This is a genomic window from Pseudomonas sp. MWU12-2029 (genome assembly GCF_023242425.1).
Lineage (GTDB): Bacteria > Pseudomonadota > Gammaproteobacteria > Pseudomonadales > Pseudomonadaceae > Aquipseudomonas > Aquipseudomonas kribbensis.
Map to the genome: position 1 here is coordinate 457,631 of NZ_JALJDY010000004.1, position 56,870 is coordinate 514,500.

The 56,870-nt window shown below is 60.5% G+C and carries 54 protein-coding genes, 1 other RNA gene and 1 pseudogene; 17 read left to right on the forward strand and 39 right to left on the reverse strand.

Annotated elements, in window-relative coordinates; all coding sequences use genetic code 11:
* Positions 1-162: 162 nt before the first annotated feature.
* From M5B44_RS12480 to hmpA, 10 genes are all read right to left on the reverse strand, one after another.
* Complete coding sequence (locus M5B44_RS12480) at positions 163-477, reverse strand: helix-turn-helix domain-containing protein (protein WP_007956715.1); 315 nt, start codon at positions 475-477, stop codon at positions 163-165.
* The gene (locus tag M5B44_RS12485; protein ID WP_248739334.1) at positions 474-818 is read right to left on the reverse strand and encodes a toxin; all 345 of its coding nucleotides are present in this window, start codon (positions 816-818) and stop codon (positions 474-476) included. Before M5B44_RS12485 ends, M5B44_RS12480 begins: the two co-directional genes overlap by 4 nt.
* Before the next feature lie 126 nt (positions 819-944).
* A complete protein-coding gene (gene cyoE / locus M5B44_RS12490) occupies positions 945-1,832 on the reverse strand; it encodes a heme o synthase (protein ID WP_039765651.1) in 888 nt (295 codons plus the stop codon).
* A 10-nt stretch (positions 1,833-1,842) separates the two neighbouring features.
* Positions 1,843-2,178, reverse strand: coding sequence for a cytochrome o ubiquinol oxidase subunit IV (cyoD, locus tag M5B44_RS12495; RefSeq protein WP_065261339.1), 336 nt, complete (start codon positions 2,176-2,178; stop codon positions 1,843-1,845).
* A complete protein-coding gene (locus M5B44_RS12500; RefSeq protein WP_007956720.1) occupies positions 2,178-2,804 on the reverse strand; it encodes a cytochrome o ubiquinol oxidase subunit III in 627 nt (208 codons plus the stop codon). The genes cyoD and M5B44_RS12500 overlap by 1 nt, the downstream gene beginning before the upstream one ends.
* Positions 2,805-2,807: 3 nt before the next feature.
* Complete coding sequence (gene cyoB, locus M5B44_RS12505; RefSeq protein ID WP_114885397.1) at positions 2,808-4,838, reverse strand: cytochrome o ubiquinol oxidase subunit I; 2,031 nt, start codon at positions 4,836-4,838, stop codon at positions 2,808-2,810.
* 3 nt (positions 4,839-4,841) lie between these two features.
* Entirely contained in the window at positions 4,842-5,783 is a 942-nt protein-coding gene (gene cyoA, locus M5B44_RS12510; protein ID WP_065261342.1) for a ubiquinol oxidase subunit II, read from the reverse strand.
* An 823-nt stretch (positions 5,784-6,606) separates the two neighbouring features.
* Positions 6,607-7,116: a disulfide bond formation protein B gene (locus tag M5B44_RS12515; protein WP_085709370.1), complete on the reverse strand. Its 510-nt coding sequence runs from the start codon at positions 7,114-7,116 to the stop codon at positions 6,607-6,609.
* A gap of 25 nt (positions 7,117-7,141) precedes the next feature.
* Entirely contained in the window at positions 7,142-7,702 is a 561-nt protein-coding gene (locus tag M5B44_RS12520; protein ID WP_248739335.1) for an ester cyclase, read from the reverse strand.
* Positions 7,703-7,938: 236 nt separating this feature from the next.
* Positions 7,939-9,120: an NO-inducible flavohemoprotein gene (gene hmpA, locus M5B44_RS12525; protein ID WP_248739336.1), complete on the reverse strand. Its 1,182-nt coding sequence runs from the start codon at positions 9,118-9,120 to the stop codon at positions 7,939-7,941.
* 163 nt (positions 9,121-9,283) lie between these two features.
* Here hmpA and norR point away from each other — a divergent pair, with 163 nt between their 5' ends.
* The 5 genes from norR to M5B44_RS12550 all read left to right on the forward strand — a co-directional run bounded on the left by norR (position 9,284) and on the right by M5B44_RS12550 (position 13,572).
* Positions 9,284-10,840, forward strand: a complete 1,557-nt coding sequence (gene norR / locus M5B44_RS12530; RefSeq protein ID WP_248739337.1) for a nitric oxide reductase transcriptional regulator NorR — start codon at positions 9,284-9,286, stop codon at positions 10,838-10,840.
* A 128-nt stretch (positions 10,841-10,968) separates the two neighbouring features.
* Positions 10,969-11,871, forward strand: coding sequence for a chemotaxis protein CheV (locus M5B44_RS12535; protein WP_085709366.1), 903 nt, complete (start codon positions 10,969-10,971; stop codon positions 11,869-11,871).
* Between the two features lie 26 nt (positions 11,872-11,897).
* Positions 11,898-12,356, forward strand: a complete 459-nt coding sequence (locus tag M5B44_RS12540; protein WP_248739410.1) for a GNAT family N-acetyltransferase — start codon at positions 11,898-11,900, stop codon at positions 12,354-12,356.
* A 61-nt stretch (positions 12,357-12,417) separates the two neighbouring features.
* Positions 12,418-12,735 (forward strand): hypothetical protein, encoded by a 318-nt coding sequence (locus M5B44_RS12545; RefSeq protein ID WP_248739338.1) that lies wholly within the window; start codon positions 12,418-12,420, stop codon positions 12,733-12,735.
* 87 nt (positions 12,736-12,822) lie between these two features.
* A complete protein-coding gene (locus M5B44_RS12550; protein WP_248739339.1) occupies positions 12,823-13,572 on the forward strand; it encodes a YkgJ family cysteine cluster protein in 750 nt (249 codons plus the stop codon).
* Here the strand turns inward: M5B44_RS12550 and M5B44_RS12555 are convergent.
* The 3 genes and pseudogenes from M5B44_RS12555 to M5B44_RS12560 all read right to left on the reverse strand — a co-directional run bounded on the left by M5B44_RS12555 (position 13,569) and on the right by M5B44_RS12560 (position 15,536).
* Complete coding sequence (locus M5B44_RS12555; RefSeq protein WP_412546969.1) at positions 13,569-14,633, reverse strand: methyl-accepting chemotaxis protein; 1,065 nt, start codon at positions 14,631-14,633, stop codon at positions 13,569-13,571. The genes M5B44_RS12550 and M5B44_RS12555 overlap by 4 nt on opposite strands.
* A gap of 243 nt (positions 14,634-14,876) precedes the next feature.
* Positions 14,877-15,158: pseudogene (locus tag M5B44_RS29040) on the reverse strand (PAS domain-containing protein); the annotation flags it as partial.
* Between the two features lie 150 nt (positions 15,159-15,308).
* A complete protein-coding gene (locus tag M5B44_RS12560; protein WP_114885412.1) occupies positions 15,309-15,536 on the reverse strand; it encodes a hypothetical protein in 228 nt (75 codons plus the stop codon).
* 735 nt (positions 15,537-16,271) lie between these two features.
* Between M5B44_RS12560 and M5B44_RS12565 the strand changes: the two genes are divergently transcribed.
* From M5B44_RS12565 to M5B44_RS12595, 7 genes are all read left to right on the forward strand, one after another.
* Positions 16,272-17,432: an efflux RND transporter periplasmic adaptor subunit gene (locus M5B44_RS12565; RefSeq protein ID WP_096822821.1), complete on the forward strand. Its 1,161-nt coding sequence runs from the start codon at positions 16,272-16,274 to the stop codon at positions 17,430-17,432.
* Complete coding sequence (locus tag M5B44_RS12570) at positions 17,429-20,530, forward strand: multidrug efflux RND transporter permease subunit (protein ID WP_248739341.1); 3,102 nt, start codon at positions 17,429-17,431, stop codon at positions 20,528-20,530. Before M5B44_RS12565 ends, M5B44_RS12570 begins: the two co-directional genes overlap by 4 nt.
* 8 nt (positions 20,531-20,538) lie before the next feature.
* Positions 20,539-21,216 (forward strand): heavy metal response regulator transcription factor, encoded by a 678-nt coding sequence (locus tag M5B44_RS12575; RefSeq protein WP_003228008.1) that lies wholly within the window; start codon positions 20,539-20,541, stop codon positions 21,214-21,216.
* Positions 21,206-22,570 carry a heavy metal sensor histidine kinase gene (locus M5B44_RS12580; RefSeq protein ID WP_114885418.1) on the forward strand — a complete coding sequence of 455 codons (1,365 nt, stop codon included), beginning with the start codon at positions 21,206-21,208 and terminating at the stop codon, positions 22,568-22,570. The genes M5B44_RS12575 and M5B44_RS12580 overlap by 11 nt, the downstream gene beginning before the upstream one ends.
* Positions 22,571-22,691: 121 nt before the next feature.
* Positions 22,692-22,913 carry a hypothetical protein gene (locus M5B44_RS12585; RefSeq protein ID WP_248739342.1) on the forward strand — a complete coding sequence of 74 codons (222 nt, stop codon included), beginning with the start codon at positions 22,692-22,694 and terminating at the stop codon, positions 22,911-22,913.
* Positions 22,914-23,109: 196 nt separating this feature from the next.
* Positions 23,110-24,426, forward strand: a complete 1,317-nt coding sequence (locus tag M5B44_RS12590) for an OprD family porin (protein WP_248739343.1) — start codon at positions 23,110-23,112, stop codon at positions 24,424-24,426.
* 112 nt (positions 24,427-24,538) lie between these two features.
* On the forward strand, positions 24,539-26,047 hold the full coding sequence (locus M5B44_RS12595) for a sensor domain-containing diguanylate cyclase (protein ID WP_248739344.1): 1,509 nt from the start codon (positions 24,539-24,541) through the stop codon (positions 26,045-26,047).
* A gap of 61 nt (positions 26,048-26,108) precedes the next feature.
* Here M5B44_RS12595 and lpxC read toward each other — a convergent pair whose 3' ends face one another.
* The 18 genes from lpxC to rsmI all read right to left on the reverse strand — a co-directional run bounded on the left by lpxC (position 26,109) and on the right by rsmI (position 45,662).
* Entirely contained in the window at positions 26,109-27,020 is a 912-nt protein-coding gene (gene lpxC, locus M5B44_RS12600; RefSeq protein WP_065261513.1) for a UDP-3-O-acyl-N-acetylglucosamine deacetylase, read from the reverse strand.
* A gap of 112 nt (positions 27,021-27,132) precedes the next feature.
* Positions 27,133-28,329 carry a cell division protein FtsZ gene (ftsZ, locus tag M5B44_RS12605; protein ID WP_085709356.1) on the reverse strand — a complete coding sequence of 399 codons (1,197 nt, stop codon included), beginning with the start codon at positions 28,327-28,329 and terminating at the stop codon, positions 27,133-27,135.
* Between the two features lie 67 nt (positions 28,330-28,396).
* Positions 28,397-29,656: a cell division protein FtsA gene (ftsA, locus tag M5B44_RS12610; RefSeq protein WP_065261511.1), complete on the reverse strand. Its 1,260-nt coding sequence runs from the start codon at positions 29,654-29,656 to the stop codon at positions 28,397-28,399.
* Positions 29,657-29,671: 15 nt separating this feature from the next.
* A complete protein-coding gene (locus tag M5B44_RS12615; RefSeq protein WP_085709355.1) occupies positions 29,672-30,538 on the reverse strand; it encodes a cell division protein FtsQ/DivIB in 867 nt (288 codons plus the stop codon).
* Between the two features lie 4 nt (positions 30,539-30,542).
* Positions 30,543-31,517: a D-alanine--D-alanine ligase gene (locus tag M5B44_RS12620; protein WP_248739345.1), complete on the reverse strand. Its 975-nt coding sequence runs from the start codon at positions 31,515-31,517 to the stop codon at positions 30,543-30,545.
* Entirely contained in the window at positions 31,514-32,974 is a 1,461-nt protein-coding gene (gene murC, locus M5B44_RS12625) for a UDP-N-acetylmuramate--L-alanine ligase (RefSeq protein ID WP_085709353.1), read from the reverse strand. The genes M5B44_RS12620 and murC overlap by 4 nt, the downstream gene beginning before the upstream one ends.
* On the reverse strand, positions 32,967-34,037 hold the full coding sequence (gene murG / locus M5B44_RS12630) for an undecaprenyldiphospho-muramoylpentapeptide beta-N-acetylglucosaminyltransferase (RefSeq protein WP_085709352.1): 1,071 nt from the start codon (positions 34,035-34,037) through the stop codon (positions 32,967-32,969). Before murG ends, murC begins: the two co-directional genes overlap by 8 nt.
* Positions 34,027-35,244 (reverse strand): putative lipid II flippase FtsW, encoded by a 1,218-nt coding sequence (gene ftsW / locus M5B44_RS12635; RefSeq protein ID WP_085709351.1) that lies wholly within the window; start codon positions 35,242-35,244, stop codon positions 34,027-34,029. Before ftsW ends, murG begins: the two co-directional genes overlap by 11 nt.
* Positions 35,241-36,587, reverse strand: a complete 1,347-nt coding sequence (gene murD / locus M5B44_RS12640; RefSeq protein ID WP_114885424.1) for a UDP-N-acetylmuramoyl-L-alanine--D-glutamate ligase — start codon at positions 36,585-36,587, stop codon at positions 35,241-35,243. The genes ftsW and murD overlap by 4 nt, the downstream gene beginning before the upstream one ends.
* Positions 36,588-36,592: 5 nt before the next feature.
* Positions 36,593-37,675, reverse strand: coding sequence for a phospho-N-acetylmuramoyl-pentapeptide-transferase (gene mraY / locus M5B44_RS12645; RefSeq protein ID WP_015096766.1), 1,083 nt, complete (start codon positions 37,673-37,675; stop codon positions 36,593-36,595).
* Complete coding sequence (locus M5B44_RS12650; RefSeq protein ID WP_248739346.1) at positions 37,675-39,042, reverse strand: UDP-N-acetylmuramoyl-tripeptide--D-alanyl-D-alanine ligase; 1,368 nt, start codon at positions 39,040-39,042, stop codon at positions 37,675-37,677. The genes mraY and M5B44_RS12650 overlap by 1 nt, the downstream gene beginning before the upstream one ends.
* Entirely contained in the window at positions 39,035-40,498 is a 1,464-nt protein-coding gene (locus M5B44_RS12655; protein WP_248739347.1) for a UDP-N-acetylmuramoyl-L-alanyl-D-glutamate--2,6-diaminopimelate ligase, read from the reverse strand. The genes M5B44_RS12650 and M5B44_RS12655 overlap by 8 nt, the downstream gene beginning before the upstream one ends.
* Positions 40,498-42,237, reverse strand: a complete 1,740-nt coding sequence (locus M5B44_RS12660) for a peptidoglycan D,D-transpeptidase FtsI family protein (RefSeq protein WP_170931600.1) — start codon at positions 42,235-42,237, stop codon at positions 40,498-40,500. The genes M5B44_RS12655 and M5B44_RS12660 overlap by 1 nt, the downstream gene beginning before the upstream one ends.
* Positions 42,237-42,530: a cell division protein FtsL gene (gene ftsL / locus M5B44_RS12665; RefSeq protein ID WP_007956777.1), complete on the reverse strand. Its 294-nt coding sequence runs from the start codon at positions 42,528-42,530 to the stop codon at positions 42,237-42,239. The genes M5B44_RS12660 and ftsL overlap by 1 nt, the downstream gene beginning before the upstream one ends.
* A complete protein-coding gene (gene rsmH, locus M5B44_RS12670; RefSeq protein ID WP_412546968.1) occupies positions 42,527-43,474 on the reverse strand; it encodes a 16S rRNA (cytosine(1402)-N(4))-methyltransferase RsmH in 948 nt (315 codons plus the stop codon). The genes ftsL and rsmH overlap by 4 nt, the downstream gene beginning before the upstream one ends.
* Positions 43,471-43,926, reverse strand: coding sequence for a division/cell wall cluster transcriptional repressor MraZ (gene mraZ / locus M5B44_RS12675; protein ID WP_248739348.1), 456 nt, complete (start codon positions 43,924-43,926; stop codon positions 43,471-43,473). The genes rsmH and mraZ overlap by 4 nt, the downstream gene beginning before the upstream one ends.
* A 403-nt stretch (positions 43,927-44,329) precedes the next feature.
* Positions 44,330-44,683, reverse strand: an RNA gene (rnpB, locus tag M5B44_RS12680) — RNase P RNA component class A.
* A 73-nt stretch (positions 44,684-44,756) separates the two neighbouring features.
* Positions 44,757-45,662, reverse strand: a complete 906-nt coding sequence (rsmI, locus tag M5B44_RS12685) for a 16S rRNA (cytidine(1402)-2'-O)-methyltransferase (RefSeq protein WP_248739349.1) — start codon at positions 45,660-45,662, stop codon at positions 44,757-44,759.
* A 177-nt stretch (positions 45,663-45,839) separates the two neighbouring features.
* Here rsmI and M5B44_RS12690 point away from each other — a divergent pair, with 177 nt between their 5' ends.
* From M5B44_RS12690 to M5B44_RS12705, 4 genes are all read left to right on the forward strand, one after another.
* Positions 45,840-47,651, forward strand: a complete 1,812-nt coding sequence (locus M5B44_RS12690) for a penicillin-binding protein activator (RefSeq protein WP_248739350.1) — start codon at positions 45,840-45,842, stop codon at positions 47,649-47,651.
* Positions 47,651-48,013 (forward strand): YraN family protein, encoded by a 363-nt coding sequence (locus tag M5B44_RS12695; protein WP_007956783.1) that lies wholly within the window; start codon positions 47,651-47,653, stop codon positions 48,011-48,013. The genes M5B44_RS12690 and M5B44_RS12695 overlap by 1 nt, the downstream gene beginning before the upstream one ends.
* A 102-nt stretch (positions 48,014-48,115) precedes the next feature.
* On the forward strand, positions 48,116-48,709 hold the full coding sequence (locus M5B44_RS12700; RefSeq protein ID WP_007928463.1) for a phosphoheptose isomerase: 594 nt from the start codon (positions 48,116-48,118) through the stop codon (positions 48,707-48,709).
* A complete protein-coding gene (locus tag M5B44_RS12705) occupies positions 48,706-49,284 on the forward strand; it encodes a BON domain-containing protein (protein WP_134828052.1) in 579 nt (192 codons plus the stop codon). The genes M5B44_RS12700 and M5B44_RS12705 overlap by 4 nt, the downstream gene beginning before the upstream one ends.
* Before the next feature lie 51 nt (positions 49,285-49,335).
* Here M5B44_RS12705 and M5B44_RS12710 read toward each other — a convergent pair whose 3' ends face one another.
* The 7 genes from M5B44_RS12710 to rplM all read right to left on the reverse strand — a co-directional run bounded on the left by M5B44_RS12710 (position 49,336) and on the right by rplM (position 54,222).
* Positions 49,336-49,749, reverse strand: coding sequence for a ClpXP protease specificity-enhancing factor (locus M5B44_RS12710; protein WP_065261496.1), 414 nt, complete (start codon positions 49,747-49,749; stop codon positions 49,336-49,338).
* 16 nt (positions 49,750-49,765) lie between these two features.
* The gene (locus M5B44_RS12715; protein ID WP_085709342.1) at positions 49,766-50,383 is read right to left on the reverse strand and encodes a glutathione S-transferase N-terminal domain-containing protein; all 618 of its coding nucleotides are present in this window, start codon (positions 50,381-50,383) and stop codon (positions 49,766-49,768) included.
* A gap of 147 nt (positions 50,384-50,530) precedes the next feature.
* Entirely contained in the window at positions 50,531-51,313 is a 783-nt protein-coding gene (locus M5B44_RS12720) for a cytochrome c1 (RefSeq protein WP_064383969.1), read from the reverse strand.
* Complete coding sequence (locus M5B44_RS12725; RefSeq protein WP_064589124.1) at positions 51,313-52,524, reverse strand: cytochrome b; 1,212 nt, start codon at positions 52,522-52,524, stop codon at positions 51,313-51,315. Before M5B44_RS12725 ends, M5B44_RS12720 begins: the two co-directional genes overlap by 1 nt.
* Positions 52,524-53,117 (reverse strand): ubiquinol-cytochrome c reductase iron-sulfur subunit, encoded by a 594-nt coding sequence (gene petA, locus M5B44_RS12730; protein ID WP_003228055.1) that lies wholly within the window; start codon positions 53,115-53,117, stop codon positions 52,524-52,526. The genes M5B44_RS12725 and petA overlap by 1 nt, the downstream gene beginning before the upstream one ends.
* Before the next feature lie 269 nt (positions 53,118-53,386).
* On the reverse strand, positions 53,387-53,779 hold the full coding sequence (rpsI, locus tag M5B44_RS12735) for a 30S ribosomal protein S9 (RefSeq protein ID WP_007961615.1): 393 nt from the start codon (positions 53,777-53,779) through the stop codon (positions 53,387-53,389).
* 14 nt (positions 53,780-53,793) lie between these two features.
* Entirely contained in the window at positions 53,794-54,222 is a 429-nt protein-coding gene (gene rplM, locus M5B44_RS12740; RefSeq protein ID WP_003228062.1) for a 50S ribosomal protein L13, read from the reverse strand.
* Positions 54,223-54,466: 244 nt separating this feature from the next.
* Here rplM and M5B44_RS12745 point away from each other — a divergent pair, with 244 nt between their 5' ends.
* Positions 54,467-55,507, forward strand: coding sequence for an NADP(H)-dependent aldo-keto reductase (locus tag M5B44_RS12745; RefSeq protein WP_248739351.1), 1,041 nt, complete (start codon positions 54,467-54,469; stop codon positions 55,505-55,507).
* Positions 55,508-55,556: 49 nt separating this feature from the next.
* Here the strand turns inward: M5B44_RS12745 and M5B44_RS12750 are convergent, their stop codons facing one another.
* Positions 55,557-56,693 carry an acyl-CoA dehydrogenase family protein gene (locus M5B44_RS12750; protein WP_085709339.1) on the reverse strand — a complete coding sequence of 379 codons (1,137 nt, stop codon included), beginning with the start codon at positions 56,691-56,693 and terminating at the stop codon, positions 55,557-55,559.
* Between the last annotated feature and the right edge of the window lie 177 nt (positions 56,694-56,870).

A 56,870-nucleotide genomic window follows, 5' to 3' on the forward strand; every position in this document is an offset into this window, starting at 1 on the left:
GATTACGACAGTAGAGCGCCGAGCAGTGCATGGCGCCATAACTGACAGGGTTGGATCCAAATCTAGGGCTTTTGCCGAAACACCGCAACCTGTGGGTGCTTGTACAAAAAAGCCCCGCACGACATTAAACGTGCAGGGCTTTACGCAGACTTGGAAACGACTTTAAACAGCGCTCAATCGCTCGACCATATCAGGGAATTTTTCCACCAAACGGATCAGCAAGGCAGCCTGAGCGTTGGGCTTTGATTTCTCCTGCTCCCAGTTTCTAAGGGTGCTTGGACTTGTCCTGATTCTTCTGGCAAAAACGGCCTGTGACATGTGCAGTTTTTCCCGTAACGCTACGATTTCCTGAGCACCGACTTCGGGGGCTGGTTTGTCCTCAAGCGTCGTATTACGTAGCGTGATTTTTCCTTCGCGTTGAGCCGCCATCTCATCAACGCCCTGCATTAATTCTGCAAACAGGTCGCGTTTTTTCATGGGGTACCTCGTGTTTTCAACTCTTTTTCTATGGCTCCCTTGAGCGCCCTCTCTTGATCGGCGGTCAAATTCTCAAGCTCATCTTTGTCATAAATCGCAAACATCCAATACTGGCCATCATTCATAAGCCAATAATAGATAACTCGCAAGCCGCCTCGCCTGCCTTTGCCACGACGAGCATCCGCCCAACGCAGTTTTCGGAAGCCACCGGTTCGAGGCATGACATCGCCCGCATGCGGATTGCTCTGCATGTAGGTCTGTAGCTCACGATATTCGTCGTCCGTGAGGTAATGACCCAGGTTTGCGGTGAACAGTGTGGTTTCAAAGAATATTGTTCTCATACAAAAAACTATAAGCAAATTGCCTATAGATGAACAATAAACACCTTTCTCTTCGGATAAACAATCCTCAACAAAAAACCCCGCTCATCTCTCGATGAACGGGGTTTCTCTTACAACGTTCGAACCTTACGGCGCGTACGTCAGCAGCAGCTCGGTCGGCACCTTGAAGTCCAGGGACATCATGACGCTCAACGCGGTGATGGTGAAGATCGAGAACACGAACAGCTTGCGTGCCCAGACCGTGTCATCCACCGCCTTGTAGCCGGTCCAGGCCATGTACAGCCAGTACATGCCCATGGCCGCGGCGACGGCGAGGTAGCTCATGCCGGCGTAGCCGCTGAAGGTCAGCATCAGGGTCGCCACGAGGAACGCCAGGATGTAGAACAGGATGTGCTTCTTGGCCACCTGGATTCCGCGCTTCACTGGCAACACCGGAATCGATGCGGCCAGGTAATCGTTGAAGCGGAAGATCGCGATGGCGTAGGAATGCGGCATCTGCCACAGGCTGAACATCACCAGCAGGGTCAGCGCGGCCATGTCAAAGCTGTTGGTCACGGCCACGTAACCGATCACCGGCGGCATGGCGCCCGACAGACTGCCCACCAGCGTGCCGTGAACCGACTTGCGCTTGAGGTACAGGCTGTAGAAGCCGACGTAGATGATGAAGCCGATCACGGCGAACAGGGCAGCCAACGGGTTGGCCACCTTGTACAGCAACGCAACGCCGGCGACACCCAGGACGGTCGCATAGACCAGGGCCAGTTTCAGGGAGATAAGGCCCTGGACCAGCACCCGGTTCTTGGTGCGTTCCATCTTCAGGTCGATGTCGCGGTCGATGCAGTTGTTGAACACGCAACCGGAGGCCACGACCAGGGAAGTGCCGATCATGGCGGCCAGGAACACCGCCAGATCTACATGCCCTTTCGAGGCCAGGAAGAACCCGCCTGCCACAGAAAGCACGTTACCGAAAATGATCCCCGGTTTGGTGATTTGGATAAAGTGCTTGAGCGACATCGGGTCTACCTCACTTCGCCATCATGAACGTGTGGATGCTGAACATGATCCACAGCGACAGGCCGACCAGCAGCAGGATCACGATGGCCGTGAAGACGAACGCGATCACGTTGTTACGCTGAGCCACGGAGCGGTCCAGGTGCAGGAAGTAATACAGGTGAACGATCACCTGGATTACCGCGAACAGCAGGACGATTGCCAGCGTGGTGGACTTCGGCAGGGTCGGGAACATCACCAGGCCGAACGGGATGACGGTCAGGATCACCGACAGGATGAAGCCGATGGCGTACGACTTTACGCTGCCGTGGCCAGCATCATGGCTGTCATGGGAGTGTGCATTAGCCATTACAGGGTCCCCATCAGGTAAACAACGGTGAATACGCAGATCCACACCACGTCCAGGAAGTGCCAGAACAGGCTCAGGCAGCTCAGACGGGTCTTGTTGGTCGCCGTCAGGCCGTGCTTGTTGACCTGGTACATCATGATGCCCATCCAGATCAGACCCGCGGATACGTGCAGACCGTGGGTACCGACCAGGGTGAAGAACGCCGACAGGAAGCCCGAACGGCTAGGACCGAAGCCCTCGGAGATCAGCAGGTGGAACTCGTTGATCTCCATGGCGATGAAGCCTGCGCCGAGCAGGAAGGTCATGAACAACCAGCCCAGAACCTGCTGCTTCTTGCCTTTGTACAACGCCAGCATGGCGAAGCCGTAGGTGATCGAACTGAACAACAGCAGAGCGGTTTCGCCCAGCACGTATGGCAGTTCGAAGATGTCGTGGCCCGACGGGCCACCGGCGACGTTGTTTACCAGTACCGCGTATACCGCGAAGATCGACGCAAACAGAATGCAGTCGGTCATCAGGTAGAGCCAGAAACCGTATACGGTCATCTCGCCCGAGTCGTGGTGATGGTCATCGTGCCCATGGTCGTGGCCATGGGCGTGTCCAGCATTGGTCACTAAGTTCGACATTGTTTAAGCCTGTTCCAACTTGGTTTCAACACGGGTCGCGGAAGCAGGGATCTTCCCGGCCGCTACCAGACGCTTGTGCTGCTCGGCTTCGATGCGCTCGATCGTTTCAACCGGAACCATGTAGCCCTGGTCGTCACGTGCAGCGTGGATCACGAAGTAGATGACAGTGCCGGCCAGGCTGGCGATCGCCAACCACCAGATGTGCCAGATCATCGCGAAACCGAATACGGTCAGCAGTGCGCCCATCACCACGCCAGTGGCGGTGTTGTTCGGCATGTGGATCGGCTCGTACTTGGCCGGAGTCTGGTACGCAGTACCGTTTTCCTTGGCTTCGGTGAACGGGTCGATGCAGTCAGCCTTAGGCAGCACAGCGAAGTTGTAGAACGGAGGTGGCGACGAGGTCGACCATTCCAGAGTATGGGCATTCCACGGGTCACCGTGTTCGCACATGTTTTCCGGCTTGTTGCGGTCACGCACCGAGACGTACAGCTGGATCAGCTGGCAAGCGATACCGACAGCGATCATCACCGCACCGAACATGGCAACGTACAGGTACGGTACCCACTCAGGGTTGGTGGTGGCGTTCAGACGACGGGTCATGCCCATGAAGCCCAGTGCATAGAGCGGCATGAACGCAACGAAGAAGCCCGAGATCCAGAACCAGAACGCTGCTTTACCCCAGCCTTCGTGCAGCTTGAAGCCGAACGCTTTCGGGAAGTAGAAGCCGAAACCTGCGATGTAGCCGAATACCGCGCCGCCGATGATCACGTTGTGGAAGTGCGCGATCACGAACAGGCTGTTGTGCAGTACGAAGTCAGCACCCGGGATGGCCAGCAGTACGCCAGTCATGCCGCCGATGGCGAAGGTCACCATGAAGCCCAGGGTCCACAGAACCTGGCTGGTGAAGCGCAGACGGCCCTGGTAGATGGTGAACAGCCAGTTGAACAGTTTCACACCCGTCGGGATGGAAATCAGCATCGTCGCCAGACCGAAGAAGGCGTTGACGCTGGCACCCGAACCCATGGTGAAGAAGTGGTGCAGCCAAACCATGAAGCCCAGTACCGAGATCGCGCCCGAAGCGTAGATCATCGAGTGGTGGCCGAACAGTTTCTTGCCGGTGAAGGCCGAGATCACTTCCGAGAAGATGCCGAAGGCCGGCAGGATCAGGATGTAAACCTCAGGGTGGCCCCATGCCCAGAACAGGTTGACGTACATCATTGGATTGCCACCAAGTTCATTGGTGAAAATGTGGAAATCCATGTAACGGTCAAGGGTCAGCAGTGCCAGGGTAGCGGTCAGGATCGGGAACGAAGCCACGATCAGAACGTTTGCCCAGGTGCAGGTCCAGGTGAAGATCGGCATGTCCATCAGTTTCATGCCAGGGGTACGCATTTTCAGCACGGTCGCGAGGAAGTTAACCCCCGTTAGCGTTGTACCCAGACCCGATAGCTGTAGCGCCCAGATGTAGTAGTCCATCCCCACGCCAGGGCTGTATTGCAGACCCGACAACGGTGGATACGCTACCCAGCCGGTCTTGGCGAATTCGCCGACGCCCAGGGACAGGTTGATCAGCACGACGCCGGACACCAGCAGCCAGAAGCTCAGGGAGTTCAGGAACGGGAAGGCAACGTCACGGGCGCCGATCTGCAGCGGCACTGCAAGGTTCATCAGGCCGGTGAAGAATGGCATCGCCATGAAGATGATCATGATCACACCGTGAGCGGTGAAGATCTGGTCATAGTGTTCAGGTGGCAGGTAGCCAGGCGAACCCTCGGTGGCCATGGCCAGCTGGGTACGCATCATGATGGCGTCGGCAAAGCCACGCAGCAGCATGACCATGGCAACGATGATGTACATCACGCCGATTTTCTTGTGGTCGACCGACGTCAGCCACTCGGTCCACAAGTAAGTCCACTTCTTGAAGTAGGTGATTGCAGCGAACAACGCCAGACCACCGAGCGCGATCATCGAGATGGTGACCATCACGATCGGCTCGTGGAAAGGGATCGCTTCCCAACTTAATTTACCAAACATCGTTTACTCCTCTGCCCCGGCAGCTGAATGCGAATTCGAGTCCATATCCGTTGCCGCCACTTCTTTCTCTTTCTTCTCGTGCTTCAGCGGCTTGCCCGGTTTCATGCCTTCGTACTTGTCGACGATGGTCTGGAACAGGTTCGGCGTGACCGAGGAGTAGAGCTCGACTGGATTGTTCTGGCTTGGCTTGGCAAGGGCTGCGTATTCAGCTTGTTCAAGCTGTTTAGGTGCCTTTTTGACTTCACTTACCCAGGCGTCGAAATCTTCCTGAGAAGTTGCGATCGCTTTGAATTTCATACCGGTGAAACCAGCGCCGCTGTAGTTGGCGGAGATACCGTCCATTTCAGCGTTGCGGTCAGCGATCAGGTGCAGCTTGGTGGTCATGCCCGCCATCGCGTAGATCTGGCCGCCCAGGCCCGGGATGAAGAACGAGTTCATCACCGCGTCCGAAGTGATCCGGAAGTTGACTGGCGTGTGCGCCGGGAACACGATCTTGTTGACCGTGGCGATGCCTTGTTCCGGATAGATGAACAGCCACTTCCAGTCCAGCGCGACCACTTCGATGGTCACAGGCTTGACGTCGGATTCGATCGGACGATACGGATCCAGCGAGTGGGTCGACTTGTAGGTGATGTAACCCAGGGCAATGATGATCAGGACCGGAATGGTCCAGACTGCCACTTCGATCTTGGTCGAGTGCGACCATTTCGGGGTGTAGACGGCGTTCTTGTTGGAGGCGCGGTACTTCCAGGCGAACAGGAAGGTCATGACGATGACCGGCACAACAACCAACAGCATCAGCAGCGTAGCGGTGATGATCAGGTTGCGCTGTTCCAGGCCGACCTGGCCCGTTGGATTGAGCAAGGTCATGTTGCAGCCTCCCAGCAACAACGTGCCGAGCAGCGGCACTAGGCCTAGTAATCTGGGGTACCTGTTTTTACTCATCTCACGACCTCTAAAGCAGCTTGCGCAATGCAGTTGGGTTTTGATCGCCAACACTTCACCCTGCCAAGGGTTGGCATTTTCTTTGGATTGAATAAGGGCCGCCCGTCGCGCGTCAGACGCTCGACAAATCCTGGGACAGCGGTCAGTTCTTATTCGAATTCGTGGTCAAAGGCCTTGTTACAGACCAATTCCATTTGGTGCGGAAAGTTGGAAGGCACCGACACCTGGGTGTCTCGCAAGCCTTTCGGCCCCTCGACACCCGACTTCCTGCTCAGTTCCTTATAAAGGTTGAACAGTGCCGGGAATTCAGTGCGGGCGATTGTAGATAGGTAGCGCCCTATACACCATGTCTTATCCCGAAATAATTTTTATCGCTCAGAGCAACAATCCATCACCGTTTTTGCAAAAGTTCCGCATGTTATCGAAATCAATTCTCAACAAAAACACCAAAAAATGTAGGTGTACCTGGCTCGGATCAGACAGTTCCGAAGACTTTTTCCGACACCGTGAAGCGCTTAAACCCCGATAACCCAAGGGCTTTGGCCAATTGCCACAGGTTGTTAAAACTGCCTGTTCCGGCACCAGCGTCCCAAAGCCGAAAAACCCTGAAACAGACCAATCCTTTTTTGTAACAACACTCCAATCCGGGCCTGCGCAAGACACTGCGACACGGCGTGTGTGACAACATGTCGCACACCTGTCGCACCGTCCCTTGCCGTTCGTCACGACGTTTTCACAAAGACCCTGAAATGCAAAACGCCCCGATTTGCGTCACTGCAAATCGAGGCGTTTGTGTTATCGGCGCACGGGCCGAAAAGTTGATTCAGCGCAATGCTTTTCGGTTGCGCGAGGTCAACAGCGGCACCAGGATCACCACCAGCACGAAGGCCACCAGTGCCCATTGCGCCAGCGACAGACCGAGGATCGGCGGGTACGGCGTCGAGCAGAAACCGTCGACCTGGAAGCCCAGCGGGAAGATCTTCGCCAGCGGCAGGTCATCGACAATCGGCTGCAGCACATCGATGCCGCAACTCACCGCCGGGTAGAACTGGGTGTACACGTGATGCCCGGCGACGCCGGCTCCGGCAATCGCGCAGATCACCACCAGCACCTCGAACACGGTGATGCTGCGGCGGGTGCGCATGGCCGCGCCGATGAACGCGAACAGCGCGATCAGCAGCAGTGCGTAACGCTGCAGAATGCACAGCGGGCATGGCGCCTCGCCCAGCACGATCTGCATGTACAGCGCGCCACCGATCAGCGCCAGGCAGATGACGCCCAGCAACACCAGATAGCGCCGTTCACGTCCCAATCGAATCGTTTCCTCGCTCATCGCGTTTCCCTTTCATGTCCATGGTTCAGCTGGCCGGCGGCTGCGCTTGCAGTTGCGCCATCAGGCTGATGTTGTCTTCGATATGCCAATTGGCCGCGATGCGACCGTTGTCGATCTGATAGATATCGGTTGCCCGGAAGTCTACACGCTGGCCCTGCCCTTTGAGAGCCTTGAACGTACCGGTGAAATGCCCGCGAAAGTGCAGATGCACCACCACGCGATCACCGGCGACGATCATTTGTTCGATCTCGCAGCTCAGGTCCGGCACCGCCGTGCGAAAGAACTTCGACGCCAGCAGCGGCCCGGTCGGCCCTTGCACCCGGCCTTCCGGCGGGGTCTTGTCGACAAACTGCGGCGACAGGGCCGCCGTGGCCAACGCCTCTTCGCCCGTGTTCCAGAAACTGCCGTAACGCCGTGCCGCCAGTTCCATTGCATCACGCTGGGCCTTGGGCAGGCTCTGATCGACGATCAAGGTCTGCGGCTGGATCAACGCGGATTCGGCAAAGACAAACGGACTGGACAGCAAGGCAACCGACAGGCCCAACGTGGCCAGGCTGAAACGACGGGAAGAGGCGATGTGCGACATGGGGGCGATCCTGATCATGTAAACGAACGAGCGCCTATCATCAGCATCGGGGAATAAACGATAAACCGGTTAAGAAACGATTAACCTTTAAACAGAATTTAAGAATCAGGGCCGTGTAACGGCCATTCGCGGGCAAGCCCGCTCCCACAAGGATCGGTGTCGTATGCACAATCTGTGAACGACACCAAACCTGTGGGAGCGGGCTTGCCCGCGAATGAGGACAACTCGGTCCCGGATTATTCCAGTGCCGCCGCCGGCCCGAAGAACTCATACCGGCTCTGCTTCTCCGGCACACCCAGCGCCTTCAGATGCCGCTTGATCGCCCCCATGAAGCCTTTCGGCCCGAGGAAGTAGGCGTCCACATCACGCTGCGCCGGCAGCCACTCGCCCAGTTGTTCCTGGCTCAACAGCCCGACTTTGTCCGCCGCCGGACTCACGCCGTCATCTTCGGCGTAGCAATAGAAGCGCTTGAGCTGCGGATGGCGCTCGGCCAGACCGTCGATCCAGTCACGGAACGCATGCACGCTGCCATTGCGCGCGCAGTGAATGAAATGCACCGGACGCTCGGTTTCCAGCGCCGCTTCCAGCATCGCCAGGGTTGGCGTGATACCAACGCCGCCGCTGATCAGCACCAGCGGCTTGTCGCTGGCAGTCAAAGTGAACTCGCCCGATGGCGGAAACAGCTGGATGCTGGCGCCGACATGCAGTTGATCGTGCAGGTGATTGGAGGCACGGCCGCCCGGTTCACGCTTGACGCTGATGCGGTACTGGCCTTTGTTGGCCAGGGCCGACAGCGAGTAATTGCGGCGGATTTCTTCGCCGTCGAGGATCAACTTCATGCCGATGTACTGGCCCGGCTCGGCTGCGAGAATCGGCCCTTTGTCCGCGGGTTCGAAGTAGAACGAAATGATTTCCGCGCTCTCCTCGACCTTGGCCGCGACGATGAATTCCCGCGCCCCGCGCCAGCCGCCGACGGCTTGTTCTTTCTGGTCATAGATGGCGGTTTCGGCGCCGATCAGGATATCGGCCAGTTGACCGTAAGCCGCGCCCCAGGCACTCATCACTTCCGGGGTGGCGATTTCTTCGCCGAGCACTTCGGAGATGGCGCGCAGCAGGCAGGTGCCGACGATCGGGTAGTGTTCCGGCAGAATCTGCAGGGCCACGTGCTTGTTGATGATCTTGGCCACCAGATCGCCCAACTGGTCGAGTTGATCGATGTGACGGGCGTACATCAACACGCCGTTGGCCAGGGCGCGGGGCTGGTCACCGCTGGCCTGGTGGGCCTGGTTGAACAGCGGGCGGACTTCCGGGTACTCGGAGAGCATCATGCGGTAGAAGTGGGTGATCAGCGCTTCACCGCCGCTTTCCAGCAGAGGCACAGTGGATTTGACGATGGCACGATCCTGGACGCTAAGCATAAGGGTGACTCCTGAGCTTTCTCTAAAAGTGCCTTGTTCGTTCCAGTATTCGTGCCAACTATTTTTCCTATATAAATCAATTGGTTGAAAATTATGTAGTCAGATCGACACAAGCCACTCTATAGTCGCTTCGACTACAACGTGTCTCTTTGACTACAAGCCCATGTCCGCCAAATCATTGCTCACCGCCCTGCTCCCACTGGTCTCCGACCTGTCCCGCGAACTGCCCGAAGGCGAGCGCTACCGGCGCCTGCTCGAAGCCATGCGCGCCCTGCTTCCCTGCGACGCCGCCGCACTGCTGCGTCTCGACGGCGAATGGCTGGTGCCGCTGGCGGTGGACGGGTTGAGTACCGACACCCTCGGGCGACGCTTCAAGGTCAGCGAACACCCGCGTTTCGAAGTGCTGCTGGCAGGCGCGGGGCCGACCCGTTTCGCTGCCGACAGTGAATTGCCCGATCCGTATGACGGGCTGGTCGACGGTCTCGACGATCATCTGGAAGTCCACGACTGCCTCGGCTGCCCGCTGTTCGTCGATGAAAAACTCTGGGGCCTGATTACCCTCGACGCCCTCGATCCCGAGCGTTTCGAACCGATCGAACTCGACGCGCTGCAAGCCTTTGCCAGCCTCGCCTCGGCCACGGTCAACGCCGCCGAACGCATCGAACGTCTGGCGACTCGCGCCGAGGACGAACACCAGCGCGCCGAGGTTTATCGCCAGGCCAGCGGCCAGCAGAATCGCGAAATGATCGGCCAGAGCAAGGCCCACAAACGGCTGGTGGAAGAAATCAATCTGGTGGGCGGCAGCGACCTGACCGTGCTGATCACCGGGGAAACCGGGGTCGGCAAGGAACTGGTGGCGCAGGCGATCCATGCCGCCTCCCAACGCGCCGACAAACCGATCATCAGTCTCAACTGCGCGGCCCTGCCGGACACGCTGGTGGAAAGTGAACTGTTCGGCCATGTACGCGGTGCTTTCACCGGTGCCACCAGCGACCGGCGCGGCAAGTTCGAACTGGCCAACGGCGGCACACTGTTTCTCGATGAGGTCGGCGAGTTGTCCCTGACCGTCCAGGCCAAGTTGTTGCGGGTTTTGCAGAGCGGCCAGCTACAGCGTCTGGGGTCGGACAAGGAGCATCAGGTCGATGTGCGCCTGATCGCCGCGACCAACCGCGATCTGGCCGAAGAAGTACGCAGCGGTCGCTACCGCGCCGACTTCTACCATCGCCTGAGTGTGTACCCGTTGCGGGTGCCGGCGCTGCGTGAACGGGGTCGCGATGTGTTGCTGCTCAGCGGTTTTTTCCTCGAACAGAACCGCTCGCGCATGGGCCTCAACAGCCTGCGCCTGAACAGCGACGCCCAGGAAGCGCTGCTGGCCTACACCTGGCCGGGCAACGTGCGGGAACTGGAGCATTTGATCGGGCGCAGCGCACTGAAGGCGCTGGGTAACTGCAAGGTGCGGCCGAAGATTCTCAGCCTGAGCGCAATGGATCTCGATCTGCCGCGCGAGGTTGTGGATAACTCGCCGGAACCCGCCAGTGCCGTCGCTTCACTGCCTTTGATTTCCGGGGATCTGCGCACCGCCACCGAGCACTATCAGCGGCAGTTGATCAGTGCCGCACTCGAGCGCAATCAGGACAACTGGGCCAGCGCCGCCCGCGAACTGGGGCTGGACCGGGCGAACCTGGGGCGGCTGGCCAAGCGGCTGGGCCTGAAAAGCTGAAAGATCCGGCATCGGAACACCACCCGACAACTAACCTAAAGCCCAACCTTTTGACGCCGATAACCCGGCATCAATAGTTTCTGGCGATTTCCACCCTCGCCCACCACCTTTTTCCACAGAAGGTTTTTATGTCTTCCAACAAAGCCCGCGCAGATTCACTTTCGCTTCTGCTGTTTACCTTGCGCAGCGGCAAGCTGATGGCGATCAACCTGCTGAAAGTCAGTGAAATCATTCCCTGCCCGCCGCTGACCAAGCTGCCGGAGTCGCACCCGCACGTCAAAGGCATCGCCACCCTGCGCGGTGCTTCGCTGTCGGTGATCGACCTGAGCCGCGCCATCGGCGAGCGTCCGCTGGAAGACCCGAACGGCGGCTGCCTGATCGTCACCGACGTCAGCCGTTCGAAACAGGGTCTGCATGTGCAGGCGGTGAGCAAAATCGTGCATTGCCTGACCACCGACATCAAACCGCCGCCGTTCGGCTCCGGCGGCTCCCGCGCCTACATCACTGGCGTGACCTCGGTCGACGGTACGCTGGTGCAGGTGCTGGACATCGAGAAAGTCATCCACGGCATCGCCCCGGCACAGATCGACATGGCCCCGACCGAGCTGAGCATGGAAGACGCCGAAGTGCTGGGCAACGCGCGGATCCTGGTGGTCGACGACAGTCAGGTAGCGTTGCAGCAATCGGTGCACACCCTGCGCAACCTCGGCCTGCAATGCCACACCGCCCGCAGCGCCAAGGAAGCCATCGACTGCCTGCTGGACCTGCAAGGCACGGCGCAGCAGATCAACCTGATCGTCTCCGACATCGAAATGTCCGAGATGGACGGCTACGCCTTCACCCGGACCCTGCGCGAGACCCCGGACTTCGCCCACCTCTACGTGCTGCTGCACACCTCGCTGGACAGCGCGATGAACAGTGAAAAGGCTCGGCTCGCTGGGGCCAACGGCGTGCTGACCAAGTTCTCCTCGCCGGAACTGACCCACTGCCTGATCGAAGCGGCCAAACACGTCGCCGCCCAGGGTTACTGAGCTTGAGCGAGACCTTCTGCTTTCTGATGCGGCGCGACCTGAGCCAGGACGTGCCGGCCATCGACTGGCCGAACGGCATCGAACTCACGACCTACAGCGTTGAACAAGCAGCCGCCGTGCATGAACTGATGCAAACCGGTTACCGCGAAGGCGGCGGTCGGGTGCCGGCACTGGACGTCTGGCAGCAACAATATGAAACGGACGCCGAATACGATCCGGCACTGTGCTTCATCGCCAGCGATGCCGACGGCGTCATCGGTGTGGCGCAATGCTGGACCAGTTCCTACATCAAGAATCTGGTGGTGCACCCTCGTGCCCAAGGACGTGGACTGGGTCGGGCGTTGCTGCTGCATGCATTCAAGATTTTCCAGGATCGGCGCGAAGGGTTTGTCGACCTGAAGGTGCTGGAAGACAACCTGCGGGCGCGACAGCTGTACGAAAAGTCTGGAATGTATGTGGTCCGCCGGGAATTGGTGCCGGACTGACAAACTAAAATCCTGCGGCATACTCAAACCCTGGCGATCAACCTCCAAGGATGCCCGAACCATGAAACGCCTCGCCCTCTCCGTACTGTGTCTCATCGCCCCGCTTGCCCACGCTTCCAGCCCCGACGCCTGGGCCGCCTACGACAAAGCCGTGCTCGCCAGTTGCACCGAGGCCAGTGGCCTGAAAGACGCCAAACCGGTTGGCACTGCGGCGCAATTCGATGACCGCGTGGGCTACACCGCGCTGTTGCTGCAGGGCCAGTACCCGCAAAAACACATGAAGGGCCAGCAAGGCACCGAGCTGTGCCTGTACAACAAGAAGTCGAAAACCGCGTTCGTCACCGAATGGGACTCGATCCGCCCGACCGCCAAACCCTGAGCGAGTGGCGCACAACTTGCTTCACTCCGGGCCTGTACGGCGGCTTTATGTCGCCGATTCGCACCCTGATTGAAGATTGCCCGCTCAATGAATACGACCTTTTCCTGCGTAGGTTGCGGCAAATGCTGCACCGATCACCATGTGCCCCTGACCCTGGCCGAAGCCCGGATGTGGGCGGCCGACGGCGGTCAGGTGATCGTGCTGGTGGAGGCGTTTCTCGCCAACGGCCTGGGTTTGCCGGCGCAACAGCGTGAGCACGCGCAACGTCGTTCGGCGGTGGTGCGCAGCGGAACCTCCGACGCCCATGTGGCGATCACCTTCGCCGCCTACAACGTCGGTCCCTGCCGGAATCTTGACGAAGACAGGCTGTGCCGCATCTACGAGCGCCGGCCACTGGTGTGTCGCATCTATCCCGCCGAAATCAATCCGCACATTGCGCTGAACCCTGCCGCCAAGGACTGCCCGCCGGAATCGTGGGAACAGGGACCGGAGCTGATTGTCGGTGGCGAACTGGTGGATCAGGAACTGGTGACATTGATCCAGCGCTCCCGTCAGGCCGATCGCGACGAAATCCGGATCAAGGATGCGATTTGCGGCTTGCTCGGCATCCGCACCACCGCGCTCAAGGGCGACGGGTTTACCGCGTATCTGCCGGATATGGGCGTGTTTGCTTCGGTGATCGATCAGGTCACGGCGCAACCACTGGCTGCCGGAGACAGCGAATGGCTGTTCCATGTCTCCGGCGATGACATTGCCGGGCAAGTAAGGGCGGCCGGGGCACAAGTGGTGTCTGAACCGCCGCAGACCTACGCGTTTATTTCCCTGCGCGCGGCCTAGGATCCCTGCCGCCGCCCCCAGAACTCCCGGGCCAGCGAACGCAAATCCCCCGCCAGCCCCGCCACGTCCTGTGAGTTGAGCTGGCTCTGGCGCCCTTCGTCCACCGTCAGTTCACACGCCGTGCGAATACTGACGATGTTGCGGTTGATGTCCTCGCTCACCGCGCTCTGCTCCTCGACCGCCGCGGCAATCTGCAGGCTCATCTCGGTGATCTGCTCGACTCGCCCACTGATTCCGTCCAGTGCCTGGGCCGCACGTTTAGCCTGTTCGACGCTGTTATCCACATGCTCGCTGCTTTGCTGCATCACCAGCACCGCATCCCGCGCGCCGTTTTGCAGGGTGCTGATCATCCGTTGAATCTCGTTGGTCGACTGCTGTGTGCGCTGGGCCAGACCCCGCACCTCATCGGCCACCACCGCAAACCCGCGCCCGGCATCCCCGGCCCGGGCCGCTTCGATCGCGGCGTTGAGCGCCAGCAGATTCGTCTGCTCGGCGATGCTGCGAATCACCTCCAGCACCCCGGAAATCTCGCTGCTATGGCCTTCGAGCTGATGAATCACCTCAGTCGCCCGGCCCAACTCCTCAGCCAGCCGCAACACCGCGCTGCGACTCTCGCCAACCAGCAGATGACCTTCACGGGTTTCCGTCCCCGCCATATCGGCCGCCACCGACGCCTGCTGCGCATGGCTGGCCACCTCGGCGACACTGGCCGCCATCTGATGAATCGCCGCCGCCACCTGATCGGTTTCCGCCTGCTGCGCCAACGTGCTGGTGTGACTGCTGTGCAAATGATCCACAAGCTGCGCCGCATGCCCGGCCAGTCGTTGCGATGCATCGCCGATCCGCCCGACCACCGCACCGACCTGAGCCTCAAGCATCTGCAAGGCAAATTCGATTTGCCCGAACTGATCCCGCCGCCCGGTATAAATACCCTGACTCAACGGGTTGTCGGCAATCTGTTTTGCACGTTCGGTCAGTCGCTCCAGCGGTCGCAACAACCAGCCCACGCCCAGAGCGCAAGCGCCACTGCCGGCCACCAGCGCAGCGGCTTCGATGCCCATGGACTCCGGCCGCAACCAGGCTTCAATCCCCAGCACCACCGCCAGCACCGAACTGGTCAACGCCACAATTCGCGCCCGCAAGCCCAATACCGGCAGCCGCTGCCAACGCGGCACCCGCTCGCCACGCAATTGCGCGTAGGCCCGTTCCGCTGCCGCGATCTGCCGGGCATCCGGCCGCGTGCGGACCGACTGAAACTCCACCGCCGCACCGTTCTGCGTGACCGGCGTGACATAGGCACTGACCCAGTAGTGATCACCGTTCTTGCAACGATTCTTCACCAGCCCCATCCACGAGCGCCCGCGCTTGAGCGTCTGCCACATATGGGCAAACGCCTGCGCCGGCATGTCCGGATGACGCAACAGGTTGTGCGGCGTGCCCAGCAGCTCGTCACGGCTGTAACCGCTGATCTTGATGAAGTCGTCGTTGGCGTAGGTGATCGCGCTGGTCAGATCGGTGGTCGAGAGAATGTTCGCATCCGGCGCAACATCGACATTGCGCCCGGTCACCGGGAGATTGATCTTCATGGAAAGCGCGCTCGTTTTATTGGAAAGAGTCGGCAGGGCTGCTGACTCTAAGCGCACTAATCGGTTAAACGTTGATCTGGCTCAGGAACTGAGCAATTAGCCATCACTGTGACCGAAAATCACAGACGATGGCTGCAGGAGGGAAGTGAATCAGCGCTTGCCCATCGAACGACGAGTGCCCGACGGCGCCACACCCGGGGTCCTGGCATGACGATCACCGTCCTTGCCCTTGAACTGCGGCTGTTTAGCGGCTTTGGCGGCGGCCAGTTCACCTGGCTTGAACGGAAACTTGAACGCAGGAATGGTCGGCTTGGATTCGCCGGCCTCGGCCAGCTCTGCCGGGACATCGCTCACAGCGTTGTCGATTGGGGAAGTCATGAAAGCTCCGGAAAGCAAAAAGTCCGGCCCGATGGATGAGCCGCGAAGGCGCGCAGTATACCTGCGTGCGCGGAGTTTAAAGAGTCCCAAAAAGGGTACGACCGGTCCCTTTTTGGGACTGCTCGACTAACGGATCACTTCTCCCGATCAACCCAAAAACACTGCAGAAACAAACGGTACACCCAACACATTTCCAAACATCCGAAAATGGAACGCGGAGCGTGGGAACGATCAAACTCCGGTTTTGAGCAGCACCGCACTACGCTCTTCACCACTCAAAACGATGAGCGTTAGCTCGAGTAAAGCTTTTGATCTTGTGGCCCTTTCGGCAGGCTGAGTGGAGGGATTTATCCGGGGGTGGGAGCGCAGCGACCGTGCGGCGCAGCCGCATGCATCGAGAGGAGGTGCAGCGAAGCAAACCGTAGGCGATGCCCCCGGATGAATCCCGGAACGAAGGAACACCGAGCCAAAGCGAGGTGCCGAACGCCGGGGCCAAGCCTTTTGGTTACTTTTTGGCGTTTGAAAAAGTGACCCGCTGTAAGAGCGGAACCGCCAGCCGCAACACCCGAAGAAACGGATATTCACCCATAACCCCAAGAGCATGGTCGGCCCAAAGGCCGCCAAGCCAAAGCCGAAACTGACAGCGCCGTCAGTTAGCCGTCACCCTCCTGACCCCCAAACAAGTTTATAAAGAACCAACCTGCCCAAACCCCGTCCCCCTGGCGCCCCACAAGCATGCAAATCCAGAAGAAAAAGGCCCTGCTCGCCACCCTGCTGATCGCCCTCGCAGCCGCCGGCCTGTGGTATGCGATAAAACCCGCACCGGCCAAACTCGCCGCCCCGACCGCGATCCCGGTCAGGGTCGTCGCCGTCAGCGAAAAAGACGTCCCGCGATACACCAGCGGCATCGGCTCGGTGCTCTCGTTGCACAGCGTGGTGGTACGTCCACAGATCGACGGCATCCTCACCAAGCTGCTGGTCAAAGAAGGTCAATTGGTGAAACAGGGCGACCTGCTCGCCACCATCGACGACCGCTCGATCCGCGCCAGCCTCGATCAGGCCCGGGCGCAACTGGGCGAAAGCCAGGCGCAACTGCAAGTCGCCCTGGTCAACCTCAAGCGCTACAAACTGCTCAGCGTCGACGACGGTGTCTCCAAGCAGACCTACGACCAGCAACAGGCACTGGTCAACCAGCTCAAGGCCACCGCCCAGGGTAATCAGGCCTCGATTGACGCGGCTCAGGTACAACTTTCCTACACCCAGATTCGCTCCCCGGTCACCGGTCGCGTCGGCATTCGCACGGTCGACGAAGGCAACTTCCTGCGCATGACCGACACCCAGGGTCTGTTCACCGTGACCCAGATCGACCCCATCGCCGTCGAGTTCTCCCTGCCCCAGCAAATGCTGCCGACCCTGCAGGGGCTGATCAGCGATCCGCAGCGCGCCCAGGTCAAGGCCTACATCGGCGCCGACACCGACGGCGAAACCGGCAACCTGCTCGGCGAAGGTCACCTGACCCTGATCGACAACCAGATCAACGCCAACACCGGCACCATCCGCGCCAAGGCCGAATTCGACAACCCCAATCAGAAGCTCTGGCCCGGCCTGCTGGTGACGGTAAAGATTCAGACGGCGCTGGATAAAGATGCGCTGGTGGTCCCGCCCACCGTCGTACAGCGTGGGCTGGATCAACACTTCGTGTACCGGGTCAACGGCGACAAGGTTGAAGCCGTGCAGGTACAAATGGTTTATCAGGGCAGCGGTCAGGACATCATCAAGGGCGTGAAGCCCGGCGACGTTTTGGTCAGTGACGGCCAGTCGCGGCTCAAGCCCGGTTCCACCGTGCAGGTCATGAGCGAGCCGCCGCAGGTGGTGCAAGCGGAGCCCAAGCCATGAAGCAGCACAAAGGCGTTTCGACCTGGTGCATCGATCACCCGGTGGCGACGATTCTGCTGACCATCGCGCTGGTGCTGGTGGGGGTGATTGCCTTCCCGCGCCTGCCGATTGCGCCGTTGCCGGAAGCGGAATTTCCGACCATTCAAGTCTCTGCCCAACTGCCCGGCGCCAGCCCGGACACCATGGCCTCGTCCGTGGCCACGCCGCTGGAGGTGCAATTCAGTGCCATCCCCGGCATGACCCAGATGACCTCCAGCAGTGCGCTGGGCTCCAGCCTGCTGACCCTGCAATTCACCCTCGACAAGAGCATCGACACCGCCGCCCAGGAAGTGCAGGCCGCGATCAACACCGCCGCCGGCAAACTGCCGAAAGACATGCCGACCCTGCCGACCTGGAAGAAGGTCAACCCGGCCGACAGCCCGGTGCTGATCCTCAGCGTCAGTTCCACGCAGATGCCCGGCACCGAACTCAGTGACCTGGTGGAAACCCTGCTGGCCCGTCAGATCAGTCAGATCGACGGTGTAGGCCAGATCAATATCACCGGTCAGCAACGTCCGGCGATTCGCGTGCAGGCCTCGGCGGACAAACTGGCGGCCATCGGCCTGACCCTTGCGGACATTCGTCTGGCGATCCAGCAGACCAGCCTCAACCTTGCCAAAGGTGCGCTGTACGGCGAATCGAGCATTTCCACGCTGTCGACCAACGACCAGCTGTTCCACCCCGAGGAATACAGCCAGCTCATCGTTTCCTACAAGGATGGCGCCCCGGTTCATCTCAAGGATGTCGCCAAAGTCGTCAACGGTTCGGAAGATGCCTACGTGCAAGCGTGGGCCGGCGATCAACCGGGCGTGAACCTGGTGATCTCCCGCCAGCCGGGGGCCAACATCGTCGAGACCGTGGACCGCATCCAGGCCGCCCTGCCCGGCCTCGAAGCCATGTTGCCGGCCTCGGTGCAGGTCAAGGTGCTGATCGACCGCACCCAGACCATTCGCGCCTCCCTGCATGAAGTGGAAATCACCCTGCTGATCGCGATCCTGCTGGTGGTGGCGGTGATGGCGCTGTTCCTGCGCCAGCTGTCGGCGACGATGATTGTGTCGGCGGTACTCGGCGTGTCGCTGACCGCCAGTTTCGCCTTGATGTATTTACTCGGTTTCAGTCTGAACAACCTGACGCTGGTGGCCATCGTCGTGGCGGTAGGTTTCGTGGTCGACGACGCGATCGTGGTGGTGGAGAACATTCACCGTCATCTGGAAGCCGGCGACAGCATGCGCGAAGCGGCGGTCAAGGGCGCCGGCGAGATCGGTTTCACCGTGGTCTCGATCAGTTTCTCGCTGGTGGCGGCATTCATTCCGCTGCTGTTCATGGGCGGTGTGGTCGGGCGTTTGTTCAAGGAGTTCGCCCTGACGGCCACCTCGACCATCATGATTTCCGTGGTGGTGTCGCTGACCCTCGCGCCGACGCTGGCCGCGCTGTTCATGCGCAAACCGGTGCACCACGCCCATGACAAGCCAGGGTTCAGCGAACGCCTGCTCGGCTGGTACGAAAAAGGCCTGCGTCGCGCCCTCGCCCATCAGAAACTGATGATCGGCGTGTTCGGGATCTCGGTTGCGCTGGCCATCGGCGGCTACATCTTTATCCCCAAAGGTTTCTTCCCGGTGCAGGACACCGGCTTCGTCCTCGGTACGACGGAAGCCGCTGCGGACATCTCCTACAGCGACATGGTGAAAAAACACCTGGCGATGGCGGAAATCGTCGCCGCCGACCCGGCCGTGCAGGCGTTTTCCCATTCGGTGGGTGTGTCCGGCAGCAACCAGACCATCGCCAACGGCCGCTTCTGGATCGCCCTGAAAAAACGCGGTGATCGCGATGTTTCGGCCAGCCAGTTCATCGACCGCATCCGTCCGCAACTGATGAAAGTCCCCGGCATCGTGCTTTACCTGCGCGCCGGCCAGGACATCAACCTCAGCTCCGGCCCGAGCCGTGCGCAGTATCAATATGTACTCAAGAGCAACGACGGGCCGACGCTCGCCACCTGGACCCAGAAGCTCACGGAAAAACTGCGCAGCATTCCGGCGTTCCGTGACATTTCCAACGACCTGCAACTGGGCGGCAGCATCACCCACATCAGCATCGACCGCAGCGCCGCCGCACGTTTCGGCCTGACGGCGAGTGATGTCGACGAGGCGCTGTACGACGCCTTTGGTCAGCGGCAGATCAACGAGTTCCAGACCCAGGTCAACCAGTACAACGTGATTCTGGAGCTGGACACCGCACAGCGTGGCAAAGCCGAAAGCCTCAACTACTTTTACCTGCGCTCGCCGCTGAGCGGGGAAATGGTGCCGCTGTCGGCCCTGGCCCGATTCGATGCACCAACCATCGGCCCGCTGTCGATTGCCCACGACGGCATGTTCCCAGCCGCCAACCTGTCGTTCAACCTGGCGCCCGGCGTGGCGTTGGGCGATGCGGTGATCCTGCTCAACCAGGCCAAAGCCGAGATCGGCATGCCGACCGCAATCAGCGGCAACTTCCAGGGGGCGGCCCAGGCGTTCCAGAGTTCGCTGAAGAGTCAGCCATGGCTGATTCTCGCGGCGCTGGTGGCGGTGTACATCATTCTGGGTGTGCTTTATGAAAGCTTCGTCCATCCGCTGACGATCATCTCGACCTTGCCGGCGGCGGGTCTCGGTGCGGTGATCATGCTGTGGATCTGCGGCCAGGACTTTTCGATCATGGCGCTGATCGGGCTGGTATTGCTGATCGGTATCGTCAAGAAGAACGGCATCCTGATGATCGACTTCGCGCTTGAAGCGCAGCGAAATCGTGGACTGGCACCGCAGGACGCCATCTTCGAGGCGTGCCTGACTCGGTTCCGGCCGATCATCATGACCACCCTCGCCGCCCTGCTCGGCGCCCTGCCGCTTATGCTCGGCTACGGCACCGGCGCCGAACTGCGCCAGCCGCTGGGGATCGCGGTCGTGGGTGGTTTGCTGGTGAGCCAGATGCTGACGCTGTTCACCACGCCGGTCATATACTTGTGGCTTGAGCGGCTGTTCCACAAGCCCAAACCGGCGCCCGTCGCGGCGCTGGCAACGACAGACTGAGGCGGGTCATGCGCGTCCTGATTATCGAAGACGAAGAGAAAACCGCGGACTATCTGCACCGCGGCCTGACGGAACAGGGTTACACCGTGGATCTGGCCCGCGACGGCGTCGAGGGCCTGCATCTGGCGCTGGAAAGCGACTACGCGGTGATCGTCCTCGACGTCATGCTGCCGGGCCTCGACGGCTTTGGCGTACTGCGCGCCTTGCGTGCGCGCAAACAGACGCCGGTGATCATGCTCACCGCCCGCGAACGGGTCGAAGACCGGATCCGGGGGTTGCGCGACGGCGCCGACGATTACCTCGGCAAGCCGTTTTCCTTCCTCGAACTGGTGGCGCGCCTGCAAGCACTGACCCGGCGCAGTGGCGGCCATGAACCAGTGCAAGTGAGCATCGCCGACCTGTGGATCGATCTGATCAGCCGCAAGGCGACCCGCGCCGGCACCCGGCTGGATCTGACGGCGAAAGAGTTTTCGCTGCTCAGCGTACTGGCCCGGCGTCAGGGCGAAATCCTGTCGAAAACCGCGATTGCCGAGATGGTCTGGGACATCAATTTCGACAGCGACGCCAATGTCGTCGAAGTCGCGATCAAGCGTCTGCGGGCCAAGCTCGACGGGCCGTTCGACGAGAAACTGCTGCACACCATTCGTGGCATGGGTTATGTGCTGGAGAGCCGCGGTGTCCAGTAACTCCATCGCCCTGCGCTTGAGCGGGATGTTCACGTTGGTGGCGCTGCTGGTGTTTCTGTTGATCGGCGGCGCGCTTTATCAACAAGTGGACAAGGGCCTGGGGCTGTTGCCGGAAGCCGAGCTGGATGCGCGCTACAGCGTGCTCGAATCCACCGTTGGCCGTTACGGCACGCCCGAGCATTGGGTCAAGATCAACAGCAAACTCAAGCTGCTCGGCGAAGAAGACAAGCGCATCAGTTTCTGGATCAGCAGCGGCGATCCGCAGTACGAGTACGGCGATTTCACCCCGCAGATTCGCGAATTCGCCAATGGTCCGCTGGGCATGCGCGACCTGCAATTGCCCGGTCAGCCCTACCCGTTGAAAGTGCTGGTCAGCCAATTCCCGGCCAAGGACCAACGCCCGCCCCTGCGGTTCATGATCGGCATCGACACCGAGACCTTTCACCAGACCCAGCACAACCTGCTGATCGCCTTGATCGGCCTGGCGATTGTCGGCGTGCTGCTGGCCTCGGCACTGGGTTACTGGGTAGCGCGAATCGGCCTCAAGCCGCTGATCAAACTGTCCCATGAAGCCCAGCGTCTGGCGCCGCCGCTGCGGGCCGGGCGCTTGCGTCTGTCGCCGCTGCCGCCGGAGCTGGAACAGTTTGTCGATTCGTTCAACTCGACGCTGGAACGGGTCGAACAGGCGTATTCACGGCTGGAATCGTTCAACGCCGACGTGGCTCATGAGCTGCGCTCGCCGCTGACCAACCTGATTGGCCAGACCCAGGTCGCCCTGACCCGTGGGCGCTCCGCCGAGCATTATTTCGAAGTGCTGCAATCCAACCTCGAAGAGCTGGAACGCCTGCGCTCGATCATCAATGACATGCTGTTTCTGGCCAGCGCCGATCAGGGCAGCAAGGCTACCAAACTGACCTCCACGTCGCTGGCCGACGAAGTAGCGACCACCCTCGAATACCTCGATTTCATCCTCGAAGATGCACAGGTCCAGGTCCATGTGAGTGGCGACGCACAGGTGCAGATCGAGATCGCCCATCTGCGCCGGGCGTTGATCAATCTGCTGAGCAACGCCGTGCAGCACACCGCGCCGGGACAGGTGATCGAAGTGCAGATCACGGTCGAGGAACACCAGGTCAGCATCGGCGTGGCCAACCCCGGTGCGCCGATTGCCAGCGAGCATCTGCCACGGCTGTTCGAACGCTTCTACCGGGTCGATGCGTCGCGCAGCAACAGTGGCAATAACCACGGGTTGGGGCTGGCGATCGTCAAGGCGATTGCGCTGATGCATGGTGGGGATGTGTTTGTGCGCAGTGATCGCGGCATGAACACTTTTGGTATTCACCTTCCGGTCTGAAGACAGGGATCGTTGCCATTCCCGCAACAGTCATTTATGAAAATCACGCTGTTTCCCGGTGCCCGGCAACCTTATCTTTGCCCGCACCAAACAGCACTTGCCAAGCAAGAAGGTTTTCAAGATGTCCAACAGTATGGGTATTGCCAGCGCTTTCGTTTTGTCCTCATTGATCCTGTCGCCAATGGCGATGGCTGAAGAATCGCAGTCGTTCGTAGCGCACAACGTCGCTCGCGCCCAGGCATTCGATCAGCATCAGGCAGAAATGATGGCCAAGGCCCAGGACGCCACGCAAGCCCCTCAGGCCGCAACTTCCCAGGCTCAGGCAGCCGAGAAAGACAGCTGAGTCACGCACCACGCAACGTTTCCCTCGACGCGGTTGTTTGGCTCTTCCCGTTCAACCGTCGTCCTTCCAGGCCACTGATTTTCAGTGGCCTTTTTTCGTTGTGGTGTGAAAGCGGTCCGGTTCGTCTCTTACAATTAGAAACATCCAGCACCTCAAGACATTGAAGTGTCAGTTGACCCAAGGAGCTTTACCGCAAGTGCGTTACCCAGTCCGCTTTACCCCGCTGTTCATTGCAATCGCCGCAACGATTGCCCCCACCGCCCACGCCGCCGAAGCCGAAAAGGAAGGTTTCGTCGAAGGTTCGAGCCTCAACCTCAACGCCCGCAACTACTACATGAATCGCAACCGCCTGCAGAAACAGGACGACAACATCGAGTGGGGTCAGGGTTTCCTCGGCAAATTCCAGTCGGGCTACACCGAAGGCACGGTCGGTTTCGGCATCGATGCCCACGCCATGCTCGGGCTGAAACTCGACGGTGGTGGCGGCACGGACAACTCCAGCATCCTGCCGGTCAGCGATGGCAACGGCAAAGCGCCGGGCTCGTTCTCCACGGCGGGCGGCACGCTGAAAATGCGCGCGTTCGATACCGAGCTGAAGGCCGGTGACCTGTTCCTCACCAATCCGGTGATCGCTGGCGGTGAAAGCCGCATGCTGCCGCAGACCTTCCGTGGCGTCAGCCTGACCAACCACAGCTTCGACGGCTGGATGATCGAAGGCGGCCAGGCCAGCTTCACCAAGCCGTACAACCAGAGCGGCCACAAACGCATCGGCACCTCGTACGGCACCCTCGCCGACGGCGACAAGAGCCAGCACCTGAACTGGGCCGGTGTGTCCTGGAGCGGCGTCGAAGGCCTGACCAGCAACCTGTATGCCGCCGAGCTGAAGGACATCTGGAACCAGTACTACTACGACCTCGACTACACCTGGGCGCTGAACGATCTGGTGAGCCTCAACCCGGGCCTGCACTTCTATCACACCCAGGACACCGGCGACGCGCTGCTGGGCAACATCGACAACAACACCTACAGCCTGCATTTCACCGTCGGCATCGGCAGCCACAGCGTCACCGCCGCGTACCAGCGAGTCAACGGCAACACGCCGTTCGACTACATCAGCCAGGGCGACAGCATCTACCTCGACAACTCCCAGCAGTACTCGGACTTCAACGGCCCGAACGAGCGCTCGTGGAAACTCAAGTACGCCTACGACTTCGCAGGCGTCGGTCTGCCCGGCCTGACCTCGGCAGTGTCCTACTCCCGCGGCACGCTGGACCTGACCAAAGTCGACCCGGACAGCAAGGGCTACGCCTCGTGGTACAGCGCCGAAGGCCGCAACGCCAAGCACTGGGAACGCGACATCGACCTCAAGTACGTGGTGCAGAGCGGCCAGGCCAAAGACCTGGCGGTACGTTTGCAGTGGGCGACCAACCGTGGCGGCAACGGTTACGGCGCACTGGACACGGATACCGATGAATACCGAGTGATCATCGACTACCCGATCAACGTCTTCTAAGATCGGCGCTACAGTTGAAAGGCCAGCCTTATGCGCTGGCCTTTTTCTTGCGTGTGCGGCAGCGACGTTTGTACAACTACGCTTATAAGACTCTTCAACCGATAACCCAACCATGATCGCGAGCCGTACCCCTCCCGCTGCGGGCAAGACCGGACGTCCCGAGCTGCTGCTGATTCTCGGCAGTCTGCTGAGCGTGTTCGCGATTGTGTGCATCGTCACTTTTCTGCTGATTCGCGAGCACGCCAATGCCCAGGAGTCGGCGACTCGCAGCGCCACCACCATCGCCCAACTGATCGACGCCGACGTGCTGCGCACCGTCGAACTGTACGACCTGACCCTGCAAGGGCTGATCGCCGCCGCCCAGCGTGACGACCTGAAAAACGTGTCGCCGCAGATCCGCCACCTGGCGCTGTTCGACCGCTCCACCACCGCCCGTTTCAAGGGCGACATTCTGCTGCTCGACAAGCATGGCGAGGTCATCGCGGACTCCTCGCGGGTCGAACCGCTGCCGGGCAATTTCGCCGACCGCGACTACTTCCTCGCCCACGCCTTCAACCGCGACGCCGGCATGTTCATCAGCCGCCCGTTCAAGCCCCGTTGCGATTGCGACGACGCCAACCAGTGGCGCATCAGTTTCAGCCGGCGCATTTCCTCGGACACCGGGGAATTCCTGGGCGTAGCGGTGGCGTCAATGAAGCTCGACTACTTCGACCAGTTGTTCAACAGCCTCGACATCGGCGTCGACAGCACCCTGAACATCATCAACAACGACGGCATCCTGCTGGCCCAGAAGCCTTATCTGCAAAGTGATTCGATCGGCAAGAGCTTCGCCGCCCGTCCCAATGTGGTGCGGATTCTGCGCGACCGCAGCGGCAATGGCAGTTTCAACAGCATTTCGAGCATGGATCACCAGCAGCGGCTGTACACCTATTCCCAGGTCGGCAACCTGCCACTGACAGTGATCGTTGCACTATCAAGTGAGGAAGTGTTCGGCGCGTGGAAACGCACGGCGATTCTGATCAGCGGCGCCACTGGAGTACTCTGCCTCGGCCTGCTGTGGCTGACCTGGCTGCTGGCCCGGGAGCTGCGCCTGCGGCAACGGGCCGAACGAGAACTGGCGCAACTGGCCGCCACCGATGCCCTGACCGGTGTCGCCAACCGGCGCATGCTTGATCAGTCGTTGCGGCACGAGTGGTTTCGCGCCCAACGCTCGGGCAAATCGCTGTCGTTGCTGATGATCGACGCCGATCACTTCAAGGCCTTCAACGACCGCCACGGCCATCAGGCCGGGGATCAGGCCCTGCGTGAACTGGCCAGGGTCATTACCGCCAACGTGCGACGCCCGGCGGATCTGGTGGCGCGTTATGGCGGTGAAGAGTTCTCGGTGATCCTGGCCGAGACCGACAGCGTCGGCGCGCAACAGATAGCCGAGCATGTGCGGGCCGCCGTCGAGCAATTGCCGCGGATGGCGGGCGATGAAATGCCGATGACGGTGAGCATCGGTATCAGCACCTGGACGGTGGCGAGTGAAATCAGTCTGGAACAACTGTTGTTCGCGGCGGACCGGGCGCTGTATCAGGCCAAGGAAGGTGGCCGGAACCGAGTGGTGCTGGCGTCCTGAACACAGGCATAAAAAAAGGCCACCCAAAGGTGGCCTTCAAAAAACTAGAGAGGTTTTTTACTTACACTGCCGCAACCGGGCGCATGTAAGAGATCGGTGCAGTGCTGGCGTCTTCGAACGTCACGACTTCCCAGGCATCTTTCTGCTCAATCAGTTTGCGCAGAAGCTGGTTGTTCAGTGCGTGGCCGGACTTGAAGCCCTTGAACTCACCAATCAGGCTGTTGCCCAGCAGGTACAGGTCGCCAATTGCATCGAGGATCTTGTGCTTCACGAATTCGTCTTCATAGCGAAGGCCGTCTTCGTTCAGTACGCCATCGGCATCGACCACGATTGCGTTTTCAACGCTGCCGCCGAGTGCGAGGTTGTGCTTGCGCAGGTACTCGATGTCACTCATGAAACCGAAAGTACGGGCGCGGCTGACTTCTTTTACGAACGAAGTGCTGGAAAAATCCACGCTTGCACTTTGGGTGCGGTCCCGGAAAACCGGGTGATCGAAATCGATCTCGAAGCTCACCTTGAATCCGTCGAAAGGGACGAAAGTGGCGCGCTTGTCGCCGTCTTCCACTGTCACTTCACGCAGGATGCGGATGAATTTCTTGGCTGCGTCCTGTTCTTCCAGGCCTGCCGATTGAATCAGGAATACGAAAGGTCCTGCGCTACCGTCCATGATCGGGACTTCGGACGCGGAGAGCTCGACGTAGGCGTTATCGATGCCCAGGCCAGCCATGGCCGAGAGCAAGTGCTCTACCGTGTCTACTTTGACGTCGCCGTTAATCAGCGTCGTCGACATAGTGGTTTCACCGACGTTTTCCGCGCGGGCAGGAATCTGCACCACAGGGTCGAGGTCAGCGCGACAAAACACAATGCCAGTGTCGACAGGCGCAGGCTTGAGGGTCAGGTAGACCTTCTCCCCGGAGTGCAGGCCTACACCTGTGGCACGGATAATATTTTTCAGTGTGCGTTGTTTAATCATGGCTTGGGCCGCTTCAGCGCAAATTGCGAACTGGTATCAACAAAGGCTGGCGATAATAGCAGACCGAGCCTTTGCTGAACACCAATCACCTTCATAGCCCTGATACATTCCATCAATCAGCCTGACGACGCAGGAAAGCCGGGATGTCCAGGTAGTCCAGGTCATCTTGCGGATTCATCTTCGCGGCAGTCGCGGCACCGGCCTGAGCCTGGTTGCGCATGACGGTCGGACGGTCCAGGTCACGGTAGTTCACAGCAGGTTGTTCCTGACGCGCAGGAGCCTGTTGCTGCACCGGAGCGGAAGCCATGGTGGTGTGAACGGTGTTGTCGATGACCTTCACAGGCTTCTCGATTTTCGCGCCCAGACCGGTGGCAACCACAGTCACGTGCAGTTCGTCGCGCATGTCCGGATCGATAACGGTACCGACCTTGACCATCGCGTGCTCGGAGGCGAAGGCTTCGATGATCGAACCCACGTCGGAGTACTCACCCAGGGACAGGTCAGGACCGGCGGTGATGTTCACCAGGATGCCGCGTGCGCCTTGCAGGTTCACGTCTTCCAGCAGCGGGTTGCGGATGGCCGCTTCGGTGGCTTCACGTGCACGGTTCGGACCGCTGGCGCAGCCAGTGCCCATCATCGCCATGCCCATTTCGCTCATCACGGTGCGTACGTCGGCGAAGTCGACGTTGATCATGCCCGGACGCTTGATGATGTCGGAGATACCGCGAACGGCACCGGCCAGTACATCGTCAGCCTTGGCGAAAGCCGACAGCAGGCTGGCGTCTTTACCGAGGATGGTCAGCAACTTCTCGTTGGGAATGGTGATCAACGAGTCGACGCTTTCGGAGAGCATGCGGATGCCTTCGTCGGCGATCTGCATACGCTTGCGGCCTTCGAACGGGAACGGACGGGTCACGACCGCAACGGTCAGGATGCCCATTTCCTTGGCCACTTCGGCGATGATCGGCGCTGCACCGGTACCGGTACCGCCACCCATGCCGGTGGTGATGAACACCATGTTGGTGCCGGCCAGCACTTCAGCGATGCGCTCGCGATCTTCCAGCGCAGCCTGACGGCCGACCTCCGGGTTGGCGCCGGCGCCCAGGCCTTTGGTCACGCCGGTGCCCAGTTGCAGGATGGTGCGCGCGCCGATGTTTTTCAGCGCCTGAGCATCGGTGTTGGCGCAGATGAACTCAACGCCTTCGATGTTGCTCTTGACCATGTGGTTGACAGCGTTGCCGCCGCCACCGCCAACACCGATAACTTTGATTACCGGGCTTGCGGGGATGTTGTCTACGAGTTCGAACATTTTCCCTCTCCTTACATTCTCTAGTTTTTTCGCCTACTGCATTTTGTTGCGGTGTTGCGGTAAAGCTTTAGAAGTTGCCTTGAACCCACTTCTTCAAACGGTCCAGCAACGGTGCCTGTGGCTCGTCGTTGCTGTAGCTGTCGCGGCTGCCGATGCCCGAGAACGAGATCCCGTCGGACTGCTTCTGCAGGCCGTACATCAACAAGCCCACGCCAGTGGAATAGATCGGGTTGCGCACCACATCATCCAGGCCCTTCACGCCGTGCGGTACACCGAGGCGTACCGGCATGTGGAAGATTTCCTCGGCCAGTTCGGTGGCGCCTTCCATCTTCGACGTACCGCCGGTCAGCACGATGCCGGCCGGGATCAGGTCTTCGTAGCCGCTGCGACGCAGCTCGGCCTGGATCAGGGTGAACAGTTCGTCGTAACGCGGCTCGACCACTTCGGCCAGGGCCTGACGGGACAGTTCGCGCGGCGGACGGTCGCCGACGCTCGGCACCTTGATGGTTTCGCCGGCACCGGCCAGTTTGGCCAGGGCGCAGGCGTAGCGGATCTTGATCTCTTCGGCGTACTGGGTCGGGGTGCGCAACGCCATGGCGATGTCGTTGGTCACCTGGTCACCGGCAATCGGGATCACGGCCGTGTGACGGATCGCGCCTTCGGTGAAGATCGCGATGTCGGTGGTGCCGCCGCCGATGTCGACCAGGCACACGCCCAGTTCTTTTTCGTCATCGGTCAGGACCGAATAGGCCGACGCCAGTTGCTCGAGAATGATGTCGTCGATTTCCAGACCGCAGCGACGCACACATTTTTCAATGTTCTGTGCGGCGTTGACGGCGCAGGTGACCACGTGGACCTTGGCTTCCAGACGCACGCCGGACATGCCCAGCGGCTCGCGCACGCCTTCCTGGTTATCGATCACGTAGTCCTGCGGCAAGGTGTGCAGCACGCGCTGGTCAGCCGGGATCGCCACGGCCTGGGCGGCGTCGAGCACGCGCTCCAGGTCAGCCGAGCTGACTTCGCGGTCGCGGATCGCCACGATGCCGTGGGAGTTCAGGCTGCGGATGTGATTGCCCGCCACGCCGACGAACGCCGAGTGAATGCGGCAGCCCGCCATCAACTGGGCTTCTTCGATCGCGCGCTGGATCGATTGCACGGTGGACTCGATGTTCACCACCACGCCTTTCTTCAGGCCGCGGGACGGATGGGTACCGATCCCGACGATATCGAGCGTGCCGTCGTCCGCAACCTCGCCGACCAGCGCCACCACCTTGGAGGTGCCGATATCGAGACCGACGATCATTTTGCCGCTTTGCACGTTTGCCATGGGTCCTGCCTCTTCTTAATTCTTTGCGACAGCGGGTTGGGCTGTCGTCGGCGCTACTGGTTCCCGCCAGCCAACAGCGAGGCCGTTGGCGTAGCGCAGATCGATACGCGCAATGTTCGTAATCTGGTCTTTAAGCGTCTTGTCGTAGATGGCAATGAAGCGGCGCATCTTTTCCACCAGGTTGCCGCGTCCCAGCAGCAACTCGATGCCGGGGCCGGAACTGCCGGCACCGGTGGTCAGGAACCAGCTGCCACGTTCACGCAGTTCCAGGCGCGCGATCGAGAAGCCCAGCGGCCGGAGCATCTGGCTCAGTACCTGGTATTGCTGCATCACTTGCTGCTGGGCCCGCTGCGGACCGAACAGCTGTGGCAGGTGTTCGTAGTTCGCCAGTTCCTTGGGCGTGAACGCCTGGCCCTGGTTGTTGAGCAGCGACTCGTCGCCCCAACGGGCCACGGGCAATTGCTCTTCGAGGCGGATCACCACCTGGTCCGGCCACACGCGACGGACTTCGGCGTGGGCGATCCACGGCATCTGCTCCAGTTCCGAGCGCATGCTGGCCAGGTCGATGGTGAAGAAGCTCGACGCCACGTACGGGGCGATTCGCTGCTGCACCGCCTGCTGGCTGATGTAGCTCAGGTCGCCCTGCACGGCGATCTTGGTGATCGGCCGGTCGGCGTATGGCAACAGACGCTGCGCACCTTCGTAGGTACCAAACCCGAGCGCCACCAGCAGCACCGGCCAGAACAGGCTTTTCAGAAAGCCGAAATTGGCTTTCGGCAGGCGCGCGGACATCGGCTCTTTGGCCACCATTCGGCTGGCACCCCGCGGCACCGGCTTGCGACCGGGAGCGGGTGGCTGATGTCTGAGCTGTGCGCCTTGCATGGTCTTAACCTCGCGCCTCTTTATGGCCATCGGCATCGACACTGGCGGCCAGGATGGCCAGGACCAGTTGCTGGAAATCCAGACCGGCCGCTTTCGCCGCCATCGGTACCAGGCTGTGGTCGGTCATGCCGGGAGCCGTGTTGACTTCCAGGAACCAGAATTTGCCGTCAGCGTCCTGCATTACGTCCGCCCGGCCCCAACCGGCGATACCCAGCGCCTCGCAGGCTTGCGCCGTGAGGTCCATGAGTTCTTTTTCCTTGGCGGCATCGAGCCCGCACGGAATCCGATACTGGGTATCGTTGGCGATGTACTTGGCGTCGTAGTCGTAGAACGTGTGTGGCGTACCCAGGGCGATAGGAGGCAACACCTGGTCACGCAGGGTGGCGATGGTGAACTCCGGACCGTGGATCCATTGCTCGACCAACACTTGCGAATCGTAGGTACTGGCCGCTTTCCATGCGTCGATCAACTCGGACGCAGAACTCACTTTGGCCATCCCGATACTTGAACCTTCATGCGCCGGTTTGACGATCAAAGGGAAGCCCAGTTCCGTCGCCGCCGAAATACAATCGGCCTCGCTGCGCAGCACGGCGTGACGCGGCGTCGGAATCCCCAGCGTATGCCAGACCTGCTTGGTGCGCAGTTTGTCCATCGCCAGCGCCGACGCGAGGATGCCGCTGCCGGTGTACGGAATGCCGGCCACTTCGAGCAGGCCCTGCATGCTGCCGTCTTCACCGCCACGACCGTGGAGGATGATGAACGCGCGGTCGATCTTTTCGCTCAGCAGACGCTGCAGAATGTCGGCACCGACGTCGATCCCGAACGCGTCCACACCGGCGCTTTGCAGCGCAGAGAGCACGGCGTTGCCGGACTTCAGCGAGACTTCACGTTCGGCACTCAGGCCACCGAACAGCACGGCGACACGGCCGAAGTCTTTCGGGGCAATGGTGGAGAACAGGTTGGCGTAGGCAGCAGTCATTTCAACTTCCCCTCGACCGGTGCGGCCACGGCACCGGCGAACAACTCGCTTTTCAACAGTTTCGGTGCGAGACCACCGATGTCACCGGCGCCCTGGCACAGCAGAATGTCGCCGGCACGCAGCAGCGGCTTGACCAGCGGCGCCAAGTCGACACCGCGCTCGATGTAGATCGGGTCCAGCTGACCGCGCTGACGGATGCTGTTGCACAGCTTGCGGCTGTCGGCGCCCGGGATCGGCTCTTCGCCGGCCGGATAGACTTCCATCAGCAGCAGCACGTTGGCGTCGGCCAGTACATTGACGAAGTCGTCGTACAGGTCACGGGTGCGGCTGTAGCGGTGCGGCTGGTAGACCATCACCAGACGGCGCTCAGGCCAGCCACCGCGTACGGCCTTGATCACGGCCGCGACTTCGGTCGGGTGGTGACCGTAGTCGTCGACCAGCATCACGTTGCCGCCGTCCACCGGCAGTTCGCCGTAGACCTGGAAGCGTCGGCCGACGCCCTGGAACCCGGACAGGCCCTGGACGATGGCTTCATCGCTGACGCCTTCGTCGGTGGCGATGCAGATGGTCGCGAGGGAATTGAGCACGTTGTGGTTGCCCGGCATGTTCACGGACACATCCAGCGGCTCGCGATCAGGGCGCAGCACGGTGAAGAAGGTCTGCATGCCCTGCTGGCGCACATTGATGGCGCGCACGTCGGCGTCTTCGCTGAAGCCGTAGGTGACGGTCGGACGCTTGACCAGCGGCAGGATTTCACGCACCACCGGATCGTCCAGGCACATCACCGCCAGACCGTAGAACGGCAGGTTGTGCAGGAACTCGACGAAGGTTTTCTTAAGTTTGTTGAAGTCGCCGTCGTAGGTCGCCATATGGTCGGCGTCGATGTTGGTCACCACAGCCACCAGCGGTTGCAGGTGCAGGAAGCTGGCGTCGCTCTCGTCGGCCTCGGCGATCAGGTAGCGGCTGGTGCCGAGCTGGGCATTGGTGCCCGCGGCATTCAGACGGCCACCGATGACGAACGTCGGGTCCAGGCCACCGGCGGCGAACACCGAAGCGATCAGGCTGGTGGTGGTGGTCTTGCCGTGGGTACCGGCGACGGCGATGCCGTGGCGGTAGCGCATCAGCTCGGCGAGCATCTCGGCACGCGGCACCACCGGAATACGGCGCTCAAGGGCAGTCGCGACTTCCGGGTTGGAAGTGTTCACGGCACTCGACACCACCAGCACGTCGGCGGCAGCGGCGTTCTCGGCACGGTGACCGATGAAGATCTGCGCACCGAAGGATTCCAGACGCTCGGTGACCGGCGAAGCCTTGAGGTCGGAGCCGGACACGGCGTAACCCAGGTTCAGCAGCACTTCAGCGATACCGCACATGCCCACGCCGCCGATCCCGACGAAGTGGATGCGACGGATGCGGCGCATTTCCGGTTGTGGCATGGCTTTCTGATTCTCAACCATGGGCCACCTCCAGACAGGTATCGACCACGCTGCGGGTGGCTTCGGGTTTTGCCAGACGGCGGGCCGCTCGGGCCATTTCTTCGAGTCGTTGCGGTTGCATCAAGACCTCTGTCAGGCGCGCGGCAAGGTCCGCGGCACCAGTCGTTCTTTGCGGCATCAGGAAGGCAGCGCCTTCGCGGGCCAGATAATCGGCGTTGCGGGTCTGGTGATCGTCGATCGCATGGGGCAAGGGCACCAGCATCGACGGCAGACCGGCGGCGGCCAGCTCGCTGACGGTCAGTGCGCCGGCACGGCACACCACGATGTCAGCCCAGCCATAGGCCTGAGCCATGTCCTTGATGAAGGGCTGCACCTGCGCGTCCACGCCGGCGGCGCGGTAGCGCTCTGCAGTCACTTCATCGTGATTTTTGCCGGCCTGATGAAACACTTCCGGACGCAAATCGGCTGCGACTTGCGACAGGGCTTCAGGCAGCAACTTGTTCAACGGTTCTGCGCCCAGGCTTCCGCCCAGGATCAGCAAACGCGCCTTGCGTCCGGCCAGTGCCGCACGCGGTGTTTCGAGGAACAGCTCGCTGCGCACCGGGTTGCCGGTGGTACGGCGGCTGTCCGACAGGGTAAAGGTGTCGGGGAACGCTTCACACACCCGGGCGGCGAACGGCACCAGCAACCGATTGGCGGTGCCGGCCACGGCGTTCTGCTCGTGAACGATCACCGGCACGCCGGCCAGTTTGGCGGCGATGCCACCAGGACCGGTCACATAACCACCGAATCCGACCACGCACACCGGACGCAGGCGGCGAATGATCGCCCGCGCCTGCCACACCGACTTCAGCAGCATGAACGGCGCCTTCAGCAACGACAGCTTGCCCTTGCCGCGCAGGCCGGTGGCGTTGATGCGATGCAATTCAAGGCCGGCGGCCGGCACCAGATCGTTCTCGATCCCCCGTGGCGTACCCAGCCAGTGCACGGTGTAGCCGCGCGCCTGGAATTCACGGGCACAGGACAGTGCCGGGAACACGTGGCCGCCGGTACCGCCGGCCATGATCAATACGTTAGCGCCCATGGTTCGGCTCCTCGGCGAAGTCGCTCTCATGGAATTCCATCTCTTCACTGCCCAGGTGGGTCCGGCTCTCCCACTCGATCCTCAGCAACAGGCCAAGGCAGGCGCAGCAGATCACCAGGGAACTGCCGCCATAACTGAGGAACGGCAAGGTAAGGCCCTTGGTCGGCAGCAGGCCGACGTTCACGCCGATGTTGATCAGGAACTGACCGATCCACAGGAACGACAGGCCGTAGGCAACATAAGCGGCAAAAAACTGTTTGGCTTTTTCGGCCCACAGACCGATGTACATGCCGCGAATACACACGAACACGAACAGCGCCACGGTGCACAGCGAACCGACAGCGCCCAGCTCTTCGGCCAGTACCGAGAACACGAAGTCGGTGTGGGCTTCCGGCAGGTAGAACTGCTTCTGCACACTGTTGCCCAGACCAACGCCCAGCCACTCACCGCGACCAAAGGCGATCAAGGCCTGGGACAATTGATAGCCCGCGCCGAACTGGTCGGCCCACGGGTCGGCGAAGTTGGTCAGACGCGCCATCCGGTACGGCTGCATCTGGATCAGCAGCACCACCGCCGCCACCGCCAGCACCACCATCAGAGAGAACCGGAACAGTCCGACCCCGCCCAGAAACAGCATCGCCGCCGCAGCGCCCATCATCACGACGGTTGCGCCGAAGTCCGGCTCCATCAGCAACAGGCCCGCCATCGGCAGCAGCACGATGAACGGCTTGAAGAAGCCCATCCAGCTCTCGCGCACTTCCTTCTGGCGACGCACCAGATAACCGGCGAGGTAAATCACCACGAACACCTTGGCGATCTCGGACGGTTGCACGTTGAAGAAGCTGAAGCCGATCCAGCGCATCGAACCGTTCACCTCACGGCCGATCCCCGGGACGATCACCATCACCAGCAGACCGAACGCACCGATCAGCATCATCCAGCCCAGGCGCTGCCAGGTGGCGATCGGAATCATCATGGTGACGATGCACGCGCCCAGGCCCAGCACCACGTAGATCAGGTGACGGGTCATGTAGTAGAGCGCGCTGCCCGACTGCACTGCACCCACTTCGGTGGATGCGGAAGCAATCATGATCAGGCCCAGGCCGAGCAGCGCCAGGCATCCGGCGAGCATCGGGAAGTCGAGGTCGATCCCGCGCCCGGTGATGATCGGCGACGGATACGGCTTGATGATGTTTCGCAGGCTCATGCCAGATCCTCCACGGCGCGGACGAACTGGTGACCACGGTCTTCGTAATTCTTGAACATGTCGAAACTGGCGCAGGCCGGTGACAGCAGCACTACGTCACCCGGCTGGGCGGCGGCGCGGCATTTTTCGACGGCGTCGATCAGTGTGGTGGCGCGAATCAGCGGCACGGCATCGCCAATGGCCTCGCCGATCTTGTCGGAATCGCGGCCCATCAGGATCACGGCACGGCAATGGGCCGCCGCCGGGTCACGCAGGTCCTTGAACTCGGCACCCTTGCCGTCGCCGCCGGCGATCAGCACGACCTTGCCGCTGATGTCCGCGCCCAGGCCTTCGATGGCCGCCAGTGCGGCACCAACGTTGGTGGCTTTGGAATCGTTGTAGTAACCGACGCCGTCCAGGTCACGCACCCACTGGCAGCGATGTTCGAGGCCGGCAAAGTTGCGCAGGGCCGCGAGCATGGCGTCGAACGGCAGACCGACCGCATGGCCGAGCGCCAGCGCCGCCAGGGCGTTGGACTGGTTGTGGGCGCCGCGAATCTTCAGTTCACGCACCGGCATCAGGTTCTGGAATTCGAAGGCCAGGTATTTCTCGCCATTCTCTTCGCGCAGGCCGAACGCCTTGAAATCGGGTTTGGTCAGGCCGAAGGTCCAGCATGGCTGGCCCTCGCCCATCAGCGGCCGGGTCAAGGCATCCTGACGGTTGACCACGAACTGTTTCGCGCCACGGAAGATCCGGTGCTTGGCCAGGTGATAGGCCGGCAGGCCGCTGTAGCGATCCATGTGGTCTTCGCTGATGTTGAGCACGGTCGCCACTTCGGCGTTGAGCTGGTCGGTGGTTTCCAGCTGGAAGCTCGACAGCTCCATCACGTACAGCTCGACGTCATCGCTGAGCAGATCCAGCGCCGGCGTACCGAGGTTGCCGCCCACGGCCACGCGCTTGCCGGCCGCAGCCGCCATCTCGCCGACCAGGGTGGTGACGGTGCTTTTCGCGTTGGAACCGCTGATGGCCACAATCGGCGCCTTCGCGTTACGCGCGAACAGCTCGATGTCGCCGGACAGCTTCACGCCACGGGCCGCGGCGGCTTGCAGGGCCGGGGTCGCCAGCGCCAGGCCGGGGCTCACGTAGAGCTCGTCGGCACGGCACAGGAACTCGACGTCCAGCTCGCCACAACGCACTTCCACGTGCGGATAGTCACGCTGGAGCGTGGCCAGTTCCGGTGGATTTTCCCGCGTATCGGCCACCGCAAACGCCACGCCCCGGTTCGCCAGGAAGCGAACCAGGGACATGCCGCTCTTGCCGAGGCCGACAACGATGCGGAAGTGGTCAGAAGCGATCAGAGACACTCGTTCTACCTCAGCTTCAGGGTGGCAAGGCCGATCAGCACGAGAATCACGGTGATGATCCAGAAACGGACGATCACGCGCGGCTCGGGCCAGCCCTTGAGTTCAAAGTGGTGGTGGATCGGAGCCATGCGGAACACACGGCGACCGGTCAGCTTAAAGGAAGCCACCTGAATGACGACTGACAGGGTTTCCATCACGAACACGCCGCCCATGATGAACAGGACGATTTCCTGACGGACGATGACCGCGATGGTGCCCAGGGCTGCGCCCAGCGCCAGTGCGCCGACGTCACCCATGAAGACTTGTGCCGGATAGGTGTTGAACCACAGGAAGCCCAGGCCGGCACCGATCAGTGCGCCGCAGAATACGATCAGTTCGCCCGCGCCCGGTACGTACGGGATCAACAGGTATTCAGCGAATTTCACGTTACCCGACAGGTAGCAGAAGATGCCCAGGCCACCGCCGACCATCACCGTCGGCATGATCGCCAGACCGTCGAGGCCGTCGGTCAGGTTGACTGCGTTGCTCGAGCCGACGATCACGAAGTAGGTCAGCACGATGAAACCGGCGCCCAGCGGAATGCTGTAGTCCTTGAGCATCGGCAGGATCAGGGTGGTTTCCACCGGCGTGGCGGCAGTCATATAAAGGAAGATCGCCGCGCCGAGGCCGAACACCGACTGCCAGAAATATTTCCAGCGGCTTGGCAGACCACGGGAGTTCTTCTCGATCACTTTGCGGTAGTCGTCGACCCAGCCGATGGCGCCGAACAGCAGGGTCACCAGCAGCACGACCCACACGTAACGGTTGCTCAGGTCAGCCCACAACAGGGTGCTGACACCGATGGAGGACAGGATCAGTGCGCCGCCCATGGTCGGCGTACCGGATTTGGACAGGTGCGATTGCGGACCATCGTTACGAACCGATTGGCCGATCTGACGGTTCTGCAGGGTGCGGATCATCCACGGGCCGTAGCACAGCGACAGGACCAGCGCGGTCAGCACACCGAGGATCCCGCGCAGGGTCAGGTACTGGAAGACCGCGAAGCCTTTGTAGAACTGTTGCAGATACTCCGCTAGCAGCAGCAGCATTAATGTTTCTCCAGACTGGACCCGCACAGGGCCGCAACGATGTTTTCCATCGCTGCGCTGCGCGAACCCTTGATCAAAATAGTGGTGTTTTTGTCGTGCTCGGCGCCGAGGGCCTGGATCAGTTCGGCCTGCGTGCCGAAGTGATGCGCCTCTTGGCCGAATGCGTTCACGGCGTGGACCATGTTCGGCCCGACGGCGTAAAGCGCGGAAACCTTGCCCCGGGCGTATTCGCCCACGTCGCGGTGCCCCTGCTCCGCCCAGTCGCCCAACTCGCCGATATCCCCGAGCACCAGGACGGTGCGGCCGGAAAAGCCGGCGAGTATATCAACGGCCGCGCACATGGAGGTGGGGTTCGCGTTGTAAGTGTCATCGATCACGCGCATGCCGTTTTTCGCCAGTTGCGCGACGGTGCGACCCTTGACCGGTTGTACCGCGCCAAGCCCGGTGGCGATGCCGAACAGCGACACGCCCAGGGCGTGAGCGGCGGCGGCGGCGGCCAGGGCATTGGCGACGTTATGGGTGCCGAGCAGGTTCATCTGAACCCGTTCCACACCTTCAGGACTGTGCAGGTTGAACGCCGGGCAGCCACGGGCATCGGTGGCCAGGTCGCTGGCGTGGAAATCCGCTTGCGTGTTGCTCAGGGCGAAGGTCAGCACCTTGCGACCGGCAGCGCGGGTCTTCCAGATACCGAACGCCTTGTCATCGAGATTCAGCACGGCAATGCCATCGGCCGCCAGCCCTTCGATGATTTCGCCCTTGGCTTCGACGATTTTCTCCGGCCCGCCGAACTCGCCAACGTGAGCGGTGCCGGCGTTGTTGAGAATCGCCACGTGCGGCTTGGTCAGCCCGACGGTGTAGGCGATTTCACCCAGACGCGACGCGCCTAGCTCAATCACCGCCGCGCTGTGTTCCGGAGCAAGTTCGAGCAGGGTCAGCGGTACGCCGAGGTCGTTGTTCAGGTTGCCACGGGTCGCGTGCACCGAGCCGCGCGTGCGCAGGATGCTCGCGAGCATTTCCTTGACCGTGGTCTTGCCGCTGGAGCCGGTCACGGCCGCAACCGGTTTGGTGAACGCGGCACGGTTCAGTGCACCCAGCTGACCGAGGGCCTGGCGGGTGTCCTTGACCAGCAGTTGCGGCAGCGTGCTGTCGGCGACTTCGCGCTCGACCAATGCAGCAACGGCGCCTTTGGCGGCGACTTCATTCAGATAGTCATGACCGTCAAAACGCGGACCGGTCAGGGCGATAAACAGTTGGCCGGCCTTGATGGCGCGGCTGTCGATGCTCACACCGTCGAAGCTTGCGTCCGCGCTGATCAAACGCGCGTCGAGTGCGTTGGTCAGTTCGCTGAGTTTCAGGGCCTTAAGCATGGGCCACCTCCCACGCGGTCAGGGCATGATCAGCCTCGACCAGATCAGAGAATGCGTGGCGCTCGCCGTTGATTTCCTGATAGTCCTCGTGACCTTTGCCGGCCAGGACGACTACGTCATCCGCCGAGGCACTGGCGATCAGTTGTGCGATGGCCTGGCCGCGCCCGGCCACGAATGTCACGTTATCCACAGCCGTGAAGCCGGCGCGGATATCATCGAAAATCACCGCTGGATCTTCGGTACGCGGATTGTCATCGGTGACCAGCACGCGGTCGGCCAGACGCTCGACCACTTCGGCCATCAGCGGACGCTTGCCGCGATCGCGATCACCGCCACAGCCGAACAGGCACAGCAACTGGCCTTTGACGTGCGGACGCAATGCGGTGAGGACTTTTTCCAGCGCATCCGGGGTGTGGGCGTAATCGACCACCACCAGCGGCTGGGTGCCGCCGCCGAGACGCTGCATGCGTCCGGCCGGGCCTTCGAGTTTCGGCAGCACCTTGAGGATTTCGTCGAGGGCGTAGTCCAGACCGAGCAAGGCACCGACGGCAGCCAGTACGTTGCTCAGGTTGAAACGGCCCAGCAATGTGCTGCGCAGATGATGTTCGCCCTGCGGCGTGACCAGCGTGGCGCGCACGCCATGGTCATCGAACTGTGCTTCGCGGACATACAGATAGGCGCTGCTGTCGAGCAGGCTGTAAGTGATCAGGCGCGACTCACGTTTTTCCGCGGCCAGTTGCCGGCCGAAATCGTCATCCAGATTGACCACGCGGCACTTCAAGTCATTCCAGGCGAACAGCTTGGCCTTCGCTTCGGCGTAGGCTTCCATGGTGCCGTGGTAATCGAGGTGATCGCGGGACAGGTTGGTCATCACCGCGACGTCGAACGCCAGTGCAGTGACCCGGCCCTGATCCAGGCCGTGGGACGAAACTTCCATGGCCACAGCTTTGGCGCCAGCCTTTTTCAGGTCGCCCAGGGTCGCTTGCATGGCAATTGGATTCGGCGTGGTGTGCAGGCCACTTTGCAGCGAACCGTGGAAACCGGAACCCAGGGTGCCGACGATGCCGCAATGCTGGCCGAGCAGATCCAGGGCCTGTGCGACCAATTGGGTCACGCTGGTCTTGCCGTTGGTACCGGTCACGCCCACCAGATTCAGGTGATGACTCGGCTCACCGTAAAAACGACCGGCGATATCCGACAACTGCGCCGCCAGGCCTTTGACCGGAATCAGCGGCACGTCAGTGATCGGCAGCACGGTGGCGCCTTCCACTTCGTAAGCAACCGCCGCGGCGCCACGAGCCAGTGCATCGGCAATGTGCGCACGACCGTCGAACTTGCCGCCCGGCACCGCGAGGAACAGGTCGCCCGCGCGTACGTTGCGGCTGTCGAGTGCCAGTTCACGGATCAACAGATCGTGGCCGGCGTGGGGGAAAATCTTGTTCAGACTAAGAGACATCAGCCGCGCCCTCCATTGGCTTTCAGCGGAACAGCCGGGGTGGCATTGGCCTGCTGGGTGTTCGGCAGGTTGTCCGGGGTAACGTTCATCAGACGCAGGGTGCCGGACATCACACGGCTGAACACCGGCGCCGAAACCAGACCACCGAAGTAACCGGCCTTGGTCGGTTCATCGATCACCACGACGATGGCATAACGCGGATCGCTCATCGGGCCGAAACCGGCGAACAGCGAGCGATAGGAGTTTTCGGCATAACCCTTGGTGCCCACCGAGGTCTTGCGCGCCGTACCCGACTTGCCGGCCACGTGATAGGCGGGAACCTGCGCACGGAATACGCCGCGCGGGGCTTCGATTACCTGTTGCAACATGCCCTGCATGGTTTTCGCCACGGCTTCCGGCAGCACTTGGGTGGTCTGCGGCGCCTTGTCGGTTTTGATCAGGGTCAGCGGTGCGAGACGACCGTTGTTGGCCAGTGCCGAGAATGCGTGCACCAGCTGGATCGCGGTCACCGAAACACCGTAGCCGTAGGACAGCGTTGCGGTTTCAGCCTTGCGCCACTCGCGGTAGTTCGGCAGGTTGCCGACACGCTCGCCCGGGAAGCCGAGGCCGGTGTCCTGGCCGAGGCCGACTTTCTGTGCCAGACGGAAAATGGTTTCGCCGCCGATATCGAACGCGACCTTACTCATGCCGACGTTACTGGAATTGATCAGAATCCCGGTCAGGTCGAGTACCGGACCTTCGGTCTTCGATACGTCCTTGATCGTGTATTTGCCGATCTGCAGCGAACCCGGATACACCTCGACGGTGTCGCTCGGTTTCCAGCGGCCGGTCTCGATCGCGGCGCTCATCGAGATCGCTTTCATGGTCGAACCCGGCTCGAACACGTCGATCATCGCGCGGTTACGCATCATCGCCGGTTGCAGATTGCGACGGTTGTTCGGGTTGTAGGTCGGCTGGTTGACCATGGCGAGGATCTCGCCGGTCTTCACGTCCATGATCACCAGACTGCCGGCCTTGGCGCCGTTCTCGATGATCGCGTTGCGCAGCTCGCGGTTGGCCAGGTATTGCAGGCGCAGGTCAATGGACAACGCCAAGGGCTTGCCGGCCTTGGCGTTCTTGGTGACCTGGACATCCTTGATCAGCCGACCGCGCCGATCCTTGATGACCTGCCGCTTGCCGGGTACGCCGGCCAGCCACTCGTCGTAGGCCAGTTCGACACCTTCACGACCGTGGTCATCGATGTCGGTGAATCCGACCATGTGCGCGGTGACTTCACCGGCCGGATAGAAACGGCGGAATTCTTCGATGCCGTAGACGCCAGGCACTTTCAGGTCGAGCACAGCCTGGCCCTGCTCGGGGGTCAGCCCGCGCACCAGATAAATGAATTCTTTGTTGGCCTGGGCTTCAAGACGCTCGGCCAGGGCTTTCGGATCCTGGCCCAGAGCAGCGGCGAGTGCCGGCCACTTTTCCTTGGCCAGCTGCATTTCCTTGGCGTTGGCCCACAGAGTGGTCACTGGGGTACTCACGGCCAGAGGCTCGCCATTGCGGTCAGTGATCAGGCCACGGTGTGCCGGGATCGGAATGTGACGAACGCTGCGCGCATCGCCCTGCCCCTTGAGGAAGTCACGGTCGATAACCTGCAGGTCGATGATGCGCCAGCAGATCGCGGCCACCATCACGCCGAGCAGACCGACGACCAGACGGAAGCGCCACGGGAACAGAGCCCCTTCGAGTTTCATCATGGCGCCACCATCTTCACGTCAGCCGCGCCAGGGATGTGCATCTTCAGTTGTTCGGTGGCCAGCACTTCGATCCGGCTGTGGGCGGTCCAGGTGCTTTGCTCGAGAATCAGGCGCCCCCACTCGGCCTGCGCCTTGTCGCGCACGCTGAGTTCGTTGTAAAGGGTATTGAGCAACTGCCGGTTCCAGTGGGCGCTATAGGACACGCCGATGGCCGACACGAGCACGCCGATGAACAGCAGCAGCATGAAAAAGCTGCCGCCAGGCAGTGGCTTGGCGAAAAGCTTGCTCACCGCAGCTTCTCCGCGACGCGCATGACGGCGCTACGGGAACGTGGGTTGGCTTTGAGTTCGGCGTCGGAGGCCGTCTGCGCTTTGCCATGGATCTTGATTTTCGGTTCGAACGCAACGTGGCGAACCGGCAGGTTGCGCGGCAGGTTGTCGGCTTCGCCTTTTACCAGCTTGCGCATGAACAGTTTGACGATGCGGTCTTCCAGCGAGTGGAAGCTGATCACGACCAGACGGCCGCCGATTTCCAGGGATTCCAAAGCGGCTTCGAGGCCCGCTTCCAGATCGCCCAGCTCGTTATTGACGTGAATGCGCAAGCCCTGGAATGCACGGGTTGCCGGGTTCTTGCCCTTTTCCCACGCCGGGTTGGCGACTTTCAGCACTTCGGCCAGATCGGCGGTGCGCTCGAACGGCGTGATGTCACGACGTTCGGCCACGGCGCGAGCCATGCGACCGGAGAATCGTTCTTCGCCATATTCCTTGAACACCCGGGCGATTTCTTCCACAGGCGCGGTGTTGACGAACTCGGCCGCGCTGATGCCACGGGACGGATCCATGCGCATGTCCAGCGGGCCATCGTTGAGGAAACTGAAACCGCGCTCGGCATCATCGAGCTGCGGCGAAGACACGCCGAGGTCGAGCAGAATGCCGCTGACCTTGCCGTCCAGACCGCGCTCGGCAACCACCGAACCCAGCTCGGCAAAGCTGCGCTGCACAACGACAAAGCGGCCGTCTTCGGCCGCTAGCGTTTGCCCGGTGGCAATCGCTTGTGGATCTTTGTCGAATCCGATGAGCCGGCCATCAGGCCCGAGCTTGCTGAGGATCAACCGGCTGTGCCCGCCGCGCCCGAACGTGCCGTCCAGATAGCAGCCATCAGGACGTACGGCGAGAGCCTCGACGGCTTCGTCAAGCAGTACGGTGATGTGGTTAAAGCCGCTATCAATAGTCACAGGATCAGATCACGCAGTTCATCAGGCATGGCGCCCGGTTGTTGTATGGCAGCCAGGTCAGCGGCAGAAACCACGTTCCAGGCATCTTCGTCCCACAGTTGGAACTTGTTCAGTTGACCGACCAGCATCGCGCGCTTGTCCAGCTTTGCGTATTCGCGCAGGCGCGGCGGCACCAGAAAACGACCACTGCCGTCGAGTTCGAGGTCGACGGCGTTACCAATCAATAAACGTTGCAGACGACGGTTCTCTTCGCGGAGCGAAGGAAGCGCGCGCAACTTGGTTTCAATAATTTCCCACTCATCGAGCGGGTAGACACACAGGCACGGATCAACGGCATCAATGGTCACGATCAACTGGCCGGAACTACGCGAAACGAGCTCGTCACGGTACCGGCTCGGCATGGCGAGACGGCCCTTTGCGTCGAGACTGATAGCGTTAGCTCCGCGAAACACGTCTGCGTTTCTCCAATTTTTATCGTTTTGAGCTCAAAAAACCCACTTCATGCCACTTTCCGCCACTTGCGCACACTATAGGAATGCGCCCACCACACCGTCAAGGCGCGGATCAAAGGAAAACCCTTACAGAACGGAGATTTAGGAGCATAAAAGGAGGAGCAACGAGAATCTGGCGGATGCTTTTATCCAATAACTTGAGACAGCACTGATAGCTGCGCTCGAAAGTTAAAGTAATTTGTTAAGAGTAAGATTTTTTCGGTATTACAAAAGCGCTTCTGCTGTTGATTGAAGCAAGGTGGGAAATGGCTATTACTGCGGTTGCCGCTGCCGGATTTCCAGAGCAGGCCTGCTGATAATAAACAGCCCTGTCGCCTTTAATTCAAGCAGGGAAAAGAAAAAGGTGGAGAGTCGATCTGTAAGCCGGGTTCTGTCTTGAACAGTCATTCGTCTACGATGGCCATCACTGGACATCTTTAGCAACCTACCCGGTCCCAGCGCGGGCCACGCCTTGGGACCCTATTTGGTCTTGCTCCAAGTGGGGTTTACCTAGCCACGAACTGTTGCCAGACGTGCGGTGCGCTCTTACCGCACCTTTTCACCCTTACCGGCGCCGAAGCGCTTAGGCGGTTATTTTCTGTGGCACTTTCCGTAGGCTCACGCCTCCCAGGCATTACCTGGCACTTCGCCCTATGGAGCCCGGACTTTCCTCCCCCCCCTAATTTTCATAGAGGGCAGCGACTGTCCGATCGACTCTCCGCCGCGCAGGTTAACGGCAGAGCGCCCGAAGAACAAGCGCTAATAGCCCGCAAACCGGTCTGCGCGACGGGTTACGCGCCTTTTTGCTGATCCAGCGCCACCTGATACAGCACGTTTTTGCGCTCACCGGTGATTTGCGCTGCCAAAGCTGCAGCACGTTTGAGCGGCATCTCTTCGAGCAACAGATTGAGGATGCGCATCGCCTCGCTGCTGACGGCATCTTCGGATTCCGGCGCAGTCCAGCCAGCCACTACAACAACGCATTCACCACGCTGCTGATTGCTGTCCGCCTCGACGAATGCCCGCAACTCGGCCAGTGGCAGGCCCTTGAGGGTTTCAAAGGTCTTGGTGATTTCACGGGCGAGCAATGCCGGACGATCAGCGCCGAACACGGCTTCCATATCTTGCAGACATTCGAGAATACGATGCGGCGCCTCGTAGAAAATCAGCGTGCGCGGCTCTTCCTTGATGGCTTCCAGACGCGCCTTGCGCCCAACAGCCTTGGCCGGCAGAAAACCTTCGAAGATGAAACGGTCGGATGGCAGACCGGCCGCCGACAATGCCGCGATCAACGCACAGGCACCCGGCACCGGCACCACATTGATCCCGGCGGCACGCGCCTGGCGCACCAGGTGATAACCCGGATCGGAAATCAGCGGCGTACCGGCATCGGAAATCAGCGCGACGTTGTCGCCAGCCAGCAGGCGAGTGATGAAACGACTGCCCTCATCACGCTCGTTGTGTTCATGACAGGCCGCCAGTGGCGTAGTGATGCCGAAGTGCTGCATCAGACGCTGGGAGTGGCGCGTGTCTTCGGCGGCGATCAGCGCCACTTCGCGCAGGATCTTCAACGCCCGGGCGCTGATATCGTCCAGGTTGCCGATGGGCGTCGCCACCACATAAAGCGAGCCCGCAGCGGAATTCAAAGCACCTGGAGCAGTCAAAGCGCACACCTCATGATCGGTAAAAGCCGCCATTGTAGCGCGTCACGCGCCCGGCGATGCGCTCGCGGCAGACACGGTTTGTCGCACCATTGTGCGGTCGCGCAACATTTACATCAGCTAAATTGACGGTTTCACACCAGTAACATCGCGCCCCGGCCAGCGCTTGGGTACAATTCGACGCTAATTTGATCGAGTATCAGGAACACTTACATGATCGCTTGCCTGCGGCTGTTCACTGCCCTCTGCCTCGCTGCCCTGTTGGCGGCCTGCGCCAGCTCCCCTTCCTCCAGCCTTGGCGAACTTCCACGGACCCCGGATGCCACCATCGAGCAACTGCTCGAACAGGCTGCCCAGGCCAAATCGCCGGACAAAGCTGCGTTGCTGCGCCTGAGCGCAGCGGACATGGCTTACCGCCAAGGTAACGCCGGACAGTCCGCGCAGATCCTGCAACAAGTGCCAATGGAACAACTCCAGCCAGGCCAGCAGGCATTCGCCAGCACCTTGTCTGCCGAGTTGGCAATGACCCGCAACCAGCCGAAAGCCGCGCTGGCAGCCTTGAACCATCCAAGCCTGCAGCGCCTGAGCGAAATGTCGATTCCGCTGCAGGTTCGCGCAGGCACCGTTCACGCCCGCGCCCTTGAAGCCGACGGCCAGACACTGGCTGCCGCTCGCGAGCGCATCTTCATCGCGCCGATGCTGGAAGGCGAAGCCGCCAGCAAGAACCACGAAGCGATCTGGACCCTGATTGCCTCGCTGCCGACCGATCAGCTGCAACCCAACGGGACCGACGACCTCGCAGGCTGGATGAGCCTGGCCCTGGCCGTGAAAACCGCCGGCACCCTGGAGCAGCAACAGGCTGCCATCGACGACTGGCGCTCGCAGCACCCGAAACACCCGGCCGCGATCAACCTGCCGCTGCCTCTGACCAAACTCAAGGAACTGGCCAGCCAGCCTCTGAGCAAAATCGCTCTGCTGCTGCCACAGGACGGCCAGCTGGCCTCGGTCGGCAAGGCCCTGCGTGACGGTTTCATGGCCGCGCACTACCAGGCCCAGCAAGCCGGTCAGAAACCACCGGCCATCGTGTTCTACGACAGCTCGCACCTGACCAGCATGGACGAGTTCTACCGCAAGGCCCAGGCCGACGGCGTGCAACTGGTTGTCGGGCCGCTGGAAAAACCACTGGTCAAACAGCTGAGCACCCGCCCGCAACTGCCGATCACCACTCTCGCGCTGAACTACAGCGAAGGCGACCAGGGCCCGGCGCAACTGTTCCAGTTCGGCCTCGCCGCTGAAGACGAAGCCCGCGAAGTTTCTCGACGCGCCCGTGCCGACGGCCTGCACCGCGCCGCGATCATGGTGCCGAAAGGCGAATGGGGTGACCGCGTCCTGCGCGCATTCAGCCAGGACTGGCAAGCCAACGGTGGCAGCATCGTCGCCACCGAGCGCGTCGATCAGCCCGTGCAACTCGCCCAGCAGATTGCCGACATGTTCCAGCTGCGTCAGAGCGAAGCCCGCGCCAAGAGCCTGCAGAATGCAGCCGGCACCAACGTCGCCGCCCAGCCTTCGCGTCGCCAGGACATTGAGTTCATCTTCCTCGCTGCGACCCCGCAACAGGCGCAGCAGATCAAGCCGACCCTGAACTTCCAGTACGCCGGTGACGTGCCGGTCTACGCGACCTCCCACGTATTCAGCGCAAGCGGCGACGTGAACCAGTACAACGACATGAACGGCGTACGCTTCTGCGAAACCCCGTGGCTGCTGGATGCCAACGACCCACTGCGCAAACAGGTCACTGCTCAGTGGCCACAAGCCGCCGGCAGCCTCGGCCGTCTGTACGCGATGGGTGTTGACGCCTACCGCCTGGCACCACGCCTGAGCCAGCTCAAGACCCTGCCGGACAGCCGCATCGACGGTCTGTCGGGCAGCCTGGGCATGACCCAGAGCCAACGCGTCGTACGTCAGCTGCCATGGGCCCAGTTTGTCAGCGGCCAGATCCAGCGTCTGCCGGACACCCCGCGCTGATGCCCGACCGGTCACACCTGCAAAGCGGCAAGGATGCCGAGCGCCAGGCGCTCGAGCATCTGCAACACCAGGGTCTGCGCCTGCTGGCGCAGAACTGGTTATGTAAACGCGGCGAGCTTGATCTGGTCATGCTTGATGGCGATACAGTAGTATTCGTCGAAGTACGTTACCGAAAGAACACTCAATGGGGTGGAGCGCTCGACAGTATCGACGGGCGCAAACGGCAAAAACTGATTTTCGCCGCACAGTATTTTCTTCAGCGCGAGTCGCGTTGGGCCAATTCCCCCTGCCGCTTCGACGTGGTGGCCATCGACAGCCACCAGGGTCAGCTGAACTGGTTGCAGAATGCGTTCGACAGTTGAGCGCCTGCGCCGACCTGGACATTTTCACTCAACACTTTTGCTCTTTGCTTTGCGGGCTGCACATTCACGTGCCGGACAGCCGCGCTAATTAAGGTCACACAGATGGACATGCAATCCCGAATTCGCCAGCTTTTTCAGGCCAGTATCGACACCAAGCAACAGGCGATGGACGTACTTGCACCGCACATCGAGCAAGCCAGCCAAGTGATGGTCAACGCCTTGCTCAACGAGGGGAAGATGCTCTCGTGCGGCAACGGCGGTTCGGCCGGCGACGCCCAGCACTTCTCCTCGGAACTGCTCAACCGCTTCGAGCGCGAGCGCCCGAGCCTGCCGGCCATCGCCCTGACCACCGACAGCTCGACCATCACCTCGATCGCCAACGATTACAGCTACAACGAAGTGTTCTCCAAGCAGATCCGCGCACTCGGCCAGCCAGGCGATGTGCTGCTGGCGATTTCGACCAGCGGTAACTCGGCGAACATTATTCAGGCGATCCAGGCCGCACATGATCGCGAAATGATTGTCGTAGCTTTGACCGGACGCGATGGCGGCGGCATGGCGTCGCTGCTGCTGCCCGAAGACGTCGAGATTCGCGTACCGGCCAATGTCACCGCACGTATTCAGGAAGTCCACTTGCTGGCGATCCATTGCCTTTGCGATCTGATCGACAGCCAACTGTTCGGGAGTGAAGAATGACCCCTAATCGCCTTGGCCTTCTGGCCTTGACCCTGTGCCTCGGCATTACTGGCTGCACCTCCGTGGTGAATGCCAGCCGCGAAGCACCGATCGAAGACGATCGCGGCACCCGCACCTTCGGCAGCAAGATTGACGATTCATTGATCGAGACCAAAGTCGGCGTCAACGTGGCCAAGGCCGATCCGGGCCTGGACAATGACTCGCATATCGTCGTCACCAGCTTCAACGGCGTCGTGCTGCTGGCCGGCCAGACTCCGCGCGAAGACCTGAAGGCCAAGGCCGAGCAGGCTGCCGCCAATGTGCAACGCGTGAAGAAGGTGCACAACGAGCTGCAAGTGATCGCCCCTTCGAGCTTCCTCGCCCGCCAGAACGACTCCTGGCTGACGACCAAGATCAAGACCCAGATGCTGACCGACGCCAGCATTCCCGGCTCGCGCATCAAAGTCGTGACCGAGAACGGCATCGTCTATCTGCTCGGCCTGCTGACCAAGCAGGAAGCGGCCCAGGCCACCAACCTGGTCCAGGGCGTGTCCGGCGTGCAGAAGATCGTGAAACTGTTCGAGTACATCGACTGAGCCGCAAAACGCAGGCACAAAAAAGGCGATCCGGTTGGATCGCCTTTTTTATTACTTCACCACTTTCAGGCTTGGCCGGCCGCTTGGGCGCGGTGGCTCGCTGTCCGGTGGCGGAATATCATCATCCTGCTCGATCTCGTCTTCGTCATCCATCGGCGACTCCAGATCGAACACCATGCCCTGACCGTTTTCCCGGGCGTAGATACCCAGAATCGCAGCAATCGGCACGTACAGGCTGTGCGGAACACCACCGAAGCGACCTTCGAAGGTCACCACGTCGTTATCCATGTGCAAGTGACGCACGGCACTCGGTGAAATATTCAGGACAATCTGCCCGTCACTGGCAAAGCCCTGTGGTACCTGCACTGCCGGGTACTCGGAATTGACCAGCATGTGCGGGGTGCAATCGTTATCCACAATCCACTCGTAGAGCGCGCGGACCAGATAAGGTCGACTGGAGTTCATAGCGGCTCCTTAAGCCTTAGCGCATGTCGCGTTCGACACCAGACAGACTCGCCTGGAAAGCCTCACGCGCAAATTGACGCTCCATATAATCAAGCAGCGGCTTGGCCGGCCGCGGCAGTTCTATACCCAGAATCGGCAAACGCCAGAGTATTGGCAATAGGCAGCAATCCACCAGACTTTGTTCCTCACTGAGGAAAAACGGCTTGTCGGCGAACAGCGGCGACACGCCCGTCAGGCTTTCACGCAATTCCTTGCGCGCCACGACACGCGCAGCTTCCTTGGTGCGCGAATCCAGAATCAGATCCACCAGACCACACCAGTCACGCTGGATGCGGTGCATCAACAGACGACTGTTGGCACGCGCCACCGGGTACACAGGCATCAATGGCGGATGCGGGTAACGCTCATCCAGATACTCCATCACCACGGTCGACTCCCACAACGCCAGGTCACGATCGACCAGCGTCGGGAGACTGCCGTAAGGGTTCACTTCAATCAGTTTAGGCGGCTGACGACCAGCCTCCACAAAAATGATTTCGGCGCTGACACCCTTCTCTGCAAGCACGATGCGCACTCGGTGGGAATAGTGGTCGGCGGGGTCGGAGTAACAGGCCAACCGATTGGTCACGCCCATGGCGATCCTCCTCGCTTGTTGAAATAGTCGGAGCCGGAAAAACGCGCGCGCCCAGAGGGCGCCTCCCGCAATACCTGGCTGACCAGGCCTTGCGTTTTCAGAGGCGCCCTTGGGCGCGCGCGATTAACAGCAATTGCTTGAAGCGTATCAGTGCACGTCTTTCCAGTATTCACGCTTGAGCAGGTAGGCGAACACAAAGAAGAACGCCAGGTACAGCAAGACGTAAGTACCGATGCGCTGATGTTGCAGCTTAACCGGGTTAGCCGAGTAAGCCAGGAAGGTTACCAGATTCTTGACCTTCTCATCGAACTGCTCTTCGTTCAGGGTTCCGGTTTTCGGCACGATGGTCAATTGATCGCACGCTTCATGAGTCAGAGGCGTACCGGTCAGCGGGTCATACTGCTTCTTGCCATCCTCGACGATCTGCACTTGTTTGCAACCCACGACCTGACGACCTTGCAGGCCGACCAGCACGTTAGGCATGCCGACGTTCGGGAAGACCTTGTTGTTCACGCCCCATGGACGCGCCGGATCTTCATAGAACGAACGCAGATAACCATACAGCCAGTCGGTACCACGAACACGCGCCACCAGGGTCAGGTCCGGCGGCGCCGCACCGAACCAGGTCTTGGCGTCGGCCGGCTGCATGCCGATGTTCATGTGGTCGCCGATCTTGGCACCGGTGAACACCAGCTTCTCCAGCATCATTTCGTGCGGAACGCCGAGGTCATCGGCAACACGCTCGTAACGCTGGAACTTGGCACTGTGGCAACCCATGCAATAGTTGGCGAAGGTACGTGCGCCATCCTGCAGGGCAGCCTTGTCGGAAACGTCGATGTCGACTTTTTCCAGTTCCGGGCCACCGTGTTCCGCAGCAAAAGACAGCACAGGCAGAGCAGCAAAAATCAGAGCAAAAAATAACTTTTTCATCAGCCAGTCACCCTTTCCGGAACCGGTTTGGTCTTCTCGAGCCTGGTGTAGAACGGCATCAGAATGAAGTAGGCGAAGTACAGGAAGGTGCAGACCTGCGACACCAGCGTGCGCTCAGGCGTCGGGGCCAGAACACCCAGAATGCCGAGAATCACGAAGGAAATGCAGAACACCACCAGCCAGATTTTGCTCATCCAGCCTTTGTAGCGCATCGATTTGACCGGGCTACGATCAAGCCATGGCAGCACGAACAGCAAGGCAATCGAGGCACCCATGGCGATAACGCCCATGAGTTTGTCCGGGATCGCACGCAAGATCGCGTAGAACGGTGTGAAGTACCAGACCGGTGCAATGTGCTCTGGCGTCTTGAACGGGTTGGCTTGCTCGAAGTTTGGTTTTTCGAGGAAGTAGCCACCCATTTCCGGGAAGAAGAACACAATGAAGCAGAAGATGAACAGGAACACCACGACGCCGACAATATCTTTCACGGTGTAGTACGGGTGAAAGGCGATGCCGTCCAGCGGTATACCGTTTTCGTCCTTGTGCTTCTTGATGTCCACGCCATCGGGGTTATTCGAACCGACTTCGTGCAGTGCCAGAATGTGCAGCACCACCAGACCAAGAATCACGATCGGCAAGGCCACCACGTGCAGGGCGAAGAAGCGGTTCAGGGTGATTCCGGAAATCAGGTAGTCACCACGGATCCACTGGGTCAGGTCGTTGCCGATGACCGGAATCGCGCCGAACAGCGAGATGATCACCTGGGCACCCCAGTAGGACATCTGACCCCATGGCAGCAGGTAACCCATGAAGGCTTCGGCCATCAGCGCCAGGTAGATCAGCATGCCGAACACCCAAACCAGCTCCCGCGGCTTCTGGTATGAACCGTAAAGCAGGCCACGGAACATGTGCAGATAGACCACGATGAAGAACGCCGAAGCGCCGGTGGAGTGGAGCAAACGCAGGATCGAGCCGTACTCGACGTCGCGCATGATGTATTCGACGGAGGCAAACGCCTCTTCCGCCGACGGGGTGTAGCTCATGGTCAGCCAGACACCGGTGACGATCTGGTTGACCAGAACGAGCAATGCCAGCGAGCCGAAGAAGTAGAAGAAGTTGAAGTTTTTTGGCGCGTAATACTTGCTGAGATGGTCTTCCCACATTTTGGTGGCGGGGAAGCGCGCATCAACCCAATCCATGAACTTGCTCATCACGCTTTCTCCGTATCGACGCCAATGACAATCAGGTCATCGGTCTCATAGGAATGCGGGGGTACTGGCAGGTTCAAAGGCGCAGGTTGCGACTTGTAGACGCGGCCAGCCAGATCGTAGTGGGAACCGTGGCAAGGGCAGAAATAGCCGCCTACCCAGTCTTTGCCCAGATCCGCGGGTGCCACTTCGGGACGGAAGGTCGGTGAGCAACCCAGGTGAGTGCAGATCCCGATCAGCAGCAGGATTTCCGGCTTGATCGAACGCACTTCAGGGTCGACATAGGTGGGTTGCGTGGAGTTTTTGGAGGTCGGATCGGAGAGCTGGCCCTCGATCTTCTTGAGATTCCCCAGGATTTCCGCAGTACGGCGAACAATGAATACCGGCTGGCCGCGCCATTCAGCAATCATCTGCTGTCCGGGCTCGATCTTGCTGACATTCACTTTCACCGGTGCGCCGGCAGCCTTCGCCTTGGCACTGGGAAACCATGACCCCACGAACGGGACCGCAGCCCCCACCGCTCCTGCAGCACCCACCACGGATGTGGCCGCTACCAAGAAGCGACGCCGGCCTGCATTCACGCCGTCATTGCTCATTCAGTCCTCTCCCATCAGCTTTGTGGCCTGTTAAATCAGGCATCTACTAAATATGAAACAATGTACTTATAAAAATTTTGCCGAATGGTAATGAAAACCCCCAATTCTGACAAGGTAATTACCCGGAGGGCTGGCCCTCAAGCCTTGTAGTATAGGGGGTCTACGAATGTGGCAAGTTGTCACAGCGCAATTATTCAAGAAATCGCACGCATAAAAAAACGCCCGGTTCCATGAGGAATCGGGCGTTCTTTTTGAACGTGGAAGCGGAATTAACGCTTCGAGTACTGCGGACGCTTACGCGCTTTACGCAGACCAACTTTCTTACGTTCAACTTCACGGGCGTCGCGGGTAACGAAGCCAGCTTTGCGCAGAGCGCTACGCAGGGTTTCGTCGTAGTCCATCAGAGCGCGAGTGATACCGTGGCGGATTGCGCCAGCCTGACCACTTACACCACCGCCGATCACGGTGACGTAGATGTCGAACTTCTCGACAGTCTCGGTCAGTTCCAGCGGCTGACGAACTACCATGCGGGCAGTTTCGCGGCCGAAGAACGAATCCAGCGAACGGTTGTTGATGGAGATGTTACCAGTACCCGGACGCAGGAAAACGCGTGCGGTTGCGGTCTTGCGACGGCCAGTGCCGTAATTTTGAGTCGCCGACATAATGAACTATTCCGTTAAATCTTCAGTTCTTGGGGCTGCTGAGCAGTATGAGGGTGTGCAGCGCCCGCATAGACTTTCAGCTTACGGTACATGTCGCGACCCAGCGGGTTCTTAGGCAGCATGCCTTTAACCGCGGTCTCGATCACGCGCTCAGGGGCCTTGGCGATCAGTTTTTCAAAGTTGATCGACTTGATACCGCCCGGGAAACCGGAGTGGGAGTAGTACATTTTGTCAGTGGTTTTAGCACCGGTAACACGGATCTGCTCAGCGTTGATCACGACGATGTAGTCGCCGGTGTCAACGTGAGGAGTGTACTCAGGCTTGTGCTTGCCACGCAGACGGCTCGCGATTTCGGTGGCCAGACGACCCAGGGTCTGACCAGCAGCGTCGACGACAAACCAGTCGCGCTTTACTGTTTCCGGTTTAGCAGTAAAAGTTTTCATTCTTTATAGCCTCAGGGGCCGCCTGTAAATAAGACGGCGGATCTTACTGAATAGTGCGTACTTTGACAAGTCAAAGGCAGCCGGATACAGACGCTTTCGGGGGCTCGGGTCGGCGCGTCCGTTCAACGGCAAGATTCTTCGGCGGCGGCGCATCACTTCCACTGCAGAAAGAGGTCGGCAATTATGCAGATTGCGAAAAAAATTTCAACCTGCTTTTATGCTTGTTTTGCCCAAGGAGCACCCGATGGACTATCGCCAGCTAGGCCGTACCGACCTGAACGTGAGTGCAATCTGCCTCGGCACCATGACCTGGGGCGAGCAAAACACTGAAGCTGAAGCCTTCGCCCAGATCGAACGGGCAAAAGAGGCCGGGATCAATTTCATCGACACCGCCGAGATGTACCCGGTGCCGCCGAAAGCCGAAACCTATGCCACCACCGAGCGCTACATTGGCAATTACTTCAAGAGCCGTGGCGACCGCGCCGACTGGATACTTGCCAGCAAGATCGCCGGCCCCGGCAACACCATCGACTACATCCGCGACAAGAACCTGCGTCACAACCGCCAGCACATCACCGAAGCCGTGGACGCCAGCCTCAAGCGCCTGCAGACCGATTACATCGACCTGTATCAACTGCACTGGCCGGAGCGCAGCACCAACTTTTTCGGACAGCTGGGCTACAAACACAAGATCGAAGCCAACCTCACCCCGCTCGAGGACACCCTCGAAGCGCTCGATGAGCAAGTGAAGGCCGGCAAGATCCGCCACATCGGTCTGTCCAACGAAACCCCGTGGGGCACCATGCGCTTTCTGGCCCTGGCCGAAGCCCGTGGCTGGCCGCGCGCCGTATCGATCCAGAACCCGTACAACCTGCTCAACCGCAGCTTCGAGGTCGGTCTGGCGGAAATCGCCATTCGCGAACAGTGCGGCCTGATCGCCTATTCGCCGCTGGCATTCGGTTTCCTGTCGGGCAAGTACGAAGGTGGCGCCCGTCCGCCAAAAGGTCGCCTGAGCCTCTACAGCCGCTTCAGCCGCTACTTCAACGCGCAATCGGAAGCGGCGTGCAGCCGTTACGTGGCGCTCGCCCGGGAACATGGCCTGGATCCGGCGCAAATGGCGCTGGCCTTCGTCAACCAGCAACCGTTCGTCACCAGCAACATCATCGGGGCGACGACGCTGGAGCAACTGGACAGCAACATTGCCAGTTTCTACCTGAATCTTTCAGACGAAGTGCTTGAAGGGATTGAAGCGATTCACAAGGATCATCCGAACCCGGCTCCTTGATCCGGCACTAAAAGCCGCGCTCCCTCGCACAAGTGTGGGAGCGCCCGGGTCATAGCGACCGCGCAATAATCTCTTTCATGATTTCGTTGGTGCCGGCATAGATCCGCTGCACCCGCGCATCCGCCCACGCCCGGGCCACCGGGTATTCCCACATGAAACCGTAGCCGCCATGCAGTTGCACGCACTCGTCGAGCACCTTGCATTGCAGGTCGGTGCCCCAGTATTTGGCCATTGCCGCCGTCGGCACATCCAGCTTGCCCTGAAGGTGCAGCTCCAGGCAGCGATCGACGAACACCCGGCCGATCTGAATCTCGGTGGCCATTTCCGCCAGTTTGAAGCGGGTGTTCTGGAAGTCGGCGATCGCCTTGCCGAACGCCTTGCGGTCACGGGTGTAATCCAGCGTCCATTGCAGTGCCGCCTCGGCTGAAGCCAACCCGCCAATCGCCACCGTCAGCCGCTCCTGCGGCAGTTCCTGCATCAGATAGGCAAACCCGGCGCCGGCCTGACCCAACAGGTTCTCCTTCGGCACTCGCACGTCCTGGAAGAACAATTCCGACGTGTCCTGAGCCTTCATTCCGACCTTCTCCAGGCGCTTGCCCTTGTCGAAGCCCGGCGTGTTTGCCTCCACCAGAAACAGACTGGTGCCCTTCGCACCCGCCTTCGGATCGGTCTTGGCCACAACGATCACCAGATCAGCCAGAAAACCGTTGGTGATGAAGGTCTTCGAGCCGTTGATCACATATTCGTCGCCATCCAGCACCGCCGTGGTCTTGACACCTTGCAGGTCGGAACCGGCGCCCGGCTCGGTCATGGCGATGGCGCTGACCATTTCGCCGGAGACCAGTTTCGGCAGGTATTTCTGCTTCAGCGCCTCGCTGCCGTAATGCAGGATGTACGGCGCAACGATGTCCGAATGCAGCGAGAAACCGATGCCGGTCAGGCCCAATCGCCCCACTTCCTCGATCACCACGGCGCTGTAAAGAAAGTCCGCCCCCAGCCCGCCGTATTCCTCCGGCAGATGCGAGCAGAGCATCCCCGCCTCCCCTGCCTTGTTCCACAGTTTACGGTCGATGTAGCCTTGTTTTTCCCATTGCCCGTGGAACGGCACCGCCTCTTTCTCAAGGAAAGTCCGCACGCTGTCGCGGAACAATTCGTGCTCGGAGCTGAACAGGGTTCTGGGAATCATGCGTCACCTTTCGTTCTTGTTGGAGGGATCAGACTTTCAGAGACTAAGCCGCACACCCAATACAGGACACTGGACACATCCGACAAAAAATAAGACGATCCAGCCGTCTGGTGACCACTTTCCCTTATAAAAACAAAAGTTGAATTATGTCCAAGCAAGTCTCCACGCCCTTGCGGC

What these genes read in the sequence shown, in the direction of transcription:
- M5B44_RS12705 (WP_134828052.1), top strand. Translation starts at nt 48,706, where the DNA reads ATGACCCCTAATCGCCTTGGCCTTCTGGCCTTGACCCTGTGCCTCGGC.
- cyoE (WP_039765651.1), bottom strand. Translation starts at nt 1,832, where the DNA reads ATGTCGCTCAAGCACTTTATCCAAATCACCAAACCGGGGATCATTTTC.
- murC (WP_085709353.1), bottom strand. Translation starts at nt 32,974, where the DNA reads ATGGTTGAGAATCAGAAAGCCATGCCACAACCGGAAATGCGCCGCATC.
- M5B44_RS12660 (WP_170931600.1), bottom strand. Translation starts at nt 42,237, where the DNA reads ATGAAACTCGAAGGGGCTCTGTTCCCGTGGCGCTTCCGTCTGGTCGTC.
- M5B44_RS12570 (WP_248739341.1), top strand. Translation starts at nt 17,429, where the DNA reads ATGAAGCAGCACAAAGGCGTTTCGACCTGGTGCATCGATCACCCGGTG.
- M5B44_RS12725 (WP_064589124.1), bottom strand. Translation starts at nt 52,524, where the DNA reads ATGAGCAAGTTCATGGATTGGGTTGATGCGCGCTTCCCCGCCACCAAA.
- rsmI (WP_248739349.1), bottom strand. Translation starts at nt 45,662, where the DNA reads ATGGCGGCTTTTACCGATCATGAGGTGTGCGCTTTGACTGCTCCAGGT.
- cyoD (WP_065261339.1), bottom strand. Translation starts at nt 2,178, where the DNA reads ATGGCTAATGCACACTCCCATGACAGCCATGATGCTGGCCACGGCAGC.
- M5B44_RS12520 (WP_248739335.1), bottom strand. Translation starts at nt 7,702, where the DNA reads ATGTCGCACATCGCCTCTTCCCGTCGTTTCAGCCTGGCCACGTTGGGC.
- cyoA (WP_065261342.1), bottom strand. Translation starts at nt 5,783, where the DNA reads ATGAGTAAAAACAGGTACCCCAGATTACTAGGCCTAGTGCCGCTGCTC.
- M5B44_RS12560 (WP_114885412.1), bottom strand. Translation starts at nt 15,536, where the DNA reads ATGACTTCCCCAATCGACAACGCTGTGAGCGATGTCCCGGCAGAGCTG.
- M5B44_RS12555 (WP_412546969.1), bottom strand. Translation starts at nt 14,633, where the DNA reads ATGGGCATCGAAGCCGCTGCGCTGGTGGCCGGCAGTGGCGCTTGCGCT.
- M5B44_RS12690 (WP_248739350.1), top strand. Translation starts at nt 45,840, where the DNA reads ATGATCGCTTGCCTGCGGCTGTTCACTGCCCTCTGCCTCGCTGCCCTG.
- M5B44_RS12565 (WP_096822821.1), top strand. Translation starts at nt 16,272, where the DNA reads ATGCAAATCCAGAAGAAAAAGGCCCTGCTCGCCACCCTGCTGATCGCC.
- ftsW (WP_085709351.1), bottom strand. Translation starts at nt 35,244, where the DNA reads ATGAGCCTGCGAAACATCATCAAGCCGTATCCGTCGCCGATCATCACC.
- norR (WP_248739337.1), top strand. Translation starts at nt 9,284, where the DNA reads ATGTCCGCCAAATCATTGCTCACCGCCCTGCTCCCACTGGTCTCCGAC.
- M5B44_RS12550 (WP_248739339.1), top strand. Translation starts at nt 12,823, where the DNA reads ATGAATACGACCTTTTCCTGCGTAGGTTGCGGCAAATGCTGCACCGAT.
- M5B44_RS12655 (WP_248739347.1), bottom strand. Translation starts at nt 40,498, where the DNA reads ATGTCTCTTAGTCTGAACAAGATTTTCCCCCACGCCGGCCACGATCTG.
- M5B44_RS12650 (WP_248739346.1), bottom strand. Translation starts at nt 39,042, where the DNA reads ATGCTTAAGGCCCTGAAACTCAGCGAACTGACCAACGCACTCGACGCG.
- hmpA (WP_248739336.1), bottom strand. Translation starts at nt 9,120, where the DNA reads ATGCTTAGCGTCCAGGATCGTGCCATCGTCAAATCCACTGTGCCTCTG.
- lpxC (WP_065261513.1), bottom strand. Translation starts at nt 27,020, where the DNA reads ATGATTAAACAACGCACACTGAAAAATATTATCCGTGCCACAGGTGTA.
- M5B44_RS12710 (WP_065261496.1), bottom strand. Translation starts at nt 49,749, where the DNA reads ATGAACTCCAGTCGACCTTATCTGGTCCGCGCGCTCTACGAGTGGATT.
- M5B44_RS12745 (WP_248739351.1), top strand. Translation starts at nt 54,467, where the DNA reads ATGGACTATCGCCAGCTAGGCCGTACCGACCTGAACGTGAGTGCAATC.
- M5B44_RS12575 (WP_003228008.1), top strand. Translation starts at nt 20,539, where the DNA reads ATGCGCGTCCTGATTATCGAAGACGAAGAGAAAACCGCGGACTATCTG.
- M5B44_RS12695 (WP_007956783.1), top strand. Translation starts at nt 47,651, where the DNA reads ATGCCCGACCGGTCACACCTGCAAAGCGGCAAGGATGCCGAGCGCCAG.
- M5B44_RS12620 (WP_248739345.1), bottom strand. Translation starts at nt 31,517, where the DNA reads ATGACTGCTGCCTACGCCAACCTGTTCTCCACCATTGCCCCGAAAGAC.
- cyoB (WP_114885397.1), bottom strand. Translation starts at nt 4,838, where the DNA reads ATGTTTGGTAAATTAAGTTGGGAAGCGATCCCTTTCCACGAGCCGATC.
- M5B44_RS12480 (WP_007956715.1), bottom strand. Translation starts at nt 477, where the DNA reads ATGAAAAAACGCGACCTGTTTGCAGAATTAATGCAGGGCGTTGATGAG.
- M5B44_RS12720 (WP_064383969.1), bottom strand. Translation starts at nt 51,313, where the DNA reads ATGAAAAAGTTATTTTTTGCTCTGATTTTTGCTGCTCTGCCTGTGCTG.
- M5B44_RS12515 (WP_085709370.1), bottom strand. Translation starts at nt 7,116, where the DNA reads ATGAGCGAGGAAACGATTCGATTGGGACGTGAACGGCGCTATCTGGTG.
- murG (WP_085709352.1), bottom strand. Translation starts at nt 34,037, where the DNA reads ATGGGCGCTAACGTATTGATCATGGCCGGCGGTACCGGCGGCCACGTG.
- mraY (WP_015096766.1), bottom strand. Translation starts at nt 37,675, where the DNA reads ATGCTGCTGCTGCTAGCGGAGTATCTGCAACAGTTCTACAAAGGCTTC.
- M5B44_RS12585 (WP_248739342.1), top strand. Translation starts at nt 22,692, where the DNA reads ATGTCCAACAGTATGGGTATTGCCAGCGCTTTCGTTTTGTCCTCATTG.
- M5B44_RS12540 (WP_248739410.1), top strand. Translation starts at nt 11,898, where the DNA reads ATGCGGCGCGACCTGAGCCAGGACGTGCCGGCCATCGACTGGCCGAAC.
- M5B44_RS12500 (WP_007956720.1), bottom strand. Translation starts at nt 2,804, where the DNA reads ATGTCGAACTTAGTGACCAATGCTGGACACGCCCATGGCCACGACCAT.
- M5B44_RS12615 (WP_085709355.1), bottom strand. Translation starts at nt 30,538, where the DNA reads ATGCAAGGCGCACAGCTCAGACATCAGCCACCCGCTCCCGGTCGCAAG.
- M5B44_RS12700 (WP_007928463.1), top strand. Translation starts at nt 48,116, where the DNA reads ATGGACATGCAATCCCGAATTCGCCAGCTTTTTCAGGCCAGTATCGAC.
- M5B44_RS12545 (WP_248739338.1), top strand. Translation starts at nt 12,418, where the DNA reads ATGAAACGCCTCGCCCTCTCCGTACTGTGTCTCATCGCCCCGCTTGCC.
- M5B44_RS12715 (WP_085709342.1), bottom strand. Translation starts at nt 50,383, where the DNA reads ATGGGCGTGACCAATCGGTTGGCCTGTTACTCCGACCCCGCCGACCAC.
- petA (WP_003228055.1), bottom strand. Translation starts at nt 53,117, where the DNA reads ATGAGCAATGACGGCGTGAATGCAGGCCGGCGTCGCTTCTTGGTAGCG.
- M5B44_RS12750 (WP_085709339.1), bottom strand. Translation starts at nt 56,693, where the DNA reads ATGATTCCCAGAACCCTGTTCAGCTCCGAGCACGAATTGTTCCGCGAC.
- M5B44_RS12485 (WP_248739334.1), bottom strand. Translation starts at nt 818, where the DNA reads ATGAGAACAATATTCTTTGAAACCACACTGTTCACCGCAAACCTGGGT.
- M5B44_RS12535 (WP_085709366.1), top strand. Translation starts at nt 10,969, where the DNA reads ATGTCTTCCAACAAAGCCCGCGCAGATTCACTTTCGCTTCTGCTGTTT.
- M5B44_RS12595 (WP_248739344.1), top strand. Translation starts at nt 24,539, where the DNA reads ATGATCGCGAGCCGTACCCCTCCCGCTGCGGGCAAGACCGGACGTCCC.
- rpsI (WP_007961615.1), bottom strand. Translation starts at nt 53,779, where the DNA reads ATGTCGGCGACTCAAAATTACGGCACTGGCCGTCGCAAGACCGCAACC.
- rplM (WP_003228062.1), bottom strand. Translation starts at nt 54,222, where the DNA reads ATGAAAACTTTTACTGCTAAACCGGAAACAGTAAAGCGCGACTGGTTT.
- ftsZ (WP_085709356.1), bottom strand. Translation starts at nt 28,329, where the DNA reads ATGTTCGAACTCGTAGACAACATCCCCGCAAGCCCGGTAATCAAAGTT.
- ftsA (WP_065261511.1), bottom strand. Translation starts at nt 29,656, where the DNA reads ATGGCAAACGTGCAAAGCGGCAAAATGATCGTCGGTCTCGATATCGGC.